The organism is Sorangium sp. So ce406, assembly GCF_051474675.1.
Taxonomy (GTDB): Bacteria; Myxococcota_A; Polyangia; order Polyangiales; family Polyangiaceae; genus Sorangium; species Sorangium cellulosum_G.
This window is the reverse complement of the sequence record NZ_CP150340.1, coordinates 1,153,431-1,211,101: the sequence shown is the minus strand read 5'-3', so window position 1 is coordinate 1,211,101 and position 57,671 is coordinate 1,153,431. Positions and strand designations below refer to the sequence as shown.

The 57,671-nt window shown below is 71.4% G+C and carries 40 protein-coding genes and 1 pseudogene (1 of these 41 only partly in view); 18 read left to right on the top strand and 23 right to left on the bottom strand.

Annotated features, from left to right (window positions below; translation table 11 throughout):
• Both WME96_RS04490 and WME96_RS04485 read right to left on the bottom strand, forming a co-directional pair.
• A protein-coding gene (locus tag WME96_RS04490; protein WP_437288940.1) for a hypothetical protein crosses the window boundary here: on the bottom strand, window positions 1-249 show its 5' portion. The gene continues 60 nt to the left of window position 1, outside the view; the window shows 249 of its 309 coding nt (coding positions 1-249); it begins with the start codon at window positions 247-249; its stop codon lies beyond the left edge, outside the window.
• Window positions 250-290: 41 nt separating this feature from the next.
• Complete coding sequence (locus tag WME96_RS04485; RefSeq protein ID WP_437288939.1) at window positions 291-4,400, bottom strand: TOMM system kinase/cyclase fusion protein; 4,110 nt, start codon at window positions 4,398-4,400, stop codon at window positions 291-293.
• Between the two features lie 506 nt (window positions 4,401-4,906).
• Between WME96_RS04485 and WME96_RS04480 the strand changes: the two genes are divergently transcribed.
• Window positions 4,907-6,742, top strand: coding sequence for a CotH kinase family protein (locus tag WME96_RS04480; RefSeq protein ID WP_437288938.1), 1,836 nt, complete (start codon window positions 4,907-4,909; stop codon window positions 6,740-6,742).
• 9 nt (window positions 6,743-6,751) lie between these two features.
• Here WME96_RS04480 and WME96_RS04475 read toward each other — a convergent pair whose 3' ends face one another.
• From WME96_RS04475 to WME96_RS04460, 4 genes and pseudogenes are all read right to left on the bottom strand, one after another.
• The gene (locus tag WME96_RS04475) at window positions 6,752-8,476 is read right to left on the bottom strand and encodes an ABC transporter substrate-binding protein (RefSeq protein WP_437288937.1); all 1,725 of its coding nucleotides are present in this window, start codon (window positions 8,474-8,476) and stop codon (window positions 6,752-6,754) included.
• A 225-nt stretch (window positions 8,477-8,701) separates the two neighbouring features.
• Complete coding sequence (locus WME96_RS04470; RefSeq protein WP_437288936.1) at window positions 8,702-9,139, bottom strand: DoxX family protein; 438 nt, start codon at window positions 9,137-9,139, stop codon at window positions 8,702-8,704.
• Between the two features lie 83 nt (window positions 9,140-9,222).
• On the bottom strand, window positions 9,223-10,125 hold the full coding sequence (locus WME96_RS04465; RefSeq protein ID WP_437288935.1) for a LysR family transcriptional regulator: 903 nt from the start codon (window positions 10,123-10,125) through the stop codon (window positions 9,223-9,225).
• A 71-nt stretch (window positions 10,126-10,196) separates the two neighbouring features.
• A pseudogene (locus WME96_RS04460) lies at window positions 10,197-10,967 on the bottom strand (hydroxylamine reductase); the annotation flags it as partial.
• Between the two features lie 237 nt (window positions 10,968-11,204).
• On the opposite strand from WME96_RS04460, the gene WME96_RS04455 reads away from it, so the two are divergent.
• From WME96_RS04455 to WME96_RS04440, 4 genes are all read left to right on the top strand, one after another.
• Complete coding sequence (locus WME96_RS04455; RefSeq protein ID WP_437288934.1) at window positions 11,205-12,182, top strand: hypothetical protein; 978 nt, start codon at window positions 11,205-11,207, stop codon at window positions 12,180-12,182.
• A 73-nt stretch (window positions 12,183-12,255) separates the two neighbouring features.
• Window positions 12,256-12,930 (top strand): RNA polymerase sigma factor, encoded by a 675-nt coding sequence (locus WME96_RS04450; protein ID WP_437288933.1) that lies wholly within the window; start codon window positions 12,256-12,258, stop codon window positions 12,928-12,930.
• Window positions 12,927-14,141 carry a FecR domain-containing protein gene (locus tag WME96_RS04445; RefSeq protein WP_437288932.1) on the top strand — a complete coding sequence of 405 codons (1,215 nt, stop codon included), beginning with the start codon at window positions 12,927-12,929 and terminating at the stop codon, window positions 14,139-14,141. The genes WME96_RS04450 and WME96_RS04445 overlap by 4 nt, the downstream gene beginning before the upstream one ends.
• Before the next feature lie 185 nt (window positions 14,142-14,326).
• Window positions 14,327-15,472 (top strand): hypothetical protein, encoded by a 1,146-nt coding sequence (locus WME96_RS04440; protein ID WP_437288931.1) that lies wholly within the window; start codon window positions 14,327-14,329, stop codon window positions 15,470-15,472.
• A gap of 63 nt (window positions 15,473-15,535) precedes the next feature.
• On the opposite strand, the gene WME96_RS04435 is transcribed toward WME96_RS04440, so the two are convergent.
• Window positions 15,536-16,417 (bottom strand): transglutaminase-like domain-containing protein, encoded by an 882-nt coding sequence (locus tag WME96_RS04435; protein WP_437292273.1) that lies wholly within the window; start codon window positions 16,415-16,417, stop codon window positions 15,536-15,538.
• Window positions 16,418-17,000: 583 nt separating this feature from the next.
• Here WME96_RS04435 and WME96_RS04430 point away from each other — a divergent pair.
• Entirely contained in the window at window positions 17,001-18,323 is a 1,323-nt protein-coding gene (locus tag WME96_RS04430) for a trypsin-like serine protease (protein ID WP_437288930.1), read from the top strand.
• A 106-nt stretch (window positions 18,324-18,429) separates the two neighbouring features.
• Here the strand turns inward: WME96_RS04430 and WME96_RS04425 are convergent, their stop codons facing one another.
• Entirely contained in the window at window positions 18,430-20,682 is a 2,253-nt protein-coding gene (locus WME96_RS04425) for a prolyl oligopeptidase family serine peptidase (RefSeq protein ID WP_437288929.1), read from the bottom strand.
• Between the two features lie 350 nt (window positions 20,683-21,032).
• Between WME96_RS04425 and WME96_RS04420 the strand changes: the two genes are divergently transcribed.
• Window positions 21,033-21,308, top strand: coding sequence for a hypothetical protein (locus tag WME96_RS04420; RefSeq protein WP_437288928.1), 276 nt, complete (start codon window positions 21,033-21,035; stop codon window positions 21,306-21,308).
• A 345-nt stretch (window positions 21,309-21,653) separates the two neighbouring features.
• Here the strand turns inward: WME96_RS04420 and WME96_RS04415 are convergent, their stop codons facing one another.
• Window positions 21,654-22,160 carry a DUF1993 domain-containing protein gene (locus WME96_RS04415; protein ID WP_437288927.1) on the bottom strand — a complete coding sequence of 169 codons (507 nt, stop codon included), beginning with the start codon at window positions 22,158-22,160 and terminating at the stop codon, window positions 21,654-21,656.
• A 279-nt stretch (window positions 22,161-22,439) separates the two neighbouring features.
• Between WME96_RS04415 and WME96_RS04410 the strand changes: the two genes are divergently transcribed.
• Window positions 22,440-22,967 carry a hypothetical protein gene (locus WME96_RS04410; RefSeq protein ID WP_437288926.1) on the top strand — a complete coding sequence of 176 codons (528 nt, stop codon included), beginning with the start codon at window positions 22,440-22,442 and terminating at the stop codon, window positions 22,965-22,967.
• Between the two features lie 527 nt (window positions 22,968-23,494).
• Window positions 23,495-25,132: an endo-1,3-alpha-glucanase family glycosylhydrolase gene (locus WME96_RS04405; protein ID WP_437288925.1), complete on the top strand. Its 1,638-nt coding sequence runs from the start codon at window positions 23,495-23,497 to the stop codon at window positions 25,130-25,132.
• 124 nt (window positions 25,133-25,256) lie between these two features.
• Here the strand turns inward: WME96_RS04405 and WME96_RS04400 are convergent, their stop codons facing one another.
• Window positions 25,257-26,285 carry a hypothetical protein gene (locus tag WME96_RS04400; RefSeq protein WP_437288924.1) on the bottom strand — a complete coding sequence of 343 codons (1,029 nt, stop codon included), beginning with the start codon at window positions 26,283-26,285 and terminating at the stop codon, window positions 25,257-25,259.
• Between the two features lie 471 nt (window positions 26,286-26,756).
• Between WME96_RS04400 and WME96_RS04395 the strand changes: the two genes are divergently transcribed.
• Entirely contained in the window at window positions 26,757-30,812 is a 4,056-nt protein-coding gene (locus WME96_RS04395; protein ID WP_437288923.1) for a chemotaxis protein CheB, read from the top strand.
• 37 nt (window positions 30,813-30,849) lie between these two features.
• Here the strand turns inward: WME96_RS04395 and WME96_RS04390 are convergent, their stop codons facing one another.
• Window positions 30,850-32,745 (bottom strand): response regulator, encoded by a 1,896-nt coding sequence (locus tag WME96_RS04390; RefSeq protein ID WP_437288922.1) that lies wholly within the window; start codon window positions 32,743-32,745, stop codon window positions 30,850-30,852.
• 190 nt (window positions 32,746-32,935) lie between these two features.
• Between WME96_RS04390 and WME96_RS04385 the strand changes: the two genes are divergently transcribed.
• The 4 genes from WME96_RS04385 (at window position 32,936) to WME96_RS04370 (ending at window position 36,465) form a co-directional block, all read left to right on the top strand.
• Window positions 32,936-33,949 (top strand): hypothetical protein, encoded by a 1,014-nt coding sequence (locus tag WME96_RS04385; protein ID WP_437288921.1) that lies wholly within the window; start codon window positions 32,936-32,938, stop codon window positions 33,947-33,949.
• Window positions 33,950-34,046: 97 nt separating this feature from the next.
• Window positions 34,047-34,619, top strand: coding sequence for an RNA polymerase sigma factor (locus tag WME96_RS04380; RefSeq protein ID WP_437288920.1), 573 nt, complete (start codon window positions 34,047-34,049; stop codon window positions 34,617-34,619).
• Window positions 34,616-35,428, top strand: a complete 813-nt coding sequence (locus WME96_RS04375) for a hypothetical protein (RefSeq protein WP_437288919.1) — start codon at window positions 34,616-34,618, stop codon at window positions 35,426-35,428. The genes WME96_RS04380 and WME96_RS04375 overlap by 4 nt, the downstream gene beginning before the upstream one ends.
• A 155-nt stretch (window positions 35,429-35,583) precedes the next feature.
• Window positions 35,584-36,465, top strand: coding sequence for a hypothetical protein (locus WME96_RS04370; protein ID WP_437288918.1), 882 nt, complete (start codon window positions 35,584-35,586; stop codon window positions 36,463-36,465).
• A 109-nt stretch (window positions 36,466-36,574) separates the two neighbouring features.
• Here the strand turns inward: WME96_RS04370 and WME96_RS04365 are convergent, their stop codons facing one another.
• The 9 genes from WME96_RS04365 to WME96_RS04325 form a co-directional block, all read right to left on the bottom strand.
• Window positions 36,575-37,084, bottom strand: coding sequence for a hypothetical protein (locus tag WME96_RS04365; protein ID WP_437288917.1), 510 nt, complete (start codon window positions 37,082-37,084; stop codon window positions 36,575-36,577).
• A 59-nt stretch (window positions 37,085-37,143) separates the two neighbouring features.
• Window positions 37,144-37,674: a hypothetical protein gene (locus tag WME96_RS04360; RefSeq protein ID WP_437288916.1), complete on the bottom strand. Its 531-nt coding sequence runs from the start codon at window positions 37,672-37,674 to the stop codon at window positions 37,144-37,146.
• Window position 37,675: 1 nt separating this feature from the next.
• Window positions 37,676-38,644, bottom strand: a complete 969-nt coding sequence (locus WME96_RS04355; protein WP_437288915.1) for a tetratricopeptide repeat protein — start codon at window positions 38,642-38,644, stop codon at window positions 37,676-37,678.
• Window positions 38,645-39,053: 409 nt separating this feature from the next.
• On the bottom strand, window positions 39,054-39,290 hold the full coding sequence (locus WME96_RS04350; protein ID WP_437288914.1) for a hypothetical protein: 237 nt from the start codon (window positions 39,288-39,290) through the stop codon (window positions 39,054-39,056).
• Window positions 39,287-40,597 carry an aminotransferase class V-fold PLP-dependent enzyme gene (locus tag WME96_RS04345; RefSeq protein WP_437288913.1) on the bottom strand — a complete coding sequence of 437 codons (1,311 nt, stop codon included), beginning with the start codon at window positions 40,595-40,597 and terminating at the stop codon, window positions 39,287-39,289. Before WME96_RS04345 ends, WME96_RS04350 begins: the two co-directional genes overlap by 4 nt.
• A gap of 351 nt (window positions 40,598-40,948) precedes the next feature.
• Window positions 40,949-41,356, bottom strand: a complete 408-nt coding sequence (locus tag WME96_RS04340; RefSeq protein ID WP_437292272.1) for a bifunctional diaminohydroxyphosphoribosylaminopyrimidine deaminase/5-amino-6-(5-phosphoribosylamino)uracil reductase RibD — start codon at window positions 41,354-41,356, stop codon at window positions 40,949-40,951.
• A gap of 74 nt (window positions 41,357-41,430) precedes the next feature.
• A complete protein-coding gene (locus WME96_RS04335) occupies window positions 41,431-42,468 on the bottom strand; it encodes an NADP(H)-dependent aldo-keto reductase (protein WP_437288912.1) in 1,038 nt (345 codons plus the stop codon).
• A gap of 169 nt (window positions 42,469-42,637) precedes the next feature.
• Complete coding sequence (locus WME96_RS04330; protein ID WP_437288911.1) at window positions 42,638-44,323, bottom strand: right-handed parallel beta-helix repeat-containing protein; 1,686 nt, start codon at window positions 44,321-44,323, stop codon at window positions 42,638-42,640.
• A 288-nt stretch (window positions 44,324-44,611) separates the two neighbouring features.
• Window positions 44,612-48,484 (bottom strand): CARDB domain-containing protein, encoded by a 3,873-nt coding sequence (locus WME96_RS04325; protein ID WP_437288910.1) that lies wholly within the window; start codon window positions 48,482-48,484, stop codon window positions 44,612-44,614.
• 468 nt (window positions 48,485-48,952) lie between these two features.
• Here WME96_RS04325 and WME96_RS04320 point away from each other — a divergent pair, with 468 nt between their 5' ends.
• On the top strand, window positions 48,953-49,075 hold the full coding sequence (locus WME96_RS04320; RefSeq protein ID WP_437288909.1) for a hypothetical protein: 123 nt from the start codon (window positions 48,953-48,955) through the stop codon (window positions 49,073-49,075).
• 186 nt (window positions 49,076-49,261) lie between these two features.
• On the opposite strand, the gene WME96_RS04315 is transcribed toward WME96_RS04320, so the two are convergent.
• Window positions 49,262-50,200: a cupin domain-containing protein gene (locus WME96_RS04315; protein ID WP_437288908.1), complete on the bottom strand. Its 939-nt coding sequence runs from the start codon at window positions 50,198-50,200 to the stop codon at window positions 49,262-49,264.
• Window positions 50,201-50,365: 165 nt separating this feature from the next.
• Between WME96_RS04315 and WME96_RS04310 the strand changes: the two genes are divergently transcribed.
• From WME96_RS04310 to WME96_RS04300, 3 genes are all read left to right on the top strand, one after another.
• The gene (locus WME96_RS04310; RefSeq protein WP_437288907.1) at window positions 50,366-50,878 is read left to right on the top strand and encodes a nuclear transport factor 2 family protein; all 513 of its coding nucleotides are present in this window, start codon (window positions 50,366-50,368) and stop codon (window positions 50,876-50,878) included.
• A complete protein-coding gene (locus tag WME96_RS04305) occupies window positions 50,875-51,783 on the top strand; it encodes an NmrA family NAD(P)-binding protein (protein ID WP_437288906.1) in 909 nt (302 codons plus the stop codon). The genes WME96_RS04310 and WME96_RS04305 overlap by 4 nt, the downstream gene beginning before the upstream one ends.
• 215 nt (window positions 51,784-51,998) lie before the next feature.
• The gene (locus tag WME96_RS04300; RefSeq protein ID WP_437288905.1) at window positions 51,999-52,409 is read left to right on the top strand and encodes a PAS domain-containing protein; all 411 of its coding nucleotides are present in this window, start codon (window positions 51,999-52,001) and stop codon (window positions 52,407-52,409) included.
• A 302-nt stretch (window positions 52,410-52,711) separates the two neighbouring features.
• Here the strand turns inward: WME96_RS04300 and WME96_RS04295 are convergent, their stop codons facing one another.
• Together WME96_RS04295 and WME96_RS04290 are read right to left on the bottom strand one after the other, a co-directional pair.
• Window positions 52,712-55,045 carry a hypothetical protein gene (locus WME96_RS04295; protein ID WP_437288904.1) on the bottom strand — a complete coding sequence of 778 codons (2,334 nt, stop codon included), beginning with the start codon at window positions 55,043-55,045 and terminating at the stop codon, window positions 52,712-52,714.
• 143 nt (window positions 55,046-55,188) lie between these two features.
• Window positions 55,189-56,958, bottom strand: coding sequence for an amidohydrolase (locus WME96_RS04290; protein ID WP_437292271.1), 1,770 nt, complete (start codon window positions 56,956-56,958; stop codon window positions 55,189-55,191).
• Window positions 56,959-57,671 lie beyond the last annotated feature (713 nt).

Genomic DNA, 57,671 nt, shown 5'->3' with positions numbered 1-57,671 from the left:
CTTGTAGATCCGACCGAGCTCTGGATTCTTCGAGATCTGACTCGGTAAATTCTCGTATGCGCTGACATCAGGAACATGCCAGAGGTTCATGTGCGTATAATGGTTGTCCGGCCCGATGATCCTGGAGTAGCAGCCCACGAGCGTCCAGCCGTAAGGCTTCAGGCTCTCGGCGAGCTTCGGGACCAGCTCTATAAACCTGGATCCGTGGTTCGGTTCGAGATAGATATCCACCCTCACATAGACAGTCATGTCCCTCCTCCTTTGTCGCAATCGCGTCTGTCGGCGATCGCTCAGAGATACCCGAACTGTTCCGCGAGCTCGATCCCGCGGGCGAGCTCGGCGCGGGTCGTGCCTTCGTCTCCGCGCTCCCATGCGCCGGCCCCCTGCTCGAGGGCCGCGGTGAGCGCCGCCGGGAGGCGCTGCTGCGTGGGCTTCACCAGAGCGCATGCGCGCTGCACCGCCTCGGAGAGGCGGCCTCCCGCAAGCTCCACGGCGAGGACCGGGAAGAGCGCCGCCCACTGGAACGGATAGACCAACGAGAGCTTGCTCCAGAGGTCCAGCGCGGCCTGGCCGTTCGCTTCCACGCTGCGGGTGTCGCCCTGGCCCCACGCGAGCCACGCCTGGTTGGCGCGCGCCGTTCCGATGTACTCTATCATGTTACCCGTCATCGCGACGGTCAGGCTCTCCGCCGCGCACCGCTCCACGTCTGCGGCGTGGCCGCGCAGCCGCCGGTAGGTGATCGCAAGGTACGTCAGCGCCCGTGACAGGAGCGCCACGTTGCCCACCTGCTTCGAGAGCCGTACAGCCTCGTTCATCTCGCGCTCGGCCTCGCCGAGCACATCGTGAAACAGCAGCGACGCGGCCAGCCCGAACTGCATGAGCGCGTGCTCGCCCAGGTCGCGGGTGGTCGCGGCCGCGTCGCGCGCGGCCCGCGCGTACCGTACGGTCTCCTCCGGCACCATGTAGCGGTCGCGCCGGAAGCTCGTGTAAACGAGCGCCTGGAAGAACTTGGCTCGCTGCATCGGCGTGCCGCGCTCGTCGATGACAGGCCGGACCTTGTCTGCGAGCGCGATCATCTCCGGCACGCGCGCGAGCCAGTAGTAGACCCAGGCCTGGTCGAGCTGGATCTGCACCCACGCACGCCACCACTCGTCGTCCTGGCCGGCGGGAGCCTCGCCGAGCGCCGCCTCCGCCCGCTGGTGCGAGAGGAGCGCCTGCTCGTGCTGATGATGCGTCTCCCAGGTCTTGCCGATCTTGCGGTGGAGGTTGGCGCGCCGGACGCGCTCGCCCTCCGGCCACCGCGCGAGGGCGTCGTCGTAGGAGCGCCGCGCCTCTTCCTGCCTCCCGGCCAGCGTCAGCACGTCTCCCAGGCTCTCGTGCGTCTGGCGCAGCGCATCGCGCCACTCGCCGGCGTCGGCTCCTTGTGCGCCGAGGAACTCGTGGAGCTGCCCGATCGCCGCGCGGTAGAAGCCGATGGCCTCTTCGTTGGCATACACGGCCTTGGCGTGCTCGCCGGCACGAACGAAGTATCGCACCGCCTTGTCGAGGACCTCGGCCCGGGACCAGTGATGTGCCAGGCTCGAGTAGAAGCGCCCCGCGTCCGGCGAGCCGACCTGGCTCGCCTCGCTCATCTCGACCGCCCCGTGGGCCACCACCTCCGGGAGCTTCTCCTCCAGCGCCCTCGCGATCCGTGCGTGCACCTCGACACGCGACCGCTTGAGCATCGACTGATACGCCGCGTCGCGGACCAGCGCGTGCTTGAAGATGTATGCCGCGCCCTTGATCCGCCGCCTGCGAAACACCAGCTCGGCCGCCACCAGCTTGTCGAGGTCCTCCTGCGCCGCGGCCTCATCCAGCGGGCTCACCGCGCGCAGCAGCTCGAACGTGAACTCCCGCCCGATCGCCGACGCCACCTGCGCCGTCTCCTTGGCGCGCCTCAGCCGATCCAGGCGCGCCACGAGCAAGTCGCGCAGCGTCGACGGGATCGCGACCTCGGAGAGCGGCTTCGCCAGCTCGTAGCCGCCGTCCCGCTCCACCAGCGCCCCCGCCTCGAGCATCGTCAACACCAGCTCTTCCACGAAGAGCGGCACCCCGTCCGTCCGGCTCGTTATCGCTTCCAGCGCCTCGCCAGGCAGCGCGCGGCCTCCGGTGATCTTGGCGGCCATCAGCTCGACCTCCGCGCGGCCGAAGCGGCTGAGCTGGACGGCCACCACCGCGGTCGACGGCCATGACGGCGAGAACTCCGGCCTCGCCGTGAACAGCGCCATCACCCGCGCCGAGCCCACCTCTCCGACGAGCTGCACGAGGAGCTCCATCGTGCTCGGGTCCGCCCAGTGCAGGTCCTCGATCGCGAGCACGATCGGTGCCTTCTCGGCCATCTCGAAGAACAGCGAGAGCACGGCCCCCCGCGTCAGCTCGCGCTTCTTCTGTGGCGAGACGTCGAGCGGCGCCCACCTGGCCGGCAGGGGCAGCGAGAGCAGCGGCGCGAAAAGCGGCATCGCCTCCCCGAGATCGAAGCCATAGCGCGAGAGCAGGGCTTCGAGCTGGCTCACCTTCTCGTCGGCCTTCGCCTCGCGCTGCGGATCGAGCATCCGTCCGAGCAGATCGACGATGGGATAGAACGCGCTGTTCGCGCTGTCCGGCGTGCAACGGCTCTCCAGCCAGGTGTGCGGCTCGTCGCGGCTCTTCTCCTCGAGCTCGCGGGCAAGGCGTGACTTGCCGATGCCCGGCTCACCGGTGATCAGCACGGCCTGACCTGCGCCGCCGCGGGCGCGGCCCCAGCGCTCCAGCAGTATCTCCAGCTCCCGCGCGCGGCCGACGAGGGGCGTATCCCGCAGCCCACCGGATACGTTCCCCTCCTGGAGACGAAAGACCTCGACCGGCGTCTCGAAGCCCTCGAGCGAGCGGGTGCCGTCCTCCTCCAGCGCGAAGTGCTTGCGGAGCAGCCGCTGCGTCTCGCCGCTCACGAGGATGCTGCCGGGCTCCGCCGCCGCGCTGAGCCAGGCCGCGATCTTCGGCGTCGTCCCCACGATGTATCCGAGGCCGGCGATCGTCGGGTCGCGCAGCTCGCGCGCAATCACGAGCCCCGTGTGGATCCCGATACGGAGATCGATGCGAGTCTTGCGCTCGGCCTCGAGCGCCTTCCTTCGCCGGACCAGATCCGCCGCCATCTGGCGCGCCGCCTCGGCCGCGCGCCGCGCGGCGTCCTCGCGCGCCGTCGGGTAGCCGAAGTAGAACAGCACGCTGTCGCCCAGCACGCCGGCGACGTGGCCGTTGAAGCGACGGGCGATCATCGTGCACGCCTCCTGCTGGAGGCCGAGGAGCTGATCGAGCTCCTCGGTGTCCACCGGCCCGTGCGCCGTGCTCGACGCCGCCAGGCTGCAGCACACGGCCGTGATCTGGCGCCGCTCGCCCTCGACCAGCCGACTGGAGAGCGCGCCGCCGCTCGACTGCCTGGCGAGCTCCACCGTGTCGGTCCGCATGTCCGGCGCGGCCGGCTGGAGGCGCGCGGGTGCGCTCCTTGACCGCAGACCGCTCACGTCGCACTCCTCGAGCTCGCGCAGGAGCCCCTCGGTCGTGACGTTGCGCGCCGCTGCGTCCTTGGCCGTCGCGCGCCGGAGGATGTCTCCGAGCGGGTGGTCGAGCAGGATCGCAGGGATGGGGACGGGATCGGCGGAGAGCTGGTTGAAGATCACATCAGCCGCCGTGTCGCCCGCGATCACACGCTTGCCGGTCAGGCACTCGAGGAAGACCAGGCCCCACGCATAAAGATCGGATCGCGGGGTCGGAGGCTGACCGCGGAGCTGCTCGGGCGCGGCGTACGCGGGCGTTCCCACAGACTCGTTGGACAGCGTGATCCGCGTCTTCTGCTCGCGCTTCGCCTCCTCCGTGAGCGCCCCGATGCCGAGATCGAGCACAAGCACGTTGCGCCGGGCGCCGGTGGGAATGATCATGAGGTTCGCGGGCTTGAGGTCCCGGTGGATCACCCCCTGCGCGTGCGCGCAGCCGAGCGCGTCGAGGATCTGCAGCATGAAGTGCCGCGCCTCGCGCGCATCCAAGGGGCCCTCCTCGGCGAGGATGTGGGCGAGATCCTTGCCAGGCACGAACTCGAAGACCGAATAGACGACAGCCTCGTCCGCCTGGCCCGAGTCGATGAGGCGGACGATGTTGGGGTGGTGGAGCTGCCCGCAGAGCTGCATTTCAAGCTGGAAGCGCGCGACGCGCTTCTCGCGCGCCTGCGCCGCGCCGCTCGACCCGAGCTGCAGCACCTTGATGGCCACGAACTGGCCCGTCGCCAGTTGCCGCGCCTTGTAGATGGTGCCGAAGCCGCCTTCACCCAGCTCGGCGAGAATCTCGTATCGGTCCCCGAGCACCGCGCCGATCTTCTGTCGAGAGTCCAAGCTCGCCCCCGCCTCCACGTCGCGCGTCAAGCACCACGTAGAGCCACATCTTCTACCTGGAAGGAGTTTAGCCTACAAGGAATTTGGTCAGCAGGACCACGTTTGTCCTTGCTGAAATCGGCGTTGGCTGTTCTCTCCCGTGCTGGTTGTCGTCGCGGCGGTGGGTGAGCGTTCGAACAGCAGACAACGCGCCGCGCCAGAGGATCGAGGGCGGGCTGGCGGCATGCGCGGCCAGCGCCGCGTCAGCCCACCTTGGCGCATCGGGTGGTGAGTGTCCGGTGGTGACCGATCTGCTGACGTCTCGTGATCTTGGCCGTCAGGGTATCCCACGTTGTCTCCATCTGCTCCACTGTAGGACCGTAGATGCAGAAGAAGAGTCTGTCGCGCCCAGCCTCCCGGCGAGCGCCTCTCCGGATGTTTCACCGAGCCGACCGCGCGTCTTCGGGATGCACATCAACTCGAGGAGACGTGCAAGCAGCGAACAACCCATGTAAAAGAGACGGAACGTGAGAACGTCATTCCAACATTCCTCGAGCTGGACCGGTCCGCTCGCGATATCCCTTGCGCTGCTCGCCGCGTGCGGCGACTCCACCGAGGATCCCCGGCCGAGCGGCAGCAGCGTCGGCGGCTCGGGTGGCGCATCTGGCACCGGCGGCCTGGGCGGCGCCGGCTCCGGCCCCGGCTCCGGCGGCTCCGGCGGGGAGCAGCCCTCGCCCCCCGATGCCGCAGCGCCACTCTTCGCCGGCACGAGCGTCCCGCGGTTCGACATCACGCTCTCTCGGGCCTCGATCGATCAGCTCGACGCGATACCCGACGAGTACGTCCCCGGGCAGCTCACGGTGACGCTGGACGGCGAGGTCATCGAGCTCTCCGAGATCGGCGTGCGGCTCAAGGGCGAGCACGGGTCGTTCCGGACCCTGGACCAGAAGGCCGCCTTCCTGCTGAAGTTCGACGAGTTCACCGACGACCAGACCCTGCTCGGGGTGGAGAAGCTCGCGCTCAACAACATGGTCCAGGACCACAGCATGATCCACGAGCGCCTGGCCTACGCGCTGTTCCGCGCGATGGACGTGCCCGCGGCGCGCTCGGCCCACGCGACGGTCTGGCTGAACGGCTCGCTCTACGGCCTGTACACCACCGTGGAAGCAGCGGATAACCCTCGCTTTCTGGACCGCTGGCTCGGCGACCACGAGGGCAACCTGTACGAGGGGGCGTACGGGAGCGATCTCGAGCCCCAGCTCATCGACACCTTCGATCAGGACAACGGCGACGACGTCGCGTTCGCCGATCTCGTCGAGCTCGTCGAGGCGCTCGACGGCATGAACGACCCGGACACGTTCCTCGCCGACGCGTCGCAGCGCATCGACATGGAGCGCTACCTCGCGTTCGCGGCCACCGAGACCTTCATCGGCCACTGGGACGGCTATGTCTGGCTGCGCAACAACTACTTCATCGCGCGGCGCCCGGACGACGGCCGCTGGACCTTCCTGCCGTGGGGCCTCGATCAGACCTTCGAGGACGACCTCTACCCCTTCGGCGGCGTCGCCCGCCTCGAGCAGATGTGCACCGCCTCGCCGCCGTGCCGGCGGGCGCTCACGGCGGCGTTCGAGCGCGTCCTCGAGCGCGCGTCGGAGCTCGACCTGGCGAGCGACGCCGAAGCGGCGCGCGCGCTCATCTGGCCCCACGTGCTCGAGGATCCGCGCCTGGACACGAGCCCCGAGGACGTCGGCGCGTACATCGACGCCACCATCGCTTTCCTGAACGACCGCCCCGCCAGCGTGCGGGCGGGGCTCGCGTGCGAGGACCCCGCCGGGATCGACGCGGACGGCGACCTCTCCTCCGGCTGCGACGTGGACTGCGACGACAACGACGCCTCGGCGTACCCGGGCGCCCCCGAGCTGTGCGACCTGGTCGACAACGACTGCGACGGGGTCGTGGACGACGATCCGTCGTGCCCGCATTGCGCCCCGCACCCGCTGCCCGACGGCGGCGCCCTCGCGCTCTGCTTCAGGCCCGCGACGTGGGAAGATGCGGAGCGCGACTGCATCGCGCAGGACGGGCACCTCGTGTCCATCCACGACAGGGAGACGCAGGATCTCGTGTTCTCGGCCGCCTCCGAGGTCCAGCAGGGCGACTGGTGGATCGGGCTCACCGACGCGGAGTCCGAGGGCGACTTCGCGTGGACCGACGGCACGCCGCTCGACTACGACCGCTGGAACGGCGGCGAGCCGAACGACGCCGGCCGCGGCGAGGACTGCGTGCAGCTCGCGAACGGGGCCAGCGGTCGCTGGAACGACATGCCCTGCGACGCCGAGCTGCCCTACATCTGCAGGCTGCCCTGACGCCCGGGATCACCTCGGCCTGAGCTCGGTCAGGACGAGCAGGTACTCCGGCGGGTTGTTCGGCGACAGCTTGGCGTACGGGTTCTCCCGGGTGGGGAAGCCCGTGAAGCGCTTCGTGTTGTACTCGCCCCAGGACGGGTTCTTGAAGAGCGGTATCACCGGCGCGTTCTGCGCGTAGAGCATCTGCACCTCGTCGAGGATGCGCTTCTGCTCGGCGAACTCCGTCGCCGACTCGAACTGCTGGAGCAGCTTGTCGACCTCCCTGTCGCCGTAACGGTGCCAGTTGCGCGCGCTCGCCTCGCCGACGGGCTTCACGAGCTCCGCGGACATGAGCTCGCGGTAGTAGTTGTAGGGCGTGGGCTCGACGACCGTCCACCCCATCGACATGTCGAACGTGCCCTTCTGGAGCGCCTCGAAGAACGCGCTGAAGTCGTACGCCTTGAGCGAGGCGTCGATGCCGAGCTGCTTCAGGTTCTGCGCGATGATCTGGACAGCGCGGACCCAGTCGGACCAGCCGGTGACGACGTTGATCTCGAAGCGCATCGGCTTGCCGTCCTTCACCCGGATCCCGTCCGGGCCCACGGTGCATCCGGCCTCGTCGAGGAGCTGCTTCGCCCTGGCCACGTCGAGCTTCACCCAGTCGCCCGACGCCACGGCCTTCGGGTTGCGCCAGCGGTCGTAGGAGTCGTCGAGCCCGGTCGCGTCCGCCGGCTGGGTGTAGTCGTTGGACGCGATCTTGACGATCTGCGCCCGATCGATGCCCATGCTGATCGCCTTGCGCACGCGCGCGTCGTCGAACGGCTTCTTCGTGCTGTTCGGGTAGAGCGTGGCCATGCCGCCGACGAGCGGGAACCAGTAATGGTGGTTCGCCGGGTCCTTGGCGACATAGACCTTCTCGATCTCGGGGACGAACGCGCCCGCCCAGTCGACCTCGCCGTTGATGATCGCCAGGCTGATCTGGTCGTTGCCCGGGTACGCCGGGAAGCGGAGCCCGTCGACGGCCGGCTTCCCCTGCTGCCAGTAGTTCGGGTTCTTGCCGAGCTCGTAGACCTGGTTCTGGAAGACCTTCACCTCGGTGAACGGGCCTGTCGCCACGGGGTTCTCGTTCGCGTACGTCACCGGGTCGGCGACGTCCTTCCACTTGTGCTCCGGCACGATCGGCTGGTGGCCGATGTAGCTGAGCCCCGGGACGTAAGCCCGCGCCAGCGCGAACTCGACGGTCGCGTCGTCCGTCGCCTTCACGGACTCGACGAACTTCCACACCCCCGAGAGGTCGAGCGCGGGGTGCTTCTTCAGGAGCGCGAACGTGAACGCCACGTCCTTCGCCGAGAACGGCTGCCCGTCCGACCACTTGACGCCGGATCGGGTCGTGAAGGTGAGCTTCTTGTTCCCGTCGCTCCACGCGTACTTCGTCGCGAGCCACGGCGTGTACTCGCCCTTCATCGTGTTGAAGACGAGCATCGGCTCGTAGATGCCGGCGAGCGTGGGAAAACGGACGCTCCCCTCGGCGAGCAGCGGGTTGAAGTTGCGCACCCAGGAGGCCTGCTGCTCCCTGGAGATCGTGACGAACGCGGCGCCCTTCTGCGCCGGCGCCGCGCCCTGCGGCGCGGCCCCCGAGGCGCTCGGGCCGGGCGCGGGCCGCGCCTCGTCCCTGGAAGGACAGCCCGCGACGCCGGCCGAGAGGGCCAGCGCCGCCAGCGCGAACACGCGGCGCGTCATGGTTCGAGTCTTCATCGGCATGCTCCACGCGGGCGATTCGTCCCCGCGACAGTCCACGTCAGCCCCATCAGGCGGCGCCGCCGCCCGGTACGGCAAAACCATGCGACGTCGGACCGCCCCTCGCGTCGAAACGCGACCCATCAGGGCGCGGACTTTACCGGTTCACCTCGGAGCATGTCAACCTGCAGAAGGCCAGTGTCCCCGGGCCCGCCCGCGGGAGCGGGCCCGGGCGGCGCCGAGCTACGCGCGCTGCCGCCGCCCCAGGGCGAACGCGCCGTCGCCGAGGAGGGCCTGCGCGCCGAGCGCGATCATGAGGAAGGCGACGTACTCCCAGCCGCCCCCCTGACCGGAGAACATCCAGCCGTTGGGGAGGTGCACGAGCAGCGCGCCGGCCATCACCGGCAAGAGCGCCAGCGCGACAAGGCGCGTCCTGAACCCGGCCAGCAGCGCCAGGCCGCCGAGCAGCTCGGCGAGGAACACCGGGTACGCCGTCCAGCCCGGGAAGCCGCTCGCGGCGAAGAACGCCGCGGTGCCCGGCATCGTGAACACGAGCGGCTTGGCGAGCGCGTGCGCCAGGAACACGGCGCCGAGGCCGAGGCGCAACGTGAGCGCGGCCAGGTCGGCCGAGCGGGGGACAGAGAGGGTGGTGTCGAGACGGTGAATGAGTGTTTGTTCCATGGCTCGATGAATAAGCCGCGGAGCCGCGGCGCGGTAGAGCGCGCTCGGGAACGAATTGTTCTCGCAGAAGAACGATCTGCCGGCTACGCCCACGACGTCCCGCGGAACGCGGCCGCCAGGAAGTCGATGAGCCGCCGCACCCGCGCGGGCGGGCGCCGGCCGGCGGCGTGCACCGCGTAGACGCCCATCGGCCGCGGCGCGAACCGCTCGAGCAGCGCGACGAGGCGCCCGACCCGGAGGTCCTCGTCGACCATGAAGCGCGGCAGCACCGCGAGGCCGACGCCGGCCACGGCCGCCTCGCGCAGCGCCGTGCCGTTGTTCGCCGTGAGCGGGCCCGTGACGGGGACGGCGATGCGCCCCGAGGCGCCGTAGAAGCGCCACTCGTCCTCGACGCGCAGGTGGAGGTAGCGCAGGCAGTCGTGGCCCAGCAGATCCCCCGGCTGCTCGGGCCGCCCCCGCCGCTCGAGGTAGTCCGGCGCGCCGACCACGTTCAGCGACGTCACGGCGATCTGGCGCGCGACGAGGCTCGAGTCCCTGAGCTTCGTGATCCGGATGGCGAGGTCGACGCGCTCCTCCACGAGGTCGACCAGCCGGTCGTTCAGCGCGAGCTCGACGTGCGCCCCCGGGGTCGCCCTGAGGAACCGGGCGAGCGGCTGCGCCAGGTACATCTGCGCGAAGCTGACCGGCGCGTTGAGCCGGATCCGGCCTCGGTCGGCGTCGGAGGCGCCCCGCACCGCCGCCGTGGCCTCCTCGAGCACGCGGGCGCAGCGCGCGTAGAGGTTCATGCCGGCGTCCGTGACGGTGAGCTTGCGCGTCGTGCGCACGAGCAGCCGCTCGCCGAGGCGCTCCTCCAGGCGCGCGACCCGGGTGCTCACCATCGACTTCGACACCCCGAGCTCGGCCGCGGCCGCGGTGAAGGATCGGCGCTCCACGACGCGCGCGAAGCAGAGCATGCCGGGGAGATCGTCGAAGAGCGGGTCGATCATGCGCCCACTGTGCGCGAGGGCGCGAACTGTTCGCAACCGAGAACAACCCGCGACGCGGGCGCGCGGTCGACTCAGGCGCTCGCGGGCGCCCGGTGGAGCTGGAGCAGGTCGACCGAGGGCGCCCTGCCGGTCAGCCGGAGGTCGTAGCGCTCCTGGAGCAGCCGCAGCACGTTCGGCGAGAGGAAGGCCGGCAGGCGCGGCCCGAGCACGATGCCCTTCACGCCCAGGCTGAGCAGCGTGAGGAGCACCGCCACCGCCTTCTGCTCGAGCCACGAGATCACCAGCGTGAGGGGCAGATCGTTCACCCCGCAGCCGAACGCCTCGGCGAGCGCGCTGGCCACGCGGATGGCGCCATAGGCGTCGTTGCATTGCCCCATGTCGAGGAGCCGCGGCAAGCCGAGGTGCGTGCCGTGGTCCTGGTTGCGAATACGGTACTTGCCGCAGCCGAGCGTCAGGATGAACGAGTCCGCCGGGGTCTGCGCCGCGTAGTCCGTGTAATAGCTGCGCGCCGCCGCGGGCCCGTCGCAGCCGCCGATCAGGAAGAACCGGCTGATCTGCCCGGCCTTCACCGCGTCCACGATCGCGCCGGCGTGCGCGAGGATCGCCTCGTGATGGTAGCCGACCTCCGTCTCGCGGACGAGCTCGTCGGGCAAGGGCGGGCTCGCGAGCGCCATCCGGATGACCTCGGAGAAGTCGCTGCCCTTCACGCGCCGGCCGCCGGGCACCGCGGTGACGCCGGCGGTGAACAGGCGCTCGCGGGAGGCTTCCCTCGGGACGAGCACGCAGTTCGAGGTCATCAGGATCGGCCCCGAGAACGCCACGAACTCGGCCTTCTGGTTCTGACCTCGGCGGCGATGCGCGGCGGAACCCGAGATCGCCGCCGCTGCGCCGCGCCGCGCCGGCGCGGCGCAAGCGCGGCGCGCGGGCGCAAACGGTGCAGCCCGGGACGGCTGACCTCGCCTGGCGCCGCCTCCCGGTCCGCGGGCGCCGCGGCGCGACGGCGCTGCGCGGCTCATCTCCGTCTTGCGTCTTGCCTTGGCCCCTCTCCGTCGGTAGCGTCGGCCCCGGGTAGAGTCTGCGTGGCGGCCCCGATCGTCGTCGAGCTTGCGTCGGGTCCCGCCGTGGATGGCGAGCTCGCGGCGATCCTCGTGGAGGCGTGCTCTCGCGCCGCGGGGGGCGGCGGCTGCGCGCTCGGCGACCCGAAGCGCACCGGGACGGCGGTGAGGGCGCTCGCCGTGGTCTGGCTGGACGGGCCGGACCACCTGCGCCTGCGGGTCGACGTCGCCTCGCTCGGCTCCCCCGAGGGCACGCTGTCGTCGCGCGAGATCGAGTTCCGCGCCGAGGACCCGCTGCCCGACCGCTACCGCACCGCGGGGCTGCTGGTCGCCGCCCTGGCGGCGGAGCGCGCCGGCGCCCCGACGCCCCCCGCGCCGACGGGCGCCGACCCGGCCGTGGGCGCCGACCCGGCCGTGGGCGCCGACCAGGCCGCGGGCGCCGACCAGGCCGCGGGCGCCGACCAGGCCGCGGCGACGGAGCCGCCGCGCCCGCTGGGCTGGTTCGTCGGCGCCGGCGGGCTCGCCGGGAGCGGGCTCGATGGCGGACCGGCGCGGGCCGGCGGCTGGGTCATGGCCACGGCGCTCGACCGGGGATCGGGGTTCTTCGGGACGCTGTCGGTGTCCTACGCCGCGGCCCTGCGCGAGCCGGCCCCGGGGCTGTCGGTCCAGTGGCTCACGCTCGGCGGCGGAGGCGGCCTCGCCGCGCCCATCCGCCCGATCGACGCGCTCGTGCGGGCGCGGCTCGAGGCCACCGTCGACTGGGTGACGGCCTCCTCGGAGGACCCGAAGAAGCCGCCGGAGGCGGGGCACGGGTGGGCCCTCGGGACGCGCACGGCGGTGGACCTCCTGTGGCCCGAAGGCGGCAGCGTGGCCCTCCTCGGCAGCGCCGAGGCGTTCGTGCGGATCCACGGGACCGCGCTCGAGGTGCACCCGAAACCAAAGACCACGCTGCCGAGGGGCGGCTTCACCGGGATGCTGGGGCTCCAGCTCCGCCTGCGGTAGGCGGCGAGGCGCCGCCGCGAGAGGAAGATCAGCGGCTCAGCCTGCTTTCGGGCGGAGCGGCTACTCCACCACCATGGGAACCGCCGAGCCACGACCAGCGAGCCGCCGGCTCAGGCTCGTCTCCACCCCAGGCGCCGAGCAACCCGCGCCCGTCAGCGACGAGGAGCTCCTGCTCGCCTTCCAGCGGGGCGAGCGAGGGATCGGCCTGCGCCTGTACGAGCACCTGCTTCCCGTCGTCGACCGGACCCTGTACCGGATCCTGGGTTGCCGGGAGCAGGACCATGCCGACCTCGTGCAGGGCGCGTTCGAGCAGATCGTGAGCACGCTCACGAAGCGCCGCTTCGCGGGGGAGTGCAGCCTGGCCGGCTGGGCGTCCGTCATCGCCTGCCACGTCGGGCTGAGCGCGCTGCGCGCCCGCCGGCGCGAGCGCAAGGTCATCGATCGCACGCCGGCCCCCGAGGCCGGGCCCGAGCCGCCCGCGCGGAGCGCCGACCCCGAGCGGGAGGTGAGCGCGCACCGCGACCTCGAGGCGCTGCGACGGCACCTCGCGGCCATGGACGGCGACCGCGCGACCGCGCTGCTGCTCCATGTCATGGGCTATTCCCTCAATGAAATCGCAGATTTGACCGGCGTTTCCGCGGCCGCGGCCCAGTCCCGGCTGTCGCGGGGGCGGCGGGAGCTCCAGGCGCGCTGGGAATCCGGCGCGGCGACGCGAAACGACCCCGCCCGACCCGAGGTACTACGATGAAGCAGGACGACGTCGACGCCATCCCGGAGGATCGCCGCGCGGCGGCCAGCGTGGACAGCGTGGAGGCCTCGCTGCGGGCGCTGGTCGCGCAGCCGGTGCCGCCGCTGCCCAGGGCCCAGGCGCGGTACCTCCAGCAGCAGATCGCCGGCCGCATCGACCGGCTCGCCGCCGAGGAAGCGGCGCGGCGCGCCCGCGCTGCCCGGCGGAGGCGCACCGCCGTCGCTGCGGCGGCGCTCGCGGCCGCCCTGACCGCGGCGGCCGCCGGCGTCGCGGTCGTGTTCCGGGCGCGCCCCCTCCCCGACGCCGCGGCGCAGGTGACGGCGCTCCAGGGCGCGGTCGAGATCGCGGCCGGGGACGCGACGCGCTCGCCGCCGTCGCGCGCCCTCGTGCCGCTCACGAGCGGCGAGGAGCTGCGGACCGGCGAGGGCGCGATGGCGAAGGCGTCGCTCGCGACGGGCGCCACCGTCGAGGTCGGGCCCTCGACGCGCGTGAGGTTCACGCCGTCCGGGGCCGGGCGCGACCGCTTCGACGACATCGTCGCCCTCGATCGGGGGCGGATCTCGGTCGACGTGCCGCCGCTGCCGGCGGGCGTGACCCTGTCGGTGCGCACCGCGGACGCCGTGGTCACGGTCCACGGGACGCGGTTCTCGGTCGAGCGGCAGCCCGGCGCGGCGGGAGAGGCGGCCGAGACGCGCGTGGCGGTCGTCGACGGGCGCGTCGCGGTGCGCCGCGGCGAGGTCGAGCGCTTCCTGAGCCCGGGCGAGACGTGGTCGTCGCGCGACGAGGAGCCGGCCCGCCGGCCGGACCCGCCCGAAGAGGGACAGCGCGACGACGCGGAGGCGCCGCCGCGGGAGCAGGACGGCTCGGCGCGAGAGGGCGACGAGGGCGGGGCCGGCGCGCCGCGCGGGGCGCGCGGAGGGCCGGCGCGCGCGTCGCTGGCGGCCGAGAACGAGCTGCTCCAGGGCGCGATGGAGGCGCGGAGGCAGGGGCAGCCCAGGCGGGCGCTCGAGCGGCTCGACCGCCTCCTCGGCCGCTACCCGGACTCGCCGCTCGCCGAGATCGCCCGCGTGGAGCGGCTGCGGGCGATCGAGATGCTCGGCGACAAGGACCGGACCGCGGCCGAGGCGCGCCGGTACCTCAAGGACTACCCGCGGGGCTTCGGGCGCGAGGAGGCCACGTCCGCGTCCCGCGCCGGCGGCGTGCGCCCGTGATCGCCCGCGGCCGACGGCCCTCGCGTCTTTTTTGACGAACGGCTGCCTGCTCTCGGCGCCTCCGGTTACTTCCACTGCATCGAGGAGATCATCGCGCCCCGCGACCGGCGTCGCGTGGCGCGCTCCACGTCGTGCTCGTCTTCGAGCAGGGAGGACTTATGCGTTCCTTTGCGTTCACAGGATCGGTGGGTGTTGGGCTGCTGTGTCTCGCGGTCGTCGGCGCGGCCTGCACCGGGCCGAGCACCGGGACGGCCGGCGGCGGCGTCGTCTCCGGGGAAGAGTGCGTCACTTCGGACGAGGGCGGGAGCACGCCCGCCCCGAGCTTCCCGGGATCGGGCCTGTCGGGCGCCGGCGATCCCATCACCGCGGCCCTCGATCCGCTGTCGTGCGGCGGGCGCAGCCGCTTCACCGCGGTGGAGGAGACCGCCGAGATCGACTGTTATTACGCGAACGGCGACCAGACCACCCCGATGGCCTTCGTCGAGCGCGTCGTCGAGATCGCCGAGGGCGAGGAGCTCGTGCACGTGCGGCTGACGCTGAACCCTGCGTTCGTCGACAACACGTACGGCGAGACGGCGATCGGCTGGGGCGACGGCGAGCAGGCCGGCGACGCGCCGAAGCCCGGCGACGCGCCGAAGCCCGGCGACGCGCCGAAGCCCGGCGACGCGCCGAAGCCGAAGGGGCACAAGGGCCACACGTTCAAGGATCTCGTGGGCAGCGACAAGGCCCAGTTCCAGATCACGGACGGGACAGGCGCGCTCGTGCTCGACTTCTACGTCGACTATCTCTCGGAAGACGAGGCGAAGCCCTCCGGCTACGGGTCGCTCGGCGTGCTCGGCGGAGAGGGCAAGATGCTCCTCGGGGACGCGAGCGCCATCGTCGCTGCCACCACGTCGCTCGACCGCGATCTCAACGCGTGCGGCTATGGCGAGTACACGGTCGACTCGCCGGCCACGGACGAAAACTACACTCCGGGCGCGGAGACGCCGGACTGGGATTACCGCGTCGTGTACGACGTGTGGCTGAGCGCCTCGGCGTTCGGCGCGGCGGGTTTCGGCGACGCGACCATCAGCTACGTGCACGCGTCGCCGAGCAAGTACCCGTCGGACACGCTCACGGTGACGCCGGGGCCGTGCCACACGACGTGCGAGGACGACGACCCGCCCTCGGGCGAAGGCGGCAGCGATCCGGGCGAGGATCCGGGCGAGGATCCGGGCGACGGCGAGACCTGCCAGGAGTCAGGTGGGGAGTGCGCGGCCAGCTCGGACTGCTGCTGGGCCAGCGACGTGTGCTCGAACGGCGTGTGCCAGCCGTTCGATATCCCGCGGTGAGCCCGGGCCCCCGGAGCAGGAGGGCTGCGCTCCGGGGCCGGACGCGGGGCGGGCGGCGGCCGTTCAGATCGTGTCTTGACGGTTCAGCACGGCGTTGAGGACGGTCGCCGGCACCCGCAGGCGATCGTCGCCCTCATAGGTCGCGCGCAGCTCGGCGAAGCGCGCGTCGGGCGCGCGCGTGACCGCGGCGAGCCGGTCGAACAGCGCGAGCCGCTCGTCCCCGTGCGGCTCTTCGGGGCGGCTCATCGCGCCCCAGCAATCCCAGGGCAGCATCTCCATGCCGTTGAGCGCCGCGAGATCGCGCACGATGTTCCCGTCGATGAACCAGAGCCCGCCCTCGTCGAGGAAGCCGAACTTCATCGGATCCGCCTCCCCGGCGCGGCCCTTCGCCCAGGCGTCGCCCGCGACGACGAAGCGGTCGCGCGGCACGTCGAGCAGGTCGAAGTCGGGCTGAAGCGCCGCCCGCTGGGCGTCGTCGATCTGCGCGTCGACGAGGACCCAGCGCGCCTCGGCGGCGTTCCAGTACTCGCAGACCCAGTGGTCCACGAAGTAGCCGGGGTTGAAATACCCGGCGAAGCCGCAGCGAGCCCTCGCGGGGACCCCCTTGGCGCGCAGCAGGACGACGAGGAGCACGGTGAACTGGCGGCAGGTGCCGACGAGGCGCGTCTCGAGCGGCCGGGCGGCGGAGAGCGGGCGCGCGTCGTGGGCGAGCAGGCGATCCAGCATCCGGTCCACCGGACGGAGGTGGGACTCGTCGCGGCGCTCGTCCGAGAGCTCCACGCCGTAGGCATGCGCCCAGTGCTGGTGCAGCAAGAGGCCCTGCACGACGCGGACGAGCGAGGGCACGTCGCGCGGCAGATCGTCGAGCCGGGGCGCGTGCGCGCCGGCGGACGTCATGGCCGCGGGGCGCGTGTAGAAGTCGAGGATCTCCTGAAATGCCTTCATCGTGCGTCCTCCACGAGCGGTGTTGTTCCGGGGGGTGCTGCCGTCGGCCCGGAGGAGCTTGTCATGAAGGCGGGAAATCGGGAAGCTCGTGCGGCGCGACAGCGCGATCCCGGGGGACATCTGCGTCGACAGCACCGCGAGCGGAACACTTAATCGGTTCATGGCAGGTGCGGACTGCAGACGGCCGAAGTTGCGCGTCATCGCTGGCGTCGCGATTGTGCTATGCATCACGTGCATCACGTCCATGCTGTTTGCGAGTTGGAGGGTGGCTACCGGACGGACTAGACAGGGAGCGTCGGACCGATCACGACGTGATCCCGCGCGGGCAGTCCCACCGGACGGCCGCGCTTCCTGAGCGCTCGACGTGGACCCCTGAAGGGGCACGCGACCCCCTGACATCCGCGCATCCGCGCCCCGAGGCCGCGCTCAGAGCGGCTCGCGGGGCGCGGGCGCGACAGGCGGGCTCGCGGGCCACCCAAGGGGCGCGCGCGAGGCAGGCGGCGGCGCGCGGGGCCATCGCGCATCGGGACGACAGGAGAAGCAACCAGTGCGCGCACCTGTCTATGCTTTGCTCTCATTGTGCTTGGTCGCCTGCAGCGTGGAGGGCTACGACGAGACCTCCGAGGAGATCGCCGCGGCGAACGACGAGCTGATCGGCGGGACGCCGGCGCTCGAGTCGCAATACGCCTCCACCGTCCTCGCGGGGGGCTGCACCGCGGCGAAGGTCGGACCGCGTCACTTCCTGACCGCAGCTCACTGCGTGGATGACCTGTACACCGCCACGGTGGAGCCGTGGTTCGGGCCGGGCGGGATCTACTCGGTCAGCGCCGACAACACGCCCCCGATCTCGCCCTACGTGAACCTGACGATCGAGCAGACGTACATCCACCCGCAGTGGATCGCGGACTGCACCGCAGCGCGGGCGGCGGGAGCGCCCGATTGCGGGGTCAACGTCCTGAACCCGGGATACACGCCCGACCTCGCGGTGGTCGTCGTCAACGAGCTCTCGCCGACGATCCCGGCGGCCGTGGTGGACGGGGCGGCGGTCGCGGTGGGGGATCCCGTCGTCGCGACCGGCTACGGCTGCGAGACGCCCGGCGCAGGGATGTCGAATCTCTTCAAGATCCAGAACCTCACCGCCGCGGCTTCCTCGATCCTGAATCACCCCGGCTCCTACGTCTCTGGCACCGCCATCAACGACGTCGCGGCGTCGTACGTGCTCACGCCGGGCTACTACGCCAGCACCTCGTACGCCAGCCTGTGCCCCGGCGACTCGGGCGGCCCGCTCTACCGCCAGAGCTCGACCGATCTCATCGTCGTGGGCGTCAACGCCTACTACACGTTCCCGTCCGCGCCCGGCTCGAACCCGTCGCAGACCAACTGGCACACGCGGCTCGACACCTCGGCGCGCTACACGGTGACGTCGTGGCTCCAGGGCCTCGGCGTCAGCGTGATCAACGGCGGCACCGCGCCGACCTGCACGGACGGCGTGAAGAACGGGACCGAGACCGACGTCGACTGCGGCGGCACCTGCACGGCCGACTGCGCCAACGGCGATACCTGCAGCGTCAACGCGGACTGCACCAGCGCGAACTGCGTGGCCGGGGTCTGCCAGCCCAGCAGCGGGACGACGCCGTGCGCCAGCCTGTGCACGAGCCCGACCGTGTTCACGAGCGCGAGCTACAACTCGGGCAACCTCGGCACCGGCGCGCGCTGCTTCGAGACGACGGCGAACCTGACCGGCGCCAACTGCGGCAACTTCGCGAGCGGCCGCACGTTCGAGGTCAACAACACGGTCGTGAGCTGCACGGGCGGCAACATCACGCTGCCCGCGAAGCGCAACGGCGGCTACTGCTTCGAGGCGTCCGCCGGCAACCAGGCGTGGGCCTACTTCAGCACCTGGTAGTCCGGGATCTGTGAAGACCTGGTGAATCGAGGCGCGTCGACCGAGGCGCGCCTCGACCGGGCCGCGGCCGCACGCCTGACCGGGCGCGCGGCCCGCGGCCGCTTCGTCACCGGGGCGCGCCCTCCCCCTTCGCCGGCGGGAAATCGAGCCCGAGCTGCTGGAAGAGGAACGAGAACACGTCGGTTTGCTCCTCGATCTGCTCGGAGAGCGGCGTCCCGAGCCCGTGGCCCGTCGAGCCGCTCGCCCTGAGCAGGATGGGCGCCGCGCCCGACGTGGCCGCCTGCATCCGCGCCGCCATCTTCCGCGAATGGAACGGATCCACCCGCGCGTCGTTCGCGCCGGTCAGGAACAGGGTGGCCGGATACGCGGTCCCGTCCTTGACATGATGGTACGGCGAGTAGCTGTAAAGCGCCTTGAACTGCGCGGGATCCTTCACCGTGCCGAACTCGGTCACGTTGAAGGCGCCGTTCGGGGTGAGCTCGACCCGGAGCATGTCGTAGATGCCGACGTGCGAGACGACCGCCTTGTACATCTCCGGGTGCTGCGTGAGCTGCGCGCCCATGAGCAGGCCGCCGTTCGATCCGCCGAGGATGGCGAGCCGCTCCGGGCTCGTGAAGCGCCTGTCGACGAGGTACCTCGCGCACCCGGCGAAGTCGTCGAAGACGTTCTGCTTGTTGAGCAGGTTGCCGCCGCGGTGCCACGCCTCGCCGAACTCGCCGCCGCCCCGCAGGTTGGCGACCGCGAACACCCCTCCCTGGTCGAACCACAGCCGCCAGAGCGGGTTGAACCCGGGAGACAGGCTGACCCCGTACCCCCCGTATCCCGTGAGCAGCGCCGGCGCGGTCCCGTCGAGCGCCGTCCCCTTGCGGCGCAGGACGCTGACTGGCACCTTGGTCCCGTCCTTCGAGGTGCACACCTCGCGGGTGACCTCCACGTCGGCATAGGAGACAGGGGCCGTCATCGCGAGCGCGGTCTTCGTCACCTTGCCGTCCCTGGCCGAGTACGCGTACCAGGCGGCCGGCTCGGTGTAGCTCACGCCGCGAAAGAGCATGTCGTCGCCGGCCGCGCGCACGAGCTGGCGCACCGAGGAGATCGGCGGGATCGGCACCGCCCCGAGCGCCTTGCCCTTCAGGTCGAAGACGCGGACCTGGGACGGGCCGCCGAGGAGATCCAGGACGTGGAGCCGGGCCTTCGTGGGCAGGAAGTCCTGGATCACCGCCTCGCCCTCGGGAACCACGAGCTCCGCCTGCGCGAGGTCGAGCTTGCCCGGGGCGAGGCGCACCACCTTGCCGCGCGGCGCGTCCTTGCGCGACAGGAGGTAGAGGCGGTCGTCGACGCCGAACCTCACCCGGATGATCTTGTCCGGCAGGTCGGCGAAGCGGGTCCACTTGCCCGAGGCGTCGAGGAGGTAGTGCCAGTACTCGCCGCCGTCGCCGTTCTGCACGCTGGCGTGCACGAGCTTGCCGCTCTCGCTCGTCGTGAGGTCCACCTCGGCGATGCGGGGGAACTCCTTGCCGAGCGAGTACTGGTCTTCCTTCTCCGGCGTGCCGAGCTTGTGGAAGTAGATCTGCTGGAAGAACCCCATGTCCTCCTGCGGGCGCTCGCCGGGGTGCGGGTGCCGGGTGAAGTAGAACCCCTTGCCGTCCCCGCTCCACGCGAGGCTGCCGCCCGCGGTGCCGCTGCTCGCGTGAGGGACGGTGTCGCCCGTCTCCTTGCCAGTCGCGACGTCGTAGACGCGCACGGTGCCGTTCTCGGTGCCGCCTTCGGACATGGACACAGCGACCTTCTTGCCGTCGCGCGAGGGGACGAACCAGTCGATGGTCGTGTGCCCTTTCGGGTCGACGACCTCCGGGTCGACGAGGATCCGCTCGGACGCAGGCTCGCTCGCGGACCTCAGGACGACGAGGGAAGGCTGCTGCTTCGGCGGCTGCGCCTTGAGCACGAAGAGCTGTCCGCCGGCCTCGTCGAGCGCGAAGTAGTTCGCGGAGGTCGCCGACAGGATCTCCTGGACGCGCGCCCGGACGGCGGCGCGCAGGGGCAGCGCGTCGAGGTAGCCGCGCGTGAGCCGGTTCTGCTCGGCGATCCAGCGCTGGACCTCGGGGGAGCTTCCGTCCTCGAGCCACTGGTACGCGTCGACGACGCGGGTGCCGTGGTACTCGTTCGTGACCGGCCGCTTCGCGGCCTCCGGATACGGCAGGCGCGCTCCGCTTCCAGGGGTGGCGGGCGTGGCGGGCGGCGGCGGGGCGGCGGCGGTCGAGGCCGCGGCGGGCGGCTCCGACGGTCGGGGCGAGGGCGCGCTGCACGCCGCGAGCAGCGGCAGCGCCAGGGTGACGGCTGTGGTCGTGTGCGGGCGGCTCATGGCTGCGAAGCTAGCCGCCGACGCGGGCGCCGCGAGGAAGAATCGGCCCGGCGGCCCGGGGGTCGCGATCCTGCAGCCGTGCAAGCCCGTGCCTCGCAGGATCGAAAGGTGTCGGGGCGGTACCCTGGACATAACGCGGGGATTTCGGGGATCTGCGCCTGGTACGGAGGGTGCTTATCCGACGGCCAGCACCGCCGGCGGCCTCCGCTACCCCCCGAGGCGCCCGGCGGCGCTGCTATTTTGTCTCTTGATCTCGGACGGCTGTTGACGTCCCTGCGCCGGAAGATGAGGTCGTCGGGCGACGAGGTGAGCGCGCGAGGCGCGGTGCTCTTCGTGCTAGCGTGCGCCGCATGGCGATCTACGAGAAGGAAGAAGCGCTCGGGGCCGGGGACATCGAGGTCCGCGAGGTGGATGAGAGCGTCCTGAAGGATCTCGAGTCGAAGTACGCCGACGTGGCGTGTCCGATGCACGGCGGGCCGCCGAGCTTCGAGCTCGCGCCGGACGGGTCGGTCGTCGAGCGCTTCTGCTGTCCTGCGCTGCTCTCGATCGTCCGGGAGCTCCAGGTGGCGGCGGGCGAGCGGCCGGCTCCTCCTCCGGAGGACGACGGGGAAGAGGGCGAGAGATAGGGGCGGCCCGGCCCGCGGAGAGGGTGTTCTTCGCGCGGGGTGGGGGCCCCGCCGAACTCGCCTTCGAATCGAGGCATCCGGCAAGCCGGATGCCTCGATTCGAAGGCTCAGACATCGGCCCATCCCCCACCCCGCGCGAAGAACACCCTCTCCGCGGGCCTACCGTGCGTCAAAAGGTGGGAATGATCTGGGGCGGCCGGAACTGGCACCTACGGCACCGAGCGGCGGTCACCCGCACAGGAGACGGGCCCAGATCGGCGTTTTCGGCGCGCAGGCGTACTCTCGTACGCCGAGCACCGAAAACGTCGAGGTGGGCCCGTCTCCGCAGCGGGTGACCGCCGCTCGTCAGGGTTGGCCGAGGTAGTCCATCTTGCCGATGTCCAGGCCGTTGTGGCGCAGGATGGCGTAGGTGGTCGTCACGTGGAAATAGAAGTTGGGCAGGGCGAAGTGCAGCAGGAAAGGCAGGGCCTTGAACTGCAACGCCTGGCCGCGCGTGGGGATCGAGATGTCGCGATCCTCGGAGCCGTCGATCTGCTCGGGCCGCAGGCTGTTCAGGAACGCCACCGTCTTCGCGATGCGCGCCTGTAGCTCGTCGAAGCTGGCCTCGTTGTCCTCGAACTTCGGGACATCGACCCCGGCGAGACGCGCCCCACAGCCCTTGGCCGAGTCCGAGGCGATCTGCACCTGACGCGTGAGAGACAACATGTCCGGGGCGAGGCGCGCGTCGAGCAGTACGCGCGGCTCGATCTTCTTCGCCTCGGCATACGCAGCGGCCTTGGTGAGGATCGCCGAGAGGTTGCCGAACATCCTCACGAACACAGGGACCGAGGCCTGATACATCGAGATCGCCATCTTCATCTCCTTGTTACCGCACGGTACGAGCCGCGCAGCCCCCGCACGACATACGCAGCGCGGCGCAGAGGCACCGCCGTCGGGGAAGCGCGGGCGCGAACATAGAGACGCCACCCCCCTCGCGCAAGCGCGATGTCACGCCGGCGCCGCCCGCACCGTCCCACGCTCCAGCGCGGCCCTCGCGCGCCGCCCCCGCGGACTCCACCGCGCGAGCGCCCTCGAGGGAGCGGCTCGATGCAACTCGACGTCGAAGCCGGCGGCGGGATATAGGGTGTGACCATGCGAAACATCCTCTCTCTCTGCATGATCACGGCTGCGCTCTCGGTCGCGTGCGGCTCCACGACGACCGACCCGGATCCGACCGGGAGCGGCGGGTCGACCGCCAGCTCGACCAGCGCGAGCTCGGCCACCGGTACGGCCTGCGCGCCGGGAACGACCATGTCGTGCACCTGCCACGCCATCCAGGAGCCGGGCGTCGCCACGTGCCTCGCCGACGGCAGCGGCTACGGGCCGTGCATGGAACAAGACGGCAGCGACTGCTCCTGCCCCACGGGGCGCGGCGACGGGTGCTGTCCGGGCGACGGCATCTGCTGCGCCTGCGTGCCAGGCTGCGATCCGAGCACGGCGTTCAGCCAGGACCCCGAGACGGACGCGCTCATCGCCTGCGTGTGCGCGGCGGACATCTGCGCCGACGCGTGCGCGTCCGAGTGCGCCGGCGAGGGGTTGACGGCGGACTGCGCGCCTTGCGTGGAGCAGGCGGCGATGGACGTGTGTAAGTCGCAGTACGAGGCCTGCGGCGGTATGTGAGCCCGCAGCGCGGAGCCACGGTGCTCCGCGCCAGCCCGCCTCGCGCGCGAGAGGCGCTCGACGCTTCAGGCGGAGAGCTCGACGCATCCAGTGCCACCCCAAATATTCAGGCCTCGCGAGAGGCCATGAGGCCAAACATGGCTTTTGTGGTTGCCAGTCAGGCGATCACGACATATCATGCAAGAGTAGCTTCGTGAGCGTTGTATTCCTTTCGATATCCCGGGTTCATCCGGTGACGGCAGCTTCAAGGTCACGGAGGGCGGCACGTGCGCGCCTGTGCGCGCACGATGGTGTTTGTCCTCCCGGTGTGCCCTGGAGAGGTGAGCAGACCGCGCCGGCGTGAGGAGAGTGACCCCACGCCGAGCCCCTCGGTCGCCCGCCGCGCGGCTCACGAGAGCGTGAGGCCCCCGTGGATGCGAGATCGACCCCGCGAGCGCACGAGCGAGGGTGAAGCAGGCCTCGTCATGGAATCGATCGGTGCCGATCGAAGAAAGAAGGGTCCTTTGCCGAGCTTGTCCTTTTCCCGGTTGAAGTACGGTTTCGCCCTCCTCGCTGGCGCGGCGGCGCTGTCCGCCTGCGCGATGCCCGACGCCGAGCCGGGTGACGCGCTGGACCGGACGGAGCTCCAGGAGCATGAGGTGTCGGCGCCCTCCGAGGAAAGCGCCGCATCCGCCAGCGCTGCCGCGGCGGCCGCGGCCAAGGCGCCGTTCGAGATGAACAACGCCCTCCTGCCCTTCGACATGCCGTCGAGGGCCGAGCTCGCGTCCAGCGAGTACAAGGTCTTCGCCCACTGGCACAACTTCCCCGTTCGGCGGTTCACCACGACCGCCGGCAAGTCCGTCGACGAGTACACGGGCTGGCTCCAGCCCACGGGGCAGTACGCGTCGATCGGCGGGTGGCTGCGCGATCGGCCCATCCCGATCCTGCCCGTCCCGCCGACGGAGGCCGACTGGCGCAAGCGCGACATGCGGTTCGACATCGAGACGGCCGCGGCCGTCGGCATCGATGGCTTCCTGTTCAACTTCTGGTTCGGGCCCGCGGACGGCCGCTGGAAGTGGCTGACCAACATGTTCGACGCGGCCGACGAGTTCAACGCCGCGAACCCGGCCGCGCCCTTCTACATCATCCCCAACATCGACAGCCACATCCTCTCCGGGAGGAAGCCCGAGGACAACAATCCTCGAGACGTGGCCGACGACCTCGCCACGCTGAAGAGCCACCCCTCGTGGATGAAGCGCAATGGCAAGTACCTCATCGGCAGCTTCAGGCCCGAGGTGCTCCCCGCGTCCTGGTACGTGGAGCTCTTCGATCAGCTCAAGACGGCGCACGGCATGGACGCGACGATGTGGGGCTCCCTGCTCGATCCGAAGGAGGAGAACCGCAACGCGATGAAGCCCTTCATGGCGGGCTCGGTCTTCTCGCGCTGGGACAACCTCCCCTACAGCAGCAACTTCACGTCGGGCCTGAGCACCCTGAAGGCCTGGGGCGACGCGAACGGCATTCCTTATGCTCCGCCCGTCAGCCACACGGACCACCGACCGAGCGCCTTGAAGGTGGTCGAGACCGCGGGCTTTCAGACGCAGTACAAGAGCTGGAAGGCGGCCATCGATACGGGCGTGAAGATGGTCCAGATCCTCACCTGGAACGACCACTACGAGGGCCACGGCCTGAGGCCCAACTCGGCCATGCAGTACGCGACGTACGACCTGACGGCCTACTACTCCACCTGGTTCAAGACGCGCCGGCAGCCGACGATCGTGCGCGACGTCCTGTACTACGCGCACCGCATGCACCTGAGCGCCGCGCGGCCCGACGCCACGAAGCAGCCCACGGCGTTCAAGTCGAAGAACGACGTTCCCTTCGTCGATCGGGTCTTCGCGCTCGGCATGCTGAAGTCGAGCGGGCGCCTCCAGATCACGTCGGGCGGCACGACCGACGGGAAGGACGTCGGCGCAGGGCTGCAGTTCTTCGACGTGCCCCTGCACGCGAACGACCGACCCGCGTTCCAGCTCGTCAGGAACGGCGCGACCGTCATCGATCTCACGAGCGCCTTCCCCACGCGCGGCACGATCGTCTGGCAGGACCTCATGTACCGCGCCGGGAGCTCGTCGCGCCCGGTGGTCGACGGAGTCCAGGACGACCTGCCGCAAGATCGGCTCCCCTGAATCCTGCGCCCTGTGCATCCTGTTGGCAGCGGCGCGCGGACGGGAATGGCACGCACCACGAAGGCGCCGGGGATCCCGGGGCATGAAGGGGCGCGCCGCGGGGAGCGGCGCGCCGGGATAGCGGTCAGTTGCAGGGGCCGATCTCGGTCCACTCGGCGGGGCACCAGGAGGCCGGGTTGCTCGGCGGGCAGCTCGGGTGCGACCACCCGATGTGCCATTTCGCGGAGTACAGCTTGCCGCCGTCGGTGACCTGGGTCGAGGGCGGGTAGGCCTGCGCCGGCGCCCACACGAGCGCGCCGCCGCAGTCGTTCCCGCCGCCGCCGTCAGACGCCGTGCAGGCCTCCCAGGTCGCCGGCGACGCGGTGAGGTTCTTGTTCTGGTAGACGTAGGGCGCGGCGTCGTGGAACGACCAGGTGCTCGCGCCCGTCATGGTCTGCCAGGCGCCCGAGGTCGTCTTCACCTCCTGGCGGATCATCTTGATGGGCGCCTCGCAGGAGAACTGCGGCTCGGTGTACTCCGGGCCGACGTCGCGGAAATGCTCGATGTCGTGCGCGTACATCTCGACGGTCGAGCGGGCGTCCTGCGCGAGGAACTGCCACCCAGCGCCATCCTTCATGTCGACATAGAGGCAGATCTGGGCGCCGTTCACGTCGGCGACGCGCGCGGGCGTGCACCACTCGTACTTGAAGGCGACGCGCTGCCCGGGCTGGAGCGAGCTGAGCGCGCCTTCGCAGAGGCTCCCGCCGTCCCAGGTGCCGAGGGCGCAGCTCGGGTGGTTCCCCGTGATGCCGTTGTCATCTGCGAAGTAGTAGACGTGCCAGCCGCTCGGGTTGTGGTAGATGCCCGACTCGAGGTTGAAGTACCACTGCCCCACGGCGGCCCAGGCCTCGCTCGCGTTCAGGAGCACGGGGACCTCCCATTCGATGATCCAGCCGCGGGTCTGCTGGACGTCGCCCGTGTAGCGGCTCGTGAGATCATAAGTTCCGAGCAGGCTGGCCTCCCCGAGGCTCTCCGCCTCGTCCTGCGCTCCGGCGGTGCAGGCGGCGGCGCCGACGGCTCCGAGGAGCAGGAGCGCGGCGCCGGCGCACGACCGCGCGGCGCGCGACGGACGACGAGGGTGGGGCTGCATCGACACGGCGTTCTTCATGACCATGAGACACTCCTGGCAAAGCACGTCCGTTCACGCCTGCGCGGAGAAGGCCGGCGTGCGTGGCGGAACCTGCGATTGACGTGCATCGGCGAGCGCGCCCCGGCGGCCTCCGCGAAGAGGCCCCGTCAAACGACGCTCCGATGAGCGCTCGTGCGCTCGGCGTGGCGCGCGCCGCAGACGGACGTCTGCGACGCCGCACGCCGCTGGTCCTCTGAATGCCGGCCGCCTCCGCTCGCCTTCACGGAATCGTCCGCGACCGGTCGATTTTTCCGTCCGGGTGCCGGGCTCCTTGGGCACAGCCGGCGTCGCTCCGGAGCCGCATCGACGCCACAAGAGCACCACATACGGCGCGAGCTGTGGCACTTTGCCACAGCTCGCGCGGCCGCCCGCTGCCCGAGATCCGCGAAGTTCGGCCGCGTGAGCGCTTTGTCCAGCGGACACAGCTTGGGCACGCTTGCTGCCGTTGAGCTCGGGATGTCGACCGAACACGAGCCGCGCGACGCAATCCACGCGAGACCCCGCGCGGCCGCGCCAGCGGTCGGGCCTTACGTGGTGGGGATCGGCGCTTCGGCGGGGGGGCTCGAGGCGCTCGAGCGCTTCTTCGACAACATCCCGAAGGAGAGCGGGATGGCCTTCGTCGTGGTCCAGCACCTGTCGCCGGACTTCAGGAGCCTGATGGACGAGATCCTCGGGCGCCGCACCGAGCTGCCCATTCACCTCGTCGAGGACGGCATGCTGGTCGAGCCCGACCACGTTTACCTGATCCCGCCGAAGAAGGAGATGATCATCTCCGGCGGTCGCCTGCTCCTCAGCGAGAGGGATCCCGACCAGGAGCTCGCGCTGCCCATCGACGTGTTCTTCCGATCCCTCGCGCAGGACTGCGGTACGCGGGCGATCGCCGTGGTCCTCTCCGGGGGCGGGAGCGACGGCTCACGCGGGATCCGCGCGGTCCACGAGGCGGGCGGCCTTGTCGTCGTGCAGGACGTCGACAGCGCGCAGTTCGACGGGATGCCGAAGACCGCGCGTGACGCCGGCGTCGCCGACTGCGTCGCGCCTCCCCAGGACATGCCGCGCGTCCTCCTCGAGCACGTGAGGTCCGAGGGGCGTCGGCCGGAGCGGCACGCGGCCGGCGTCGATCAGGCGATGGCCGGGGTCTACCAGATGCTCGAGGAGCAGTTCGGCATCGACTTCACGCACTACAAACCGAGCACCGTCACCCGGCGAATCGAGCGACGGATCCAGCTCGCGCATACGGACGACATCGACCAGTACGTCAGGCGGCTGAAGAGCGAGTCGAGTGAGCTCGACGTGCTCTACCGCGACCTCCTCATCGGCGTGACGCGGTTCTTCCGGAACGAGGAGGCGTTCGGCATCCTCGAGGAGCAGGTGCTCCCCGCGCTCCTGCGGGAGGGGCCCGGCGACGCGCCGTTCCGCGTGTGGGTCGCCGGCTGCGCGACGGGCGAAGAGGTCTATTCGCTCGCCATCCTCCTCCACGAGCTCACGTCCCGGAGCGGCCACCGCCCGTTCAAGATCTTCGCGACCGACGTGCACCACGGGTCGCTCGAGCTCGCGACGCGCGGGCTCTACGAGGAAGAGGCGGTGGTGAACGTCTCGCCCGAGCGCCTCGAGCGGCATTTCATCCGGCGCGGACGCAGCTACCAGATCGTCCCCGATCTGCGCCAGGCGGTCGTCTTCGCGCACCACAACGTGATCAAGGACGCGCCGTTCACGCGCGTCGACTTCATCAGCTGCCGCAACATGCTCATCTACCTCCAGCCGGCGGCGCAGCAGAAGGTCCTGAGCCTCTTTCATTTCGCGCTCAACCGCGGGGGCGTCGTCCTCCTCGGGCCCAGCGAGACCCCGGGGCACCTCGCGCACGACTTCGAGGTCGTCAACAAGCAGTGGCGGATCTACCGGAAGTACAGCGACCGGCGGATGCAGGTCGATCCGCGCTTTCAGCCGGCGTCGCCCAAGGGCCAGAGCGCTCCGCGCTCCGGGATCACCGCGCCCGCCGCGCGCCACCCGCTGACGCATCTGCTCGGCACCTACGACGCGCTGCTCGACGAGTTCATGCCTCCGAGCCTCCTCGTGAACGACGCGGGCGAGCTCGTCCACGCGTTCGGCGGGGCGAGCCGCTTCCTGAAGGTCAAGGATGGCCGACAGGGGCTCAACGCGTTCGAGATGCTGGATTGCGATCTCAAGATGATGCTGACGGCGGGCCTCCAGCGCGCCCTCAAGGAGCCCTCGGCGATCGTGTTCAAGGGGGTGCGCGCGGAGGGCGGCGTGTACAAGGTCACGATCCGCCGGGTCGAGAGCCGGCGAGGCTCCTTGCCCCACGTGCTGATCACCTTCGACGCGCTGGAGGGGGCGCCGCGGCGGGCGGCGATGCCGGAGAAGGAGATCAACCTCGACGACGTCTCGCGCGAGCAGCTCAGCGCGCTCGAGGCGGAGCTCGTTTACACGAAGCAGAGCCTGCAGGCGACGACGGAGCAGCTCGAGGCGAGCAACGAGGAGCTGCAGGCGGCGAACGAGGAGCTCCTCGCCTCCAACGAGGAGCTGCAGAGCACGAACGAGGAGCTCCAGAGCGTCAACGAGGAGCTCTACTCGGTGAACGCGGAGTACCAGCGGAAGATCGCCGATCTCACCGAGCTCGGAAACGACATGGAGAACCTCCTGTCGAGCACGGACATCGGCACGATCTTCCTCGACAAGGAGCTCAAGATCAGGAAATTCACGCCGCAGATCGCGGAGAGCTTCAACCTGCTCTTGCAGGACGTCGGCCGGCCGATCGAGACGTTCACGTACGCTGTCGACCACCCGGAGCTCACCGAGGATCTCAGGCGCGTGCTCGCGACGGGGGAGCGCGTGGAGCGCGAGCTGCGCGATCGGCACAATCGCTCGTTCTTCCTTCGCATCCTCCCCTACCGCGCCAAGGGCACCGTCGCGGGGGTCGTGCTCACGCTGATCGACGTGAGCGGCCTCAAGGCGGCGGAGGACGCGCTCTTCCACGAGCGCTATCTCTTGAACAGCCTGCTGCTCAGCGTGCCCGACGCGATCTATTTCAAGGATGCGCGCGGCCGGTTCATCCGCACGAACCACGCCATGGCGGAGCGCCTCGGCCTCTCCGACCCGCGCGAAGCCGCGGGCAAGACGGGCTTCGAGCTCCCGGGGCACCAGGCGGCGCTCGCCGCTCACCAGCAGGACGAGGTGGTGCTGCGGACCGGCGAGGCGCAGCACTACAAGCTCGAGAAGCGCCTGCGGCAGGATGGGGTCGTGGAGTGGGACCTCGTCACGCGGCTCCCGCTCATCGATGCCGCGCGACACATCGTGGGCATCATCGGGATCTTCCGCAGCGTCACCGAGCAAAAGCGGTCGGAGGAGCAGATCAAGGACGCCGTACGGAGGCGCGACGAGTTCCTCGCCATGCTGTCGCACGAGCTCCGCAACCCGCTCGGCGCGATCGTCCACGCCACGGCGCTGCTCAAGGAAGACAGCGCCGCGTCGAACGGCGCTTCCGGGCACGACGAGAGCGTCTTGCAGATCCTGGAGCGTCAGTCCGCGCAGATGGCGCGCTTGCTCGACGATCTGCTGGAGGCGAGCCGCGTCACGCAGAACAAGATCGAGCTTCGAAAGCGCGTGCTCGACCTCAACTCCGTGGTGAAGGACGCCACCGACGCGGTCAAGAACCTCATGGACAGGCGCGGAGTCCATTTCTCGGCGGCGGTCGATCCCGAGCCGATCTGGGTCGAGGGCGACCCGGCGCGGCTCCAGCAGGTCCAGGTGAACCTGCTCAACAACGCTGCGAAGTACACTCCGCGGGGCGGCCATGTCGCCCTCGAGGCCAGGCGCGTGGACGGACACGCCGTCATCCGCGTGAGGGACGACGGCGTCGGGATCCCGAAGGAGATGCTCGACACCGTGTTCGAGCTCTTCGTGCAATCGAGCCGCACGCTGGACCGGTCGGCGGGAGGGCTCGGCCTGGGGCTCACGCTCGTCCGGGGCCTCGTCGAGAAGCACGGCGGCACCGTGAGCGCGCGGAGCGACGGAGAGGGCAAAGGTAGCGAGTTCGAGGTGCGGCTGCCGATCACCGAGCGGGCGTACGAGAAGGAGACGGCACGCGGGTCGCTCCTCAGGAGGTTTCCCAAGGGATCACGGGTCGTCGTCGTGGAGGACAACGCCGACGGCCGCGAGGCGCTCTGCGCGCTCCTGAAGCGCGCCGGGTTCGAGTGCCATTCGACGGACCACGGGATCTCGGGGATCGAGCTCATGGATGCGGTGCGCCCGCACATCGCCATCGTGGACATCGGGCTGCCGGGGATCGACGGCCTGGAGTTCGCGCGCCGCGTTCGCGAGAGGCGCCAGCACAAGGACGTCTATCTGATCGCGCTCACCGGCTACGGGCAGCAGAACGACCGCGAGAAGGCGCGCGAAGCCGGGTTCGACGAGCACCTCGTGAAGCCCGTCGACCTCGCCACGCTCAAGCGGCTGCTCGCCGACGGAGAGCCGGCGACCGGCGAGAGCTGCGCCTGACGCGCTCGCCCCCGTGGGTGCTCCTGGCGGCGCCCGGCTACACCGGGTCGACCGCTCTCCCCGCCAGCAGCCCCTCCACCCGCCCCACCAGCTCCGCCGGATCGACCGGCTTGGCCAGCACGCGCCCCCCGTGCGCCGCCAGGAAGCGCCGGCTCACCTCGCTCGTCCCGCCCCCCGTCATGAACAGCACCCTCTCCGCGAGCGCCGGCAGCGCCGCCTCCATCCACTCGAGCAGCTCGATGCCCGTGCCCTCCTGCATCACGATATCGCAGAGCACCACATCGAAGTCCGCGTCCAGCTGGAGCGTGCGCTGCGCCTGCGCCCCCGAGCCCACGCACACGACCTCGTGCGCCGTCCCCAGGATCCCCCGCAGGGCGCGCAAGATGAGCGGCTCGTCGTCCACGATCAGGATCCGGCCGCGCCGCGCCGCCCCCTCGTCGCGCGCCGGCGCGGGCAGCGCCGCCGGCTCCTCGCTCGCCCACACGGGCAGCCGGATGCGGACGCAGGTGCCCACGCCGACCTTGCTGCTGATCCCGATGCTCCCGCCGCACGACTCGACGATGCTCCGGCAGATCGCGAGCCCGAGCCCCGTCCCCTCCCCCGCGCGCTTCGTCGTGAAGAACGGCTCGAACAGCCGGTGCAGGTGCTCCTCGGCCACCCCGCAGCCCGAGTCCACGATCTCGGCGATGACCTCGCGGTCCTGCTCGCGGGTGCGCACCTCGACCAGGTTGTCGGCTGCGCGCCCCTCCCGCATGGAGTGCGCCGCGTTGATGAGCAGGTTCACGAACACCTGCGTCAAACGGCCCTCCGCCCCGCCCACGCGGGAGACCGGGGCGAGCTCGCGCACGACCCGCGCGCGGTGCTTCATCTGCGCGTGAACGATGTTGAGCGCGCTCTCGATCACCGCATTGACGTCCGTCGGCCCGATCGCCTCGTTGGCCTCCCCGCGCGCGAACACCCCGAGATCCCGCACGATGTGCATCACCCGCGCCGCGCCGTGGCACGCGTCCGCGAGCGGCTGGCCGAGCCGCTCGGTGGGAGCGCCGGTGTCGGCGAGGCGCTTTATCTCGCGAGCGAGCAGCTCCAGGTTCGCCACCACGTACGCGAGCGGGTTGTTGATCTCGTGGGCCACGCCCGCCGCGAGCTGGCCCACCGCGGCGAGCCGCTCGCTGCGCTCGAGATGGAGCCTCAGCTCCTCGGCCCGGCGCCGCCCGGTCACGTCGCGCAGCAGCGCCATCCTCGCCGGCCGACCCTGCCAGTCCACGTCGACCCAGCGGACGTCGAGGACGACCGGGAAGCCGCCCAGATCGAGCGTCGTCTCCCCCGCCCCGAGCGCCACCGGGCAGCCCCGCCCGCGGACGAGGCGCCCGTCGCCCAGGAGCCCCTCCGCGGCCGGGTTCGCGAACAGCACCGTCCCGCCAGGCTCCAGCACGACCACCCCGTCGGCGCTCCGCGCGATGAGCTGGTGCAGGTTGGCCTCGTTCTCCCTCGCCTCCGCCATGGTCCGCGCGAGCTGCGTCACGAGCTGCTGGCGGCTGACCGCGTGGCGGATCGCGCGCCACAGCGCGTCGGCGTCGAGCCTGCGCTTCACCAGGTAGTCCTGCACCGAGGCGCCCAGCGCACGCTCGGCCAGGCCGACATCGTCATGGCCCGTGAGCACCACGATGGGCACATGGGGATCCACGTCCCGAACGCGCTCGACCACCTCGAGGCCCTCGCCGTCCGGCAAACCGAGGTCCAGGAGAACGACGTCCCACCCCTCCCTCACGCGGGCGAGCCCCGCCGCGAGCGTCTCCGCGTGCGCGAGCTCGGCGCGCTGCCACGGCACGGCGTCGAGGTGGCTTTGCACGATCGAGGCCGCAATGGCGCTGTCCTCGATCAGCAAGAGGCGAAAGCACGGGGCCGGCGGAGCCCGGCCGGGTTCTGCGGACATGGATCACCCCCCCAAGGTCAAGGAGACCCAGAGGCTTTCCCTGAAGTCAAGCCTCCTCGGCATCCGACGACCGGCGGCGCCATCAGAGATATAGTCGCCCGGAATGGAGTTCCTCCCCATTCCAAGGATACCGCGCCGCGGCGCGAGCGACGGACGCGGTCCTCGAGGGAGATCCACGGCGCGCCTCGTCATGGTCTCGGCGGTGCTCGCCGGCGGCGCGGTCGCGCGCGCGCAGCCGACGGCTGCGCCCTTGCAGCTCGAGTATCGCGCGGCGGCTGGATGCCCGACGGAGGCCGACTTTCGTGAGCGCGTCGTCGCGCGCCTCCGCCGGCCCCTCGGGGAGGCGGACGCGGCGAACGCGTACGTCGTGACCATCGAGAAGAGCGATCGCCGGTTCACCGGGCGCCTCGGCGTCCGCGCGGCGGATGGGGCGGCGTCCGACCGCGATGTCTCGGGGGATACCTGCGATGATGTCGTCGCCGCGCTCGCGGTGGTGACCGCGCTCGCCATCGGCGCCCGCGCCGCGGATGCGCCCGCCACGGTCGCCGCCCCCGCGGCATCCGCCTCCGCGAGCGCCGCCGCCGTGCCGCCCGCGCCGGCCGGTGATGAGCGGCCGCCCGCGCCGGCCGGTGGTGAGCGGCCGCCCGCGCCCGCACTCCCGCCCCCGCCCCCGCCCGCAACGGACGCCGCGACGCGCCTGACGCTCGGCGCGCAGCTCCTTTACGGCGCGATGGTCGGCCCGCGAGCCTTCGGCGCGCGCCTCTTCGCCGAGCCCCCGGTCGGCGCGATGGGCCGCGACATCGGCCCGCTGCGCTTCCACGCCGACCTCGAGGTGTCCTCGGACATCCCCGCGGCGGGCGGCTCGGCGTCGTTCCGGCTCGCGGCCGTCGCCGCCGACGCGTGCCCGTTCGGCGCGGCGTACGGCGCCCTGCGCCTGGCCCCCTGCGCGCGCGTCGAGGGCGGCCTGCTCTCGGCGAGCCGTCGCGGCGACGCCCCCGTGCGCACCGCAGCGCGCGGGTGGCTCGCGCTCGCCCTGCCGGTGCGCGCGCGGCTGCTGCTCTCTGGCCCGCTCGTGCTGGACGCCGAGGCCGGGATCCGCATGCCGCTGCTGCGCGACGGCCTCCTCGTCGAGGGCGCCGACGTCGCCGCCCCGCGGCCGATCGAGGGCATCTCCGCGATCGGGCTCGGGTGGACGATTCCGTGATCCAGGCGCCCGCCTCCGGACATGGCGCCGGTAGACCATGATCAGCGCGACCCGAGCCAGCCCCCCTGCACGCGCGGAAGCGGCGCGCGACACGGCCGTGACCGGGCCCGCAGAGGGCGCCGGGCGCGGCGCGACGTCGCCCTCCGCGGAGCGCTACCGCGCGCTGGTCGACGCGTATTTCGACTTCACCTGGCGCTCGCTGCGCGGGCTCGGCGTGCCCGCCGCGGCCGCCGACGACGCCGCGCAGCACGTCTTCCTGATCGCGCACCAGAAGCTCGGTGAGATCGCGCCCGGTCGCGAGCGCTCGTTCCTCTTCGGGACGGCGATGGGGGTCGCGGCGAACGCGCGCCGCGCCGGGGCGCGCCGGCGCGAGCGCTGCGACGACGACGCGATGGCGGCCGCGGCCGACGGCGCGCCGAACCCGGAGCAGCTCATGGAGATGAAGCAGGCGCGCGCGCTGCTCGACGAGGTGCTCGACGCGATGGAGGACGACCTCCGCGTCGTCTTCGTCCTCTTCGAGCTCGAGGGCGTCCCGACGGAGGAGATCGCCGCGATGCTCGGGCTCGCGAGGGGCACCGTGGCGTCTCGCCTCCGGCGGGCGCGCGAGGCGTTTCACGCCATCGTGAAGCGCGCCCAGGCGAGAGCGATGCACAGGGGAGGCAAGCGATGACCGATCCGAAGCCGCTCGGAGAGCTCGGGGACGAAGAGACGACCGAGCTCGAGCGAGCGCTCCTCCGCTCGTGGAAGCACGAGTCGCCGTCCGCGTCGGCGCGGGCGCGCGCGCTCGCCATCGCCGGGCTCGCCGCGGGGACGAGCGCCGCCCCTGACGCGCACGCCGCGCCCGCGCCGAAGGCGGCCGCGGGCAAGCTGCTGACGCTCGCGAAGTGGGGCCTCGGGGCGGTGATCGGCGCCGGCCTCCTCGGCGCGGGCGTCGCGCTCCTCCGTCCGCCGGCGCCTCCCTCCGCGGCGGCCCCCCCGAGCGAGCCGCCGGCTGCGACCGCGCCGCCCGTCGCCGATGAGCCGCCGGCCGCGAGCGCGCAGCCCGTCGCGCCCGCACCGGCGCCCTCGGGGCCCGTGACGCGCGCGCCGATCCCGCTCCAGGCGAGCGCCTCGCCGAGCCCGGCGCCCGCCGCCGCCGCGAGCCCTCCGCGCGCGAAGGGCGCCGCGTCGCGCGCGCGGTCCGCGCCGGTCGCGCCGGCCGACGCGCTCGGCGAGCAGGTCGCCATGATCGATCGTGCGCGTGACGCCCTCGGCGCCGGCGACGCGGCGGGGTGCCTCGCCGCGCTCGACGCCCACGACGAGAGGTTCCCTCGGAGCGCGATGGGGGAGGAGGCCACCGTGCTCCGCATCGAGGCGCTGATCCGCCTCGGCGATCGGGCCCGCGCGGCCGATCTGGGCCAGCGATTCCTCGCCTCGCGCCCCACGAGCCCGCACGCCGCGGGCGTGCGCGCGCTCCTCGGCGCGACGACGGACAGGTGATCACGGCGTGAACCTGCTTTGAAGGGCCCTCCAGAGGGGGATTGGCGTGCTCGGTTCGTCGAAGGTGTCGAGTGCAGTCGACACGAGAGGATCCAACAGAGAGGCTTCCTATGGTCTGGTCGTCGTGGTCCACGCGCCGCGCGCGGAGGGCAGTCATGGTGGGATTGGCGGCGGCGTGCCTGTCGCTGCCGGGGAGCGCCGCCGCGCAGGGGGCGATCGCCCCGGCGTGGGAGGAGACCGAGCGTCCGGAGGACATCGCCCAGCGGCGCGAGCGCGCCGCGCTCCTGGCGACGCACTTCCACGACGCGACGAGGCTTCATTCCTCCGGAAAGGCGCTGCCCATCCTCTTCGGCGGTCTCGGCGCGGCGAGCCTCGCGGCGGTGGGCCTGTCCGGAGACCTCGATATGCCGCTGCGCATCGCCTGGGCCTCCGGGTCCGCGACGATGCTCGCCGGGGGCCTCGTCGGGTTCGCTGCGCCGGAGGCCTACCGGCGAGGCACCATGGCGACGGCCGGGCTGCTCTCGCAAGGGTCCCTCTGGCTCGGGTTCGCGCTCCTCGACAGCGACATGCTCCCGAGGATGACGCCTGTCGCCCTCTCGGCGGGATATTACGTATCCGGCGCGCTCTCCGGTCTGAACCTGGCGCTGTCCGACTACACGCCGGTCTCCCGGCTCCGCGCCGACCACGCGCTGGTGGCGACGCCCGCGTGGCGCGCGCGGCTGTCCGGCGCGCAGGTCGCCGGCATCGAGCGGGATCTGCTGGGCACCGCGCCGGCGATCCCGAGCTGGGCCATCCACCTCCCGGTCGCGCTCGGCGGGGTCGCCGCTGCGTTGCCCGCGCTCGACTCCGACCTGCCGGACGCACAGCGCTTCACGGGCGTGACGACCGGCTTGCTCACGTGCGTGTGGTCGGTTGCCATGCTGGATGTCGACCATCCGGCGCAGTCCTACCTGCAGGACCTGCGCCGGGCAGGCCTGAGCCTCGCGCCGTCGGGCCCCGAGGGCGCCGCGGGCCTCACGGTCTCGGGCGAGTTCTGATGGGTTGTCGCCCGAGCGCCCGCCGCGCGCGGACGATGGGCTGCGCAGGAGGCGACCTGCGTAGGCCGCGCTCCACCCGTAGGTGGCTCGGCCTCGACCGAAATGCGGTCTACGGGACCGACGGGGCCGGGCCCCCGACCTGCACATGCGGCTCCAGGATCTCGTACTCGAACCACCGCTGCTGCGTGGCCTCACGGAAGGTCGGGATCGATAGCCAGAGGCGCTCTGGACCGAGCTCGCACGGGAGCGATCGCAGCTGCTCCGCGAGCCAGGCTCGCTTCGGGTTCGGGTTCCTGCGGCGCGGCGGCCCGCTGGTCACGAGATCGAGGAGGAGCTCGAGGGTACGGCGATGATCGTGGACCCTCGTGACGCGCAGGAGCACGAGATCAGGCGAGAATCCATGCTCGTGTCCCCAGAAGCAGTCGTCCGGCGACAGCGCCGAGCCCATGACGCTGAGGCGACCATCGGCCTTGTCCACGATCACGCCACACGAGCCGACATACCCGACGCGGAAAAACCAGTACCCGCCTCGATCGACGACGGCCTCGTCGAACCAGACTGCCCCGTGCTGGGCCGCGTAGGCCTGAACGGCTCGGTGAGCTTGCTCCAGTGTCACCATCAAAATCGACTCGGGCTGCACGACCGCTCGACCCTCCTCGGTACTGCTGTCATGCCGTGTCAGCCAGGCGCTCGCTGTGCCGCTCCCGCAGAGATCGCCTCCGCGAGCGCCGAACGCATCTGGCTCACCACGTCGTCACGCGTCTGCTCGATCGCTCCCTGGGCAGCGAGGTCGAGGGCATCCCACGCCCACCAGGCAACCTCACCAAGCGCCGGATCGTCAAGGTCTCCCGAGATCGCGAGATGATACAACGAGCGGGCTATATGCTCAGCGCGCTCAGGATGTTCGGCCAGAGCACCGCGCAACATCTCCAGCACCCGCAGGCGCGCGAGCTTCACATCGGGTACGCCAGGCACCGCGCGCAGATAGACTGCAAGGTCTCGCGGGTATTTCCTGGAACACAAGGCGAGCTCGCAGAATGACCAGTGCGGATGATCCACCTCCTGGATCACCTCCAGCGCCCAGTTGACGACGTCGTCGACGGAAGCGGCGCCCACGTCGAGCGCGATCAGGAACGCTTCGGCCTGAGTTCTACGCAAATCCACGGCTTCTGCTCCGTCCAGCACTCTGGAATTGGTCAGATCAGCCATGTCACCGCCCTCGGCCTTCTGCCTCTGCGAGGGAGCGCGGTCGCTGGCGGCGACCAGCGACGACGTCATCGATCAGCTTCAGCAGGCCACGCGTGATGGTGTCGCCGGGATCGAGGGAGAGCGCAGAGGTCGCCTCGGCGAGCGCGCCCTCGACGTCTCCCGTCAGCAGGAGGGTCAGGGCCAGGTTGCAGTGCAGCCCGGCATCACCGGGCCGAAGCTCGACCGCGCGTCGAGCGATCGGCAGGGCGTCGTGCGCACGATCGAGCTCCAGGTAGGCGGCGCCGAGCTCGCGGCATCCGTCCGCCTGCTCGGGATCGATCGCGTGCGCGCGCTGAAGGGCCGCCAGCGCAGCCTCCATGTCGCCCGATCGCATCTCGACCTTCCCGAGAAGCCAGAGGGTCGCGAACGTGCCCTTTCGCTCGGCAGCCTGTCGGAGCAGCGCCCGGGCCTGCTTCAGAGCGCCTCGCTGCGCCGCTGCCAGGGGCCTCGACGGTGGTTCGAGCACGAGATCTCCGGTCATCTCGGCAGCCCGGGAGAAGAGCGCCTTTCCGTCGCGGAGATCGGTCGCGAGCGTCTCCGCGTCGGCGCGGACCGACGCGGGAAGCGCCGGGTCGCTGAGGAGCCCATCCAGCACCTCGAGCGCGTCGCGCTCCTTGCCGTTGAGGGCAAGGGTCCGCGCCAGCGGAACGCGCACCCCTGGGATGCGGCGTTCGGGGTCGGCCGCCACCGCGCGCCGAAACCAGGCTTCGGCCTCGGACCGATGGCGTTCCCTCCCTTCCGGATCGACGGCGGCCTCGGCGCGCGCAAACGAGAGCAGACCCAGATCGGCATAGCCAGGCGCGTAGCCCGGCCATGAGCCGATGATCCGCCGGAGCCAGAACTCCGCGTCGTCGAACTGCCCACTCGACGCGTGCGCGGTCGCCTCCCGCCCATACTGCACCGATTCCTCGGCGCTGATGAACCGCGGCATCGCCGACCATCCGCACCCCCGGCACATCCACCCATCGACGGCCAGCGGGTACTTTCGCCAGATCTCGACCTGAGCACCACCCCCCGCGGTCGTGAACACGACCTGGCGGAGCGGCTCGCCGCACCGCTCGCATGCCGACATCTCCCTGCGGCCAGGCTCTCCTGGCTCCTGCGGAAACTCCATCGCACGACGGAGATCCCGCAGGACGACTCGGTCCTCCTCGAACGCGACGTCTCCGGTGCTCTTGTGAAGGCCGAGCGCAGCGAGAGCGCGGTTCCAGAGCGAGGTCAATGAGAGCATGACGGAGTGTCTCGGCGACGGTGCTCGATGGGGGCAACGAAGGGAGAGGAGGGAGTGGACTTGTTACCTCTGTCCGCGCGGCGCGGCAAGATGGCGCGCTCTTCGCGTCTCAGTCGCCGCCCTCGAGACAGGTACGGATCAGCGCCTCCAGCAGGCGGCGGCCTTGCGGCTCGTTCAGCACCTCGATGCCGAGCACGTTGTCGACCATGTAGATCCCCGCGAGCACGCCGAGGACGGCGATCGCGCGCGACCGCCCCGTCGCGCCGCCGAGCTCGCGCGCGAGCGGCTCCACGAACTCGCCCTCCAGCGCGCGCGACAGCGGCAAGCGCACCTCGGCGCTCGTCACGCGAGCGCCCGGACCTCGCGCAGCACCGCCTCGACGTCCGCCTCCGAGTTGAGCAGGCTCGGCGCCACGCGGGCATGGCGCGTCGCATACGGCGCCGTCGACGCGATGATCTTCCGCTCGCGGAGCCTGCCCACGACGGCCGCCGTCGACATCCCCGCGACCTCGAAGCAGACGAGCCCCGCGGAGATCGCGTCGTCGATCGGCGTGTGCAGCGTGACGTGCTTCATCGCCCGGAGCCCCTCCTTGCACTGCCGGTTCAGCGCGTGGATCCGGGCCGCGACCCTGGCCTTGCCGATGCGCCGGTGGAACGCGAACGCCGCGGGCAGCGCCCAGCGGTGCTCGAAGGCGTGGAATCCTCCGGGAGACATCATGTTCGCCGTGGTGGGCGGCGCCGGCTGCCCCCGGAGCCAGGCGCCGTATCCCTCCTGGCCGAAGTGCGGAATGCTCGGGCGCAGCATCGGCCAGAGCTCGGCCCGGCCCCAGAGCACGCCCGTGCCCCGCGGCCCGAAGATCCATTTGTGACAGCCGGCCGAGAAGAAGTCGCAGCCGAGGTCGGCCATCGTGACGTCCTCGACCCCGAAGCCGTGCACGCCGTCCACGCAGCAGACGACGCGATCCCCCGGCGCCCGCCCCTGGTTCGCCCGGGCGACGACCTCGGCGATGGCGCGCACCGGCGTCTTGACCCCCGAGCCCGAGTGAACCCACGTGATCGCCACGACCCGCGTGGCCGGGGTGACCGCCGCCTCGATCGCCCCCGCCATCTCCGTCGCCGTCGCGGCGCTGCTCCGCTCATACAGCGCGATCTTCCGCACCGTGGCGCCCGTCCGCTCCGCCGCGAACCGGAGCGACTCGTGCGTGGCGTAGTGATCGTGCACCGTCGTGAGCACCTCGTCGCCCGCCCGGAGCGGCAACCCGAGGTACAGCGAGGCGAGCCCCATCGTGGTGCTGCCCGTGAGCGCGATCTCGTCGGCCCGCGCGCCCATGTACGCCGCGGCCGCCTCGCGCACCGGCGCCGCGTCCTCGTGCGCGTCGAGCGCGTGCGCCGGGTTGTCGTCGAGCTCCCTCCGCAGCGCCTCGATCGCCTCGCGGACGGGCCGCGGGTGCGAGGCGAGCAGGAAGCTCGTCATGTGGATCCACGCCGGCGACACCTCGAACTCGTCCCGGACGCCCTGCCACGCGTCGAGCCGCGGGCGCGGGCGCGCCTGCGGCCGAGCGCTCACGGCGGTCGCCGTCCCCGAGGCCGCGCACCCCGCGGCGCCGAGCGCGAGCAGGCCCTCCAGCAAGCTTCGCCTGGGTAGCTTCGTCATTCTGCGTCTCTTCCCTTCCTGCCGGGCGCAGCCCCTCCGGAACCGCAGGATGGCCCGCCTGGCGCGCGCCGCGCCTCCGCGAGCAGGGGAGCCTCCCCCTCCCACGCCCCGCGCAGCCCGCGGAGTATGCACGGCGGCCGACGACGAGCATAAGTATTCGAAAAGAAACGTATTTTCGCGATGGTGGGCGGATCGCAGCCGGTCCGCTGTGTCGGCGCAATCCCGTCGCGCGGCGCGCGCCGGACAATCCGGATCACCACGGCTCTCTCTGCGCGGCGCGCCCCTCGAGGGGGGCCGTTCGCCGGAGCGCAGGACGGGCTCCTCCGGCTGCCGCAGCGCGCCGCCGTGGCGTCAGCGGATCAGGTACCTGCCGAGGAACGCCTCCGCCTCGTCGGCGAGCGTACCGACCTCGACGGGGATGCCGGCGGCGCGCAGCATCGCGACCCCGCGGCCGAGGTTCCTGGGATCGCTGTCGATCACGGCCACGAACACCGCGCCGATGCGCCGCTGGATCAGGGCCCGCGCGCACGACGGCGTGCGGCCGAAGAACGAGCAGGGCTCCAGCGTCACGAACGCCGCGCAGTCGGAGAGATCGCCGGGGAGGCTCGCCAGCGCCATCGCCTCGGCGTGGTGGCAGCCGGGCGCCTGCGTGAACCCCTCCGCGACGATGTTCGCGCCGCGCACCACGACGCAGCCCACCGGCGGGTTGGGTCGACAGCGCGGGAGCGCCCCGCGCGACACCTCCAGCGCCCGCGCCATGAAGCGCCGCTTCTCGGCCTCGGCGAACGAGCGCCGCGCGCCCCGCGCGGGCAACGGCTCCGCGGCCAGCGCGCTCACGGCGCCGGGCTCGGGTACCGGGCGTGGATCTGGTCGATCTCGGCGAGCACGTCCTTGCCGAGCACCACGCTCGCGCTCTTCAGGTTCTCCTCGAGCTGATCGAGCGTCGTCGCCCCGATGATCGTGCTCGCCACGAACCAGCGGCTCCGCACGAAGGCGAGCGCGAGCGACGCCGGGGTCAGCCCGTGCGCGCGCGCCAGCTTGACGTACGCCTGCACCGCCTCGTCCACGTTGGGCTTCCGGTAGCGCTGCCCGAACGTCTCGAACAGGGCGAGCCGCGAGCCCGGCGGGGGTCCGCCCAGGTACTTGCCCGTGAGCAGCCCGAAGGCGAGCGGGCTGTAGGCCAGGAGCGGCACGTCCTCGCGGCGCGACGCCTCCGCGAGGGCCGCGTCGAACGTGCGGTTGATCAGGCTGTAGGCGTTCTGGATCGACACCGGCTTCGGCAGCCCCAGGTGCTCCGCCACGCGGCTGAACTGCGTCACCCCCCAGGCTGTCTCGTTGCTGAGCCCGATATACCGGACCTTGCCGTCGCGGATCACCTCCGCGAACGCCGCGAGCTGCTCCGCGATCGGCGTGCTCGACCGCTCGTTCGCCGGATCGTAGACGGTCGCGCCGAACTGCGGGACGTACCGATCGGGCCAGTGGATCTGGTAGAGATCGATGTAATCGGTCCTGAGGCGCCGCAGGCTGTCCTCGACCGCGCGCCGGACGTTCGCGCGGTTGACCGCGAGGGAGCCGTCGCGGACCCAGGGAATGGGCCGGCCGGGCCCCGCGATCTTTGTCGCGAGGACGACCTTGTCGCGCGGCCGCTGGCTCAGCCACTCGCCGATGTAGCTCTCCGTGCGGCCCTGCGTCTCGGCGCGGGTCGGCACGGGATACATCTCGGCCGCGTCGACGAAGTTGATCCCGGCCTCGAACGCGCGATCGAGCTGCGCTCTGGCGTCCTCGAGCGTGTTCTGCTCGCCGAACGTCATCGTCCCAAGGCAGAGCTCCGAGACCCGGAGCTCGCTGTCACCCAGTTGTCGGTAGTGCATCGCTGTTCCGTCCGTTGATCGCCAGGTACCACGGCGCGGCGCACATGTCTACCATAACGGACGACGCATCTCCCATAACGGACACTCTCCCGGGGGCCAGGTGGTCTCGCCCGGGTCGGGCGGCTACGCGCTGGCCGCGCTGCGATGCCCCTCGCGCCGCGCTCGCGCGCTACGGCGGCGGCCAGCGGACGCCGAGGCCCTGGTGCGGCGAGTCGGCGCTCAGGCGAACGTCGTCCGCGGGGGGCGGCAGCGGGCGCCACACGTCGGGGTGCTTGTCTGGCTGCTTGCCCTGGTTCTCCGCGAGCGCCTCGTAGAGCGCGCCCTGGTGGACGACGAAGGCTCCCTCCGGGTAGACCACGGCGCGCTCGTCCGGGCTGAGCGTCGCGCGGTCGGTCCACCACTCCAGAAGGCGGTAGTTCTCGTCGAGGGCGGCCCCCATGAAGTCGCGGAAGCGCACCCGAGGCACGGCGACGTTCGGGTTGTCCGCGGCGGTCACGCTGTCGAAGAGCCACTTGATGAACGGATAGGGCCCGTCCACCTGGTTGTCCTGGAGGACGTGCGGGTTGGGCGCGTTGCTGCCCACGCCGAACACCTGCACGGGCTCCTCCGTGTCGGGATACACCTCGCCATAGTTGAAGTGGAAGCCCAGGAACGTGTTGCGCTCGAAGCGGATCGTGGCGCCGGTGTCCACCGCGTGCGTGTACACGCCGGTGAGCGAGGTGTCGGCAAAGTAGTTGTCCGTGAACGAGATCGTGTCCCCGGCGGCGCGCGGGTCCTGGTCCACGCGCGTCGGGAACAGCTCGACGAAGAGGTCGCCCGTCCCGATCACGATGTTGTGGTGGAAGCTCGAGCTGCCGTAGCGCTGGCCGTATTGCACGTTGCCGTCCTGGTAATGGTCGAACGCCGACCGCCACCGGGCCGCCCCCGGCCCGAGGACGTTATGGTGGATCTCGCAGTCCGAGCCGAGCTGACCGACCTGCAGCGCCTCGGTGCCCGCGCGGAGGAAGCGGTTGTCGTACACCTCGAGGCGCTCGAACGCGTGCTGCGGCTGCGCCTGGGTGCTGCCGAAGTAGATCCCCTCCGATCCCACGTCGTGCACATACAGGTCGTGGATCTTCACGTTGCGCATCGTGGCCTGCCCGTCGTCGTCGGTCTTGGCCACGACCCCGGCGAACTCGGCGCGCGCGACCTCGATCGTATCCAGCTCGAAATCCGACGCGCCGCCGCCGATCGCCAGCCCTGACAGGCCCTCCTTGCTGAACCCGTCGTCGATGAAGATGCCGTAGGTCCCCTGGCTGTGGGCGAAGGCGCCCTCGGCGTGCCCGCGGAACCCCTCGTCTCCGGTCCGCGAGACGGGATCGTAGCGGCCGGTCAAGATCCAGCCCTTTCCGCCCTTCAACACGAACAGGTAGTTGGCGGCGTCGCCGCCGATCTTCACCTGGCCGCCGAGGTTCGTGATCACGAGCGGTCGCTCCGCGCTGCGCTCGGGCAGCCCACCGAGCAGGATGCTCCGGTATTCCCCGGCCGGGATGTAGAGCCGGTCGAGCGCGCTCCAGTCGACCTCCGGGAAGGACTCGGTCAGATCGGGATACGCGATCGCGGGGCGCTCGCCCTCCTTCGGCGCGGGCTCCGGCAGCGTGAAGGTGGTGGCGGCCTGGCCGAAGCGCCCGTAGGTCGGCACGCCGGGCGTCTCCCCACCTGCCCCGCCGGCGCCCGGGCCTGCGCCTCCACCGCCGCCCGATCCCGGGCCTGCGCCTCCAGGGCCGCCGCTGCCCGCAGGCGAGGGCTCCGCGCCGCCGCAGGCGCACGTCATCAGGGCGACGAGGACGGCTCCGATCTGCAGGAAGTGCCGCATGCGCCGGAGAATACGCCATCGGCCGGCCGCGCCGCGCCGAAAGTCGCGCGTCCCGACGCGCCGACGCAGGTGCGCGCCGGTGTTCCCCCATGCTGCCCGACCACCGGATGCCTCCGGCAACGCTTCGCGTTGTGGCTCGTCCGGGCATCGGACCCGGCGCCTGGTCCGACTTCGTACCTGCTCGACGACATGCGCGCTCACGACTTCCGATCTACCGTGCAGCCATGAACGGCTTGTTCGTACTTGCCGGTATCCGTCATCGGTCCGGTGCGCAGCGCCGCCAGCGGATCAGTAGGCGACGACGAGCTCGCCGCCGGTCGTGGCGTTGTTGCTCTCGAGGAGCTCGGGGACTCCGCCGTGCGCGTCCACGATGGCGCCGAGCGTGTAGGTGCCCGCGAGCGCATGAGCGTCGGCGGGCACGACGAGGCCCTCGCACTGGCCGATATCGAGGCCAGGCAGCCATGCGCCTCCGGCGAGGATGTCGGACGTCGTGATCGTCGCGTCGGGGGACAGCCGGACCTCCACGCCGAGGCCGTAGCTCGGGGCCGTCCCCTGATTGCAGACGGTGACCGCGGCGTCGAAGTGGTTGCCCGGCGGGAGGCTCGGCGGGCCGCTCACCGCCGAGACGACGAGATCGGGACCGTGGCCGACGCCGACAAGGTCCCCGGCCGTGGCGTTGTTGGTCTCGATGAGCTCAGGGATCCACGTGTGCGGGTCGACGATCGCGCCCAGGTGGTAAGCGCCGTCGGGCACGTGAGCGCTCGCCGGGAAGGTCACCGCCGCGCACTGGCCCGGATCCAGGTGAAGCACCGGAGCGCCGCCGGCGGGGGGGTCGCCCGTCGTGACCGTCGCGTCCGCGGAGAGGCGCAGCTCCACATGGGCGCCGTGGACCGGCTGCGTGCCCTGGTTGCAGACGGTGACCTCGGCGTCGAAGGTGCCGCCGGGCAGGGCGCTCGGCGGCCCGCGCACGGCGGAGACGATCAGATCCGGCTGGGTGCCGGCGGCGATCATGCTGCCGGCCGCGGCGTTGTTGGTCTCGACGAGCTCGGCGAGCGAGCCGCCCGCGTCCACGATCGCGCCGAGGTGGTAAGCGCCGTCGGGCACATGGGCGTTCCCGGGGACGGCGATGGAGGTGCACTGCCCGGGGTCCAGGCCGGGCACATGGCCGCTCCCCGCGTGGATATCCGAAGGCGCGATCGCATCGTCGCTCGACAGGACCAGATCGACGTGGGTGCCGTGGCTCGGGGTCGTCCCCTGATTGCAGACGGTGACCTCGGCGTCGAAGCCGCCGCCGGGCAGGACGCAGGGCGGTCCGCTCACGGCAGAGACGATGAGGTCCGGGCGGCTGCCGACGTCGATCAGGTCACCTGCCGTCGCGTTGTTGGTCTCGATCAACTCCTGCTGCCATCCGTACGGATCGAGGATCGCACCGAGGTGGTAAGCGCCGTCGGGTACGTGGGCGCTCGCGGGGATCGTCATGGTCGTGCACTGGCCTGGCTGCAGGCTCGGCGCCTGGGCGCCGCCCGCGTGCGCGCCGGTCGTCGTGATCGTGGCGTCGGCGGACAGGCGCAGCTCCACCATGCTGGAGCCCGGGGTCGTGCCCTGGTTGCAGACGGTGACCTCGGCGTCGAAGCTGCTGCCGGGCAGGACGCTCCGCGGGCCGCTGACCATCGAGACAATCAGGTCGGGCCAGTAGCCGATTCCGATCAGCGAGCCTGCTACGGCGTTGTTGGTCTCGATGAGCTCGGGAGCCCAGCCGTGCGGGTCGACGATCGCGCCGAGGTGATAGGCGCCGTGGGGTACGTGCGCGCTGGCCGGGAAGGTCACGGCAGCGCACTGGCCCGGATCCAGGTACGGCACCGGACCGCCACCGGCGGGGAAGTCGGCCGCCGTGACGGCCGCGTCTGCGGAGAGGCGCATCTCCACGACGCCGCCGTGGCTCGGCTGCGTGCCCTGGTTGCAGACGGTGACCGACGCCTCGAAGCCGCCGCCGGGGAAGCAGCTCGGTGGCCCGCTCACGGCAGAGACGATCAGATCCGGCTGGTTTCCGACGCCGAGCACGCTGCCCGCCGCGGCGTTGTTGGTCTCGATGAGCTCGGTGAGCGAGCCGCTCCGGTCCACGATCGCGCCGAGGTGGTAGGCGCCGTCGGGCACGTAGGCGTTCGCGGGCACGGCGACGGAGGCGCACTGTCCAGGGCTCAGGCCGGGCACGGGGCCGCTCCCGGCGGGCGCGTCGAACGGCGTGATCGCCGGATCGGCCGAGAGCACCACGTCGATGCCGCCGCCGGGGCTCGGGGCCGTGCCCTGGTTGCAGACGGTGACGGAGGCGCTGAACGCTCCGCCGGGCACGACGTTCGGCGGCCCGCTCACGGTGGAGACGATGAGGTCCGGCCGATGCCCGACGCCGAGGAGCGCGCCCGCTGCGGCGTTGTTGGCCTCGACCAGCTCTTCTTGCCAGTCGTACACATCGACGATCGCGCCGAGGTGGTAGGCGCCCTCGGGTACGTACGCGCTCGCCGGGATGGTCACGGTGGCGCACTGGCCGGGATCCAGGGACGGCGCCGGGGCGCCGCCGGCGGGCGTGTCGTTCCACGTGATCAACGCGTCGGGAGACAAGCGCAGCTCCAGGGGGGCGCTGTAGCTCGGCGTCGTCCCCTGGTTGCAGACGGTGACCGCGGCATCGAAGCCGCCGCCTGGCGCGGTGCTCGGCGGAGCGCTCACGCTGGAGACGACGAGGTCCGGACGATGGCCGACGCCGATCACGGGGCCGGTCGCGGTGTTGTTGCCCTCGATGAGCTCGGAGATCCCGTCGCTCACGTCGGCGATCGCGCCCAGGTGATAAGCTCTCTCCGGCACGTAGGCGCTCGCCGGGAACGTCACGGCGGCGCACTGCCCCGGCTCCAGGGGCGGCACCGGACCGCCACCGGCGGCGACGTCGGTTGCCGCGATGATCGCATCCGAGGAGAGGCGCAGCTCCACGTGGGTGCCGCTGCTCGGCTGCGTGCCCTGGTTGCAGACGGTGATCGACGCGTCGAACATGCCGCCAGGCGTCGCGCTCGGCGGCGCGCTCACGGAGGACACGATGAGGTCCGGCTGGTTGCCGACGCCGATCACGCCGCCTGCCAGGGCGTTGTTCGTCTCGACGAGCTCGAGGACCCAGTCGGGGGGGTCCACGATCGCGCCCAGGGTGTACGCGCCGCTCGGTATGTAGGCGTTCAAGGCGATCGTCGCAGAGAAGCACTGTCCTGGGCTCAGGGAGGGCACATGGCTGCCGCCGATCGGGAGATCGGCGAGCGTGATCGCGCCATCGGACGAGAGCAGGAGGTCGAGATCGGCGCCGTGGCTTGGCGCCGTGCCCTGGTTGCAGACGGTGAACGAAGCGTCGAAGCCGCCGGCGCCGGGCACGAGGCTCTTCGGCCCGCTCACCGCGAAGACGACGAGATCCGCTCGATGGCCGACGCCGAGCGGCCCGCCCGCCCGCGCGTTGTTGGACGTGATGAGCTCGTCGCTCCAGCCGTCCTCGCGCGCGACCGCGCCGAGAAAATAAACGCCTTCGGAGACACTGGCGCTGACAGGCACGGTCACCGCGTCGCACTGGCCAGGGTCCAGCCATGGAAGCGGGGCGCCGCCGAGGCGCTGATCGGACGGCTCGATCGCGGCGTCCTGCGAGAGCAGCACCTCCACGGTCGGGGTCTGGCTCGGCGTCGTGCCCTGGTTGCACACCGTGACCTCCACGTCGAGGCTGCCGCCGGGCGAGGCGCTCGGCGGGCCGCTCACGACAGAGACGATGAGATCCGGGCCGTAGGCAATGCCGATGTCGCCGCCCGATGCCGCGTTGTTGGCCTCCGAGAGCTCGATCACATCACCGAACGAGTCCACGACGGCGCCGAGCGTGTACGCGCCGTCGGGCACGGCCGCGAGGGTCTGGACGCCGAGCTCCACGCATTCACCCGGGTAGAGGTTCCCCAGCGAGGCGTAGCCGGTGATAGGATCCGACGGTGTGATGATGCCATCCGCCGACAGGCTCACCTCGACGTTCGTGCCAGAGCTCACCGAATTGCCCTGGTTGCACACGGTGAGGGATGTCGTGAAATGGCCGCCCGGCACGGCGCTCGGTGGCCCGCTCACGCTCGAGATCACGAGGTCGGGCTCGTCGCCCATGAGCGCCGAGGCTACGGCCCCGACAGGCGCGGGGTCGCCGGGAGCTCCGCTCCTCTCGCACCCCGCGGTCATCATCGCCAGCATGCCCATCACGAAGCACGCCCATGGCTCCAGAGAGACTCTTTGGCTGAGCATAGAGAATCAGGAGAAGCTGAAGCTCGGTCCACGTCAAGGGATCGCGACTCCGCTGGAGCGCCGTGGGATGCCGATCTCGCGACGTCACGGCGGAGCGGCGCGCTTGCATTACGGCGTGAGCCGGGGCCTCGCGCGGCGCGATGGCGAGCGCCTGATCATCGGTCGGCGCTGCCCCGGGCCCACGGCGGGCAGCTCGGGCGCGCCGTCGCGATCCTCGCCGAGGGGCTCCTCGATCCCAGCGCCAGCGCCTGCCTGCTCGGAACCTACGATGGGACCACGCCTTCGGGCGAGGCCTGCAGCCTCGAGCTCGGCGAGGCCGGCGCCTACGAGTTCGTGAGCCCCTCACTCACCGTCTCACACACCGCTCCCGCCGACACGATCTTCGTCTTCGATCACACGTCGATCGGCGGCTACGAGCTGATCGCATGGAAGGTGTCCGATCCGATCTCGACCTAGACCTGGTACGAGCTGGACTTCGAGGCTCGCTTCGGCGCTGGAGTCGACGAGGCAAGCTCGAAGATTCAGATCGAGGTCAAGGAATACGGCGAGGACACGACAACGAGCGTCCTCTGCGTGGTCGACCTTTGACGGCTTCCTCCTGCGGCACGGAAACGATGCCACGTCGTCCGCGCTCCCGCCCCATCACCCCGCGCGCCTAGCCGCGAGGGCGCCGTCCTCTCGCCGCCTCGCCTGCCGGTACGCGGCGGGGCTCACGCCGTGGGCGCGGGCGAAGGCGCGCGCGAACGCGGGCTCGCTGTCGTAGCCGACGCGGGCGGCGACGACCTTCACCGGGAGCGTCGTCTCGCCGAGCAGCACCGCGGCGCGCGAGAGGCGCAGCCGGCGCAGGTGATGGCCGAGCGGCTCGCCGAGGAGCGCCGTCGCGCGCGCCGCGAACGCCGAGCGCGAGAGCCCGGCCTGGCGCGCGAGGTCGGCGAGCTCCCACGCGCGCTCGGGCGAGGCGCGCACCCGCGCGAGCGTGGCCGCGATCGGCTCGTCCCGTAGCGCCTCCCGCCGCGGCAGCGCCGCCCCGGGGTCGCGCAGCGCGCTCGCGAACAGCGCGTGCCCCCACGCCTCGCCGACCGCGCGGCGCAGCGCCGGCGACAGATCCGGCGCCCCGGCGAGCAGCGCCAGCGTCTCGTTGAGCCAGCGCGCCAGCCCCGGCGTCTCCCCCGTCACATGCACCGCCGGCGGCAGCAGCGCGAGCCACGGCGCGCCCGCCGCGTCGAGGTGCAGGTCGACGATCACGAGGCGCGTCTCCGGCTCGGCCGCCGTCTCCAGGGCGCCGTCGCCGACCGCGCGCATCCCGACGCAGACGGCCTCCGGGTGCGCGAGCGACGTCGACGGCCGATCGCGGATGGCGTGCTCATCGGCGCGCGGCAGGAACACGAGCTCTCCCGGGCTCAGCGCGAGCCGCCGGCCCGTCACGTCGACCCAGCAGCCGCCGTCGGTCGCCGCGTACACCCGGGCGCACGCGCGCTGCGCCGGCCGCCGCTTGCCCCAGCGATCGCCGAGCGCGAAGCGCAGCACCTCGGTCTCACGGACAACGACGCTCCGGGCCAGCTCGTCGAACGCTGCGGACATGGCGCCATCGACTCTACAGCGCGCGGCGGCCGGCGCCAGCCCTGGACGCGCGGATCGCGGAGCCGGACGCCCGGCAATCGCGGGGTCCCTACGCTGGGCCTCGTCACCACGAGCGATGGCGTCACCACGCACGACGGCCTCGCCGCCACGAAAGGAAGGATCCCGATGGACCACCTCGGCCCGCAATCCCCGCCGCATTCCACACCGGAGGCCCCGCCGCTCAGCGCCGCGCAGGCGCTGGACGCGCTCCTCGCCCTCATCGGCCGCGACATGGAGCGCTGGCTCGACCTCTTCGCCGACGACGCGACCGTGGAGTTCCCGTATGCGCCCGCGCTCGGCGCGCCGGCCGTGCTCGAGGGCAAAGCGGCCATCCGGGGCCACTTCGAGGGCATCCTGGAGCGCTTTCGCGACCTCTCGTTCCGGGACGTGCGCCGCTACCCGACGACCGATCCCGACGTCGCGCTCGCCGAGGTGCACGGCTCGGCGATCATCCTGCCCGCGGGCAGGCGCTACGAGCAGGACTACGTGATGCTCGTCGCCACGAGAAACGGCAAGGTGGCGCGGTACCGCGAGTACTGGAATCCGGCGCCCGTGCTCGAGGCCTTCGGCGACGTCAACGCGCCCTCCGGCGTGGACTCCGGCGCGGCCTCCGGCGCAGATCGCCCGGTGACGCCGTGAGCGCGCGCGGTGACAGCGGCGCTCCGCGCGTCCTCTTGACCGGCGGGACCGGCACCACCGGGCGCGCCATCGCCGCGCGGCTCGAGGCCGCCGGCGCGCGCGTCCGCGTCGCGAGCCGATCGGCGCCTGCCCCGCGCGAGGGCGTGGAGCACGCGCGCTTCGACTGGGCCGATCCCGCGACGCACGACGCCGCGCTCCGCGGCGTCGATCGCGCGTACCTCGTCGCGCCCGCGGCCGTCGAGGACCCCTCGGCGCTCATGCTGCCCTTCATCGACCGCGCGCTCGCCGCCGGGGCCCGCCGCCTCGTGCTGCTCAGCGCGTCGGCCGTACCGGAGGGGGCCCCCGGGGTCGGCGTCGTCCACCGCGCGCTGCGCGAGCGCGCGCCGGAGTGGACCGTCCTGCGCCCCTCGTGGTTCATGCAGAACTTCGTCGACCCGCGCCACCCGCACTTCGCCGCGATCGCCGCGCGCGGCGAGATCACGACCGCGACGGGCGGCGGCCGCGTCGGCTTCGTCGACGCCGACGACATCGCGGAGGTCGCCGCACGCGCGCTCCTCGACGACACACCGCATGACACGGCGCACGTCATCACCGGTCCGGAGGCGCTCAGCTACGATGACGTGGCGGCCACCCTCTCGGAGGTCGCCGGCCGCGCGATACGCCACGTCCGCGCCGACGAGGACGCCGCCCGCGCGCACCTCGTCCAGGGGGGCATCCCCGCGCCCTACGCCGCGTTCCTCGTGCGGCTCGATCTCGCCATCCGCGATGGGGCGGAAGACCGCGTGACCGACACCGTCCATCGCGTGACCGGCCGCGCGCCGCGCGCCTTCCGCGACGTCGCGCGCGCCCACGCGCACGTCTTCCGCGATCCGCCGGCCGCGCGCCGCGGCGGCGCGGCGGCGTGAACGTCCCGGTCAGCCGAGCCGGCCCCGGCGCGCTGCGCGCCCCGCGAAGCAGCCTTGCGGGCTCCGCAGGACAATCGTCCTCACGCCGTGGATCACACCTCTCGTCCGCATAACCGATCTCTTGTAATGTGGTCCGGTGCTGGCTGGACGGCGGCTCTCCGGAGCCCGATCGGCCTCACGGGATCGCGGGGGAGCACCGCCGGGGGAGGTGAGCGATGGGCACGACACGGAACCGCTTCGAGGACTGGCAGGAGTTCCTGGACAACGCCTCACTGGGCGTCCACCTGATCGACGCGAACGGCAAGATCCTGTGGGCGAACAAGCTCGAGCTGGAGATGCTCGGCTACCGGCCCGAGGAGTACATCGACCGGCATGTCGCGGATTTCCATGTCGACGAGGACGTGGTCGACCAGATCCTCTGCACCCTCTCCGGCGCCGGCAAGCTGCTCTCGTACCCGGCCCGCCTCCGCGCGAAGGACGGCAGCGTCAAGCACGTGCTGATCAACTCCAACGTCTACACGCGGGACGGTCAGTTCGTTCACACGCGGTGCTTCACGAGCTGTATCTCGGAGCTCGTGTATGAGCAGCTCAGGAGCGAGCTGCTCCGGGGGCGCCGCGCCGGGTGAGCGCGTCCGCTGCGGAGCTCCCTCGGGTAGGCGCGCGCCGCCCAGGGTCGTCCTGGTGCGGAGGAGAAGCAGAAGAAGAGAAGAAGAAAACCACAGAGGCACAGAGGGCACAGAGGATGAGAAAAGAGAGATGAGTAAATTTATTTTCTATTCTTCCCCCTCTGACCTCTGTGGTTCATTCTCTTTCTCTCTTCTCCCCTCTGTGCCCTCTGTGCCCTCTGTGGTTCATTCTCTTTCTCTCTTCTTCTTCCCTCTGTGGCTCATTCTCTCCTGAAACCACGGACTCCACTGGCCCGGATCGCTCAGTCGAGCGGCACGGGTGAGAAGGACGAATCGACCAGGTAATCGCGCGCGACGATGCCCCGCTCGCGCGCGAGGGCCAGCGGGACGGGGCGGTAGAGCAGCGTGGCCGTGACGTTCGCCACGTCGCAGCCCGCGGGGATCGCGAAGCCGTGCGAGGTCACCGCGAAGCCCCCCGGCGCGATGCGGTTGTCGCTGGCGATGTCGACGGCGCGGTGCTGCGGCGCGTGCCGCGCGCCCGCCGGATCGACGAGCACCTTCGCGAAGGTGTAGCCCGCGGCCCCGGCGAACGCGGCCGCGGGCTGGCCGTCCTCGTGCGCCGCGGGGAGCGGCGCGCCGAGGTAGACGATATCCCCGTCCTGCGCGGGGATATCGCCGCTCAGCGCGATCACACCGCCGCCCGCGGAGACCACCCGCGCCTCGCCGACCGGCGCGCGGATCTCGAGCCCCTTGTCCGCCGGGTCGAGCGACGGATCCGCGAAGCGGCCAACGCCGCTGTAGTCGTCGTAATCGCCGGTCGGCCGGACGACGCGCACCACGTCCCCCGCCCGCGCGCTCGCCGCGCCCGCCGGCCAGGTGAGCGCGGCGCCCGAGAGGCGCGCGTCGCCGCCCACGCGCCCCTCCGCGAGCGCGCCGCCCGTGTCGTTCACCGTCATGCCGCGCGACGGCGCCATGGGCGCGCCGCACGCCTCCGCGGTGACGAGCAGCACCACCGCCCGCATCGGCTCCCCGGTCGGGACCGCGTGGCCCGCGAGCCCGCTGACCACGGCGACCTCGACCGCGAGCTCGCCCGAGGCCGCCGTCGCGGAAAGGCGCACCTCGAGCGCCTCCCCGATGAGCCGCGGCGTGCCCTCGAGCGGCCCGAGGAAGGCGTGCGAGAGCACCGTCCCCGGCGGGCGGACGAAGCCGAGCTCGACGCTCGCGTTCGTCTCGTCGGTCAGGTCCACGCTGCTCTTCAGCGAGGACACCTCCGGCATGTGGCACGACTGGCACTGTGTCGCCCGGCGGTTCCACGAGCTCCCCGCCCACTCGGAGAACGTCTCGTGGATCGGCAGCCCGTCGGGCCAGCGCGCCGGGTCGAGCGCCGCGCCCGGCAGGAGCGCCGCCTGCTTCTGCTCGTGGCAGCCGCCGCAGAACTCCGAGCTCGAGAACTTCGGCTGGTAGCTCCCGCCCATGAACTTGCTCGGCACGTCCGGCCGCTGCCCGAACATCACCTGCACGAGCTTCGCGCCAGGGTCGGCCGAGATCCGCTCCTGCGGCCGCTGGATCATCAGCGCCCCGGCGACCCCGGGCGGCTTGCTCAGGTCGACGTCGCGGACCTTGTGGCAGGCGTCGCAGTGGTTCCCCTTCTCGAACGCGATGCCGGTCGCCTCGAGGAGATCGCGCCCGCCTGCGGGCCCGTCCATCCCCGCCGCGTGGCAGTCGGCGCACCCGCCGAACGCCGCCGGACGCTCCGCCGCCGGCAGCGCGGGGTCGTCGCACGAGGACCGCGCCTCCCCGCCGCAGGACGGGTTGAGGTCCGGCAGCACGCCGCTGCCGAGATAGCACCGCATCGCGGCCTCCCCCTCGCTCCCGGGCACGCGACCCGCCTTCCAGCGCCCGCCCGCGGCGACGCACGAGGCCTCGTCGTCGTGGGCCATCGAGACCCCCGCGTAGACGGCCTGGAGGAGCGGGCGCCTGGCCGACTGCGCGTGCCCGGACCCGAGGAACTGGGTCACGAGCGTCGTGTGGCAGTGGTCGCAGAACCGCGTCGAGTTGTGCGGATCGCCGTCGCCCGGATCGCCGTAGCTGTAGCCGAGCGCGTTGTCCGGCGGCGACACGTACCGCAGCGCGATCTCGACCGGCCCGTCCGGGAGGCGCTCGAACTCGATGCCGTCCGTCCGGTACCCCACCATCGCGGCCACCACGGTCGGCTTGCCCGGGATGTCGCGCGTGATCTCGATGGAGAACGCGCCGTCCGGCCCGGTCACCCTCTCCGGCTCCCCGCCGGCCTGCATCACCAGGGCGCCCTCCAGCGGCGCGGCGCCGTCCGTGACCACCCCGGTCACGAGGAACGTGCGCGGCAGCTCCTCCGGGGCGCCGCCGAAGCCCGTGACCGCGCTCATGTACGTGGTCGTCGTCACCGGGTGCGCCCCCGCGCCCTGGCCGGAGCCACCGTCGCCTCCCGGCGCGGGCGGCTCCCCCGCGCACGCGCCGCCGAGCAGGCCGGCGGCGAGCGCCGTCGCGGACAGAGAGGCTCCGAGGCGCCCCGCGGCGCGCGCCGCGCGGCGAGCCCGGCGGCCGGCGGAGGCGCTACGGGGCGGGTGCGGAAGGCGCAGGCGGCGCATCGCCGACATCCTGGGACATCCTGCCGGCCCCTCGCAAGCGAGCTTCACCGGATATGCCGAGCGGGTCAGAGCCCGCGCGGCGTACGCGAAGAGCGAGGCGCGCAACAAAGCCGTGATGGACGAGCGCGGCATCAAGATGCCTGGGGCTTGGTCTAGCCCTTCGGCCGGAATGAATCGGCGGTGTAGACGGTCTTCCCCCCGACGATGGTCATGAGCACCTGAATCTTCCCGAGATCGTCCTCGGGGATCTGAAGGAAGTTCTGGTCCAGCACGATCATGTCAGCGAACTTGCCGAGCTCGATCGAGCCCACGACCTTCTCCAGCCGCAGCTGGTAGGCCGAGTTCATGGTGATGGCGCGCAGCGCGACGTTGCGCGGCAGGAGCGGATCGTCGTTGAGCCGGCCGGCGTAGGCCGGACCAAAACTGGCCGGATGCGTGGGGTCCCCCTTGCGGGTCACGCCGATCTTCAGCGCCAGGAACTCGGCGAACGGATCGACCGGCCAGTCGCTACCATAGGCTATCTTCGCACCCGCGTTGTGCAGGCTGCCCTCGGGCTCGAGGCGGGCATAGCGCTCCGGCCCGAGCTGCTCCTTCATCGCATTGACGGAATAAGGGGCCTCTTGCGCCCACTGGAACGACATGACCGGGATCACGTCGAGCGCCTTGAAGCGACCGTAGTCCGCCGGATCGACCGTCTCGCAATGCGCGATCGCCGGGCGCATGTCGCTGCCCGGCAATCGCGCGCGCACGTGTTCGTAGGCGTCGAGCGTCTGCCGCACCGCACGATCGCCGATCGCGTGGACGTGGGGATCGAACCCGGCCTTGACGGCCGAGAGGAGGAGCGACTTCAGCGTGTCCGGCGGAAAGTAAACATCGCCGCTGTGCTTGCCCGGGACCCAGCTCGGCGCGTCGTTCGTGCCCGTGTTGACGAGATACGGTGCGAGCATGGCCGCGGTCTGGGCCGGCGCCTGCAGGACACCATCCATCATGATCTTGACGTGACGCGCGCCGATGCCGGGGGCGGGCTCCGCGGCGGCCTGATCATAGGGGGCCGCCAGTGCCTTGATCGTGGCGATCGCTCTTTCCGGATCCTTCGCTGCCTTGTCAGGAACGAGCATCATGGCGAAGAGCGCCCTCGCCGTCAGCTCGCCGCTGCGCTGCACGGCCGTGAACGCCTTCAGCGCGCGCTCGTCCGAGGACGCATCCATGAAGGTCGTCACGCCCTGGCGGCGGATCGCGTCGAGCGCCGCCTTCGCGCTGCGCACGTCGTCCTCCTGCGTCGGCGCCGGCATGGCCGCCGATATCAGCGCGATGCCGGCATCCTCGAAGATGCCCGTCGGCTGGCCGCTCGGGTCGCGATCGATCTTGCCGCCGACCGGATCGGGCGTGGCGGCGGTGATGCCCGCCAGCGCCATGCCGCGCGAGTTGGTCAGCACGCTGTGGTGATCGGTGGAGTGCACGAGGATCGGGCGCTGGGTCTTGAGCGCGTCGAGCGCGACCCTCGTCGGGTCGGCGTCCACCGATACCGTGCCCTGCCGGTCCCAGCTCGTCACCTCGAGCCACCTGTCGGGATCCTTGGCCGGCTCGCCGTCGAGGCAGGCCTGGATCTTCTGCTGGAGCTGCGCGATCGTGAGCGTCTTGTAGTCAAGACTGCACATCAGACGTTGCGCCCCGCCGGACATCACGTGCAGGTGGCCGTCGACCAGCCCGGGCATCAGCATGCGTCCGGTCAGGTCGATGACCTCGGTCCGAGCGCCCACATACGCCTGTACGCCGCTGTCGGCGCCGACATAAACGACCTTGCCGGCGCGCACCGCGACCGCCTGGTGCACCGAGTCCGCGCTGTCGACGGTGTACACGAAGCCATTCCGCAGCACCGTGTCGGCGGGCTGCGGCATGGAGGCACCGCAGGCGGCCTGCATCAAGAAAAGGGCGTACGACGCCGCGCTCGCGGCGCCGCGAGCGCGATGGCGGCGGGGGGGAACGCGGCTGCCGCCTGTAGCCCGAGACTTGTTCCTCATGAGTGCTCCTGTGGCCATCCAGCGTCGTCTGCGACACGGCGTCCCGCGGTCGGACAGGATCGCTTGCTGCCAGAGGAGGAGATCTTCGTCGTCGTGGCTCGTGAGAGCTCCGCGCTGGCCGTGCCCGTGTCGCTCGGGAGGCCCTGAATCGAGCCTCCGTCGTGCAATACACGAACCAGACCACCCCTGCAAGACCAGCGGTGGCTCGCCGGATGGCGGCGCCGATCGCTCTGGACGGCGAGGCGGCGCGAGCGAACGGCCCGCGGGCATGGCCCTGGAGCCGACGCCCTGCTCCGGGGCGTCGGGCGCTCAGCGTGCTGTCACTCGATCTCGCCCGCGTGGAGGCACGTCCCCGGGCAGTCTGCGCCCCCGTTGTCCGGGTCGCTCGAGCGCCTCTCCCCCGCTCGGCGCCTCGACGCGAGAGAGCAGAGGAAAGGAGATAGATTCTCTCGGTTCCCATCTCCCTCTCGTTCTCCCCTCTGTGCCCTCTGTGCCTCTGTGGTTCATTGTTCTCATGATTTTCTCATGAACCAGCGAAGACAACACCGCCGGCGCGCCCGCCGCCTCGCCGCGGGGCGACGAGGGACCAGGACGCGTTGTGGTCGCGGGCGAGC

Excerpts from the sequence above, each read along its gene's own strand:
- WME96_RS04475 (WP_437288937.1), bottom strand. The coding sequence starts at position 8,476 with ATGAAGACTCGAACCATGACGCGCCGCGTGTTCGCGCTGGCGGCGCTG.
- WME96_RS04470 (WP_437288936.1), bottom strand. The coding sequence starts at position 9,139 with ATGGAACAAACACTCATTCACCGTCTCGACACCACCCTCTCTGTCCCC.
- WME96_RS04465 (WP_437288935.1), bottom strand. The coding sequence starts at position 10,125 with ATGATCGACCCGCTCTTCGACGATCTCCCCGGCATGCTCTGCTTCGCG.
- WME96_RS04450 (WP_437288933.1), top strand. The coding sequence starts at position 12,256 with ATGGGAACCGCCGAGCCACGACCAGCGAGCCGCCGGCTCAGGCTCGTC.
- WME96_RS04445 (WP_437288932.1), top strand. The coding sequence starts at position 12,927 with ATGAAGCAGGACGACGTCGACGCCATCCCGGAGGATCGCCGCGCGGCG.
- WME96_RS04435 (WP_437292273.1), bottom strand. The coding sequence starts at position 16,417 with ATGAAGGCATTTCAGGAGATCCTCGACTTCTACACGCGCCCCGCGGCC.
- WME96_RS04425 (WP_437288929.1), bottom strand. The coding sequence starts at position 20,682 with ATGAGCCGCCCGCACACGACCACAGCCGTCACCCTGGCGCTGCCGCTG.
- WME96_RS04420 (WP_437288928.1), top strand. The coding sequence starts at position 21,033 with ATGGCGATCTACGAGAAGGAAGAAGCGCTCGGGGCCGGGGACATCGAG.
- WME96_RS04415 (WP_437288927.1), bottom strand. The coding sequence starts at position 22,160 with ATGGCGATCTCGATGTATCAGGCCTCGGTCCCTGTGTTCGTGAGGATG.
- WME96_RS04410 (WP_437288926.1), top strand. The coding sequence starts at position 22,440 with ATGCGAAACATCCTCTCTCTCTGCATGATCACGGCTGCGCTCTCGGTC.
- WME96_RS04400 (WP_437288924.1), bottom strand. The coding sequence starts at position 26,285 with ATGGTCATGAAGAACGCCGTGTCGATGCAGCCCCACCCTCGTCGTCCG.
- WME96_RS04395 (WP_437288923.1), top strand. The coding sequence starts at position 26,757 with ATGTCGACCGAACACGAGCCGCGCGACGCAATCCACGCGAGACCCCGC.
- WME96_RS04390 (WP_437288922.1), bottom strand. The coding sequence starts at position 32,745 with ATGTCCGCAGAACCCGGCCGGGCTCCGCCGGCCCCGTGCTTTCGCCTC.
- WME96_RS04385 (WP_437288921.1), top strand. The coding sequence starts at position 32,936 with ATGGTCTCGGCGGTGCTCGCCGGCGGCGCGGTCGCGCGCGCGCAGCCG.
- WME96_RS04375 (WP_437288919.1), top strand. The coding sequence starts at position 34,616 with ATGACCGATCCGAAGCCGCTCGGAGAGCTCGGGGACGAAGAGACGACC.
- WME96_RS04370 (WP_437288918.1), top strand. The coding sequence starts at position 35,584 with ATGGTGGGATTGGCGGCGGCGTGCCTGTCGCTGCCGGGGAGCGCCGCC.
- WME96_RS04365 (WP_437288917.1), bottom strand. The coding sequence starts at position 37,084 with ATGGTGACACTGGAGCAAGCTCACCGAGCCGTTCAGGCCTACGCGGCC.
- WME96_RS04360 (WP_437288916.1), bottom strand. The coding sequence starts at position 37,674 with ATGGCTGATCTGACCAATTCCAGAGTGCTGGACGGAGCAGAAGCCGTG.
- WME96_RS04355 (WP_437288915.1), bottom strand. The coding sequence starts at position 38,644 with ATGCCGCGGTTCATCAGCGCCGAGGAATCGGTGCAGTATGGGCGGGAG.
- WME96_RS04345 (WP_437288913.1), bottom strand. The coding sequence starts at position 40,597 with ATGACGAAGCTACCCAGGCGAAGCTTGCTGGAGGGCCTGCTCGCGCTC.
- WME96_RS04340 (WP_437292272.1), bottom strand. The coding sequence starts at position 41,356 with ATGGCGCGGGCGCTGGAGGTGTCGCGCGGGGCGCTCCCGCGCTGTCGA.
- WME96_RS04335 (WP_437288912.1), bottom strand. The coding sequence starts at position 42,468 with ATGCACTACCGACAACTGGGTGACAGCGAGCTCCGGGTCTCGGAGCTC.
- WME96_RS04330 (WP_437288911.1), bottom strand. The coding sequence starts at position 44,323 with ATGCGGCACTTCCTGCAGATCGGAGCCGTCCTCGTCGCCCTGATGACG.
- WME96_RS04325 (WP_437288910.1), bottom strand. The coding sequence starts at position 48,484 with ATGGGCGACGAGCCCGACCTCGTGATCTCGAGCGTGAGCGGGCCACCG.
- WME96_RS04315 (WP_437288908.1), bottom strand. The coding sequence starts at position 50,200 with ATGTCCGCAGCGTTCGACGAGCTGGCCCGGAGCGTCGTTGTCCGTGAG.
- WME96_RS04310 (WP_437288907.1), top strand. The coding sequence starts at position 50,366 with ATGGACCACCTCGGCCCGCAATCCCCGCCGCATTCCACACCGGAGGCC.
- WME96_RS04300 (WP_437288905.1), top strand. The coding sequence starts at position 51,999 with ATGGGCACGACACGGAACCGCTTCGAGGACTGGCAGGAGTTCCTGGAC.
- WME96_RS04295 (WP_437288904.1), bottom strand. The coding sequence starts at position 55,045 with ATGTCGGCGATGCGCCGCCTGCGCCTTCCGCACCCGCCCCGTAGCGCC.
- WME96_RS04290 (WP_437292271.1), bottom strand. The coding sequence starts at position 56,958 with ATGCAGGCCGCCTGCGGTGCCTCCATGCCGCAGCCCGCCGACACGGTG.